General features: G+C 43.2%; 58 protein-coding genes and 1 tRNA gene (2 of these 59 running past the window's edge). 17 read left to right on the plus strand and 42 right to left on the minus strand.

Going from position 1 to position 57,671, the window contains the following annotated elements:
* The 7 genes from ABIB50_RS24060 to ABIB50_RS24090 form a co-directional block, all read right to left on the minus strand.
* Positions 1 to 453, minus strand: partial view of a glycosyltransferase family 117 protein gene (locus ABIB50_RS24060; RefSeq protein ID WP_429384015.1) — the 5' end (the start) only. The gene continues 2,583 nt to the left of window position 1, outside the view; the window shows 453 of its 3,036 coding nt (coding positions 1–453); the start codon lies at positions 451 to 453; the stop codon falls past the left edge of the window.
* Positions 454 to 608: 155 nt separating this feature from the next.
* Complete coding sequence (locus ABIB50_RS24065; protein ID WP_429384017.1) at positions 609 to 1,499, minus strand: hypothetical protein; 891 nt, start codon at positions 1,497 to 1,499, stop codon at positions 609 to 611.
* Positions 1,500 to 1,596: 97 nt separating this feature from the next.
* On the minus strand, positions 1,597 to 1,827 hold the full coding sequence (locus tag ABIB50_RS24070) for a hypothetical protein (protein ID WP_429384019.1): 231 nt from the start codon (positions 1,825 to 1,827) through the stop codon (positions 1,597 to 1,599).
* 308 nt (positions 1,828 to 2,135) lie between these two features.
* Positions 2,136 to 3,404, minus strand: coding sequence for a metallophosphoesterase (locus tag ABIB50_RS24075; protein WP_429384021.1), 1,269 nt, complete (start codon positions 3,402 to 3,404; stop codon positions 2,136 to 2,138).
* 118 nt (positions 3,405 to 3,522) lie between these two features.
* Complete coding sequence (locus ABIB50_RS24080) at positions 3,523 to 3,753, minus strand: hypothetical protein (RefSeq protein ID WP_429384022.1); 231 nt, start codon at positions 3,751 to 3,753, stop codon at positions 3,523 to 3,525.
* 48 nt (positions 3,754 to 3,801) lie between these two features.
* The gene (locus ABIB50_RS24085) at positions 3,802 to 4,437 is read right to left on the minus strand and encodes a Pr6Pr family membrane protein (protein WP_429384023.1); all 636 of its coding nucleotides are present in this window, start codon (positions 4,435 to 4,437) and stop codon (positions 3,802 to 3,804) included.
* Entirely contained in the window at positions 4,427 to 4,774 is a 348-nt protein-coding gene (locus tag ABIB50_RS24090) for an MmcQ/YjbR family DNA-binding protein (RefSeq protein WP_429384025.1), read from the minus strand. The genes ABIB50_RS24085 and ABIB50_RS24090 overlap by 11 nt, the downstream gene beginning before the upstream one ends.
* A gap of 70 nt (positions 4,775 to 4,844) precedes the next feature.
* Here ABIB50_RS24090 and ABIB50_RS24095 point away from each other — a divergent pair, with 70 nt between their 5' ends.
* Positions 4,845 to 5,645, plus strand: coding sequence for an enoyl-CoA hydratase/isomerase family protein (locus ABIB50_RS24095; protein ID WP_429384027.1), 801 nt, complete (start codon positions 4,845 to 4,847; stop codon positions 5,643 to 5,645).
* 33 nt (positions 5,646 to 5,678) lie between these two features.
* Here ABIB50_RS24095 and ABIB50_RS24100 read toward each other — a convergent pair whose 3' ends face one another.
* The 7 genes from ABIB50_RS24100 to ABIB50_RS24130 all read right to left on the minus strand — a co-directional run bounded on the left by ABIB50_RS24100 (position 5,679) and on the right by ABIB50_RS24130 (position 10,536).
* On the minus strand, positions 5,679 to 5,999 hold the full coding sequence (locus ABIB50_RS24100; RefSeq protein WP_429384028.1) for a hypothetical protein: 321 nt from the start codon (positions 5,997 to 5,999) through the stop codon (positions 5,679 to 5,681).
* A gap of 237 nt (positions 6,000 to 6,236) precedes the next feature.
* Positions 6,237 to 6,500 carry a hypothetical protein gene (locus ABIB50_RS24105; RefSeq protein WP_429384029.1) on the minus strand — a complete coding sequence of 88 codons (264 nt, stop codon included), beginning with the start codon at positions 6,498 to 6,500 and terminating at the stop codon, positions 6,237 to 6,239.
* 217 nt (positions 6,501 to 6,717) lie between these two features.
* Positions 6,718 to 7,560, minus strand: a complete 843-nt coding sequence (locus tag ABIB50_RS24110; protein ID WP_429384031.1) for an endonuclease/exonuclease/phosphatase family protein — start codon at positions 7,558 to 7,560, stop codon at positions 6,718 to 6,720.
* Between the two features lie 148 nt (positions 7,561 to 7,708).
* Positions 7,709 to 8,002: a chaperone modulator CbpM gene (locus ABIB50_RS24115; protein ID WP_429384032.1), complete on the minus strand. Its 294-nt coding sequence runs from the start codon at positions 8,000 to 8,002 to the stop codon at positions 7,709 to 7,711.
* A gap of 11 nt (positions 8,003 to 8,013) precedes the next feature.
* The gene (locus tag ABIB50_RS24120; protein WP_429384034.1) at positions 8,014 to 8,922 is read right to left on the minus strand and encodes a DnaJ C-terminal domain-containing protein; all 909 of its coding nucleotides are present in this window, start codon (positions 8,920 to 8,922) and stop codon (positions 8,014 to 8,016) included.
* 100 nt (positions 8,923 to 9,022) lie between these two features.
* Positions 9,023 to 9,244, minus strand: coding sequence for a PspC domain-containing protein (locus ABIB50_RS24125; RefSeq protein WP_429384036.1), 222 nt, complete (start codon positions 9,242 to 9,244; stop codon positions 9,023 to 9,025).
* Positions 9,245 to 9,249: 5 nt separating this feature from the next.
* Entirely contained in the window at positions 9,250 to 10,536 is a 1,287-nt protein-coding gene (locus tag ABIB50_RS24130) for a DUF2851 family protein (RefSeq protein ID WP_429384038.1), read from the minus strand.
* A 120-nt stretch (positions 10,537 to 10,656) separates the two neighbouring features.
* Between ABIB50_RS24130 and ABIB50_RS24135 the strand changes: the two genes are divergently transcribed.
* Positions 10,657 to 11,961: an MFS transporter gene (locus tag ABIB50_RS24135; protein WP_429384040.1), complete on the plus strand. Its 1,305-nt coding sequence runs from the start codon at positions 10,657 to 10,659 to the stop codon at positions 11,959 to 11,961.
* A gap of 8 nt (positions 11,962 to 11,969) precedes the next feature.
* Here ABIB50_RS24135 and ABIB50_RS24140 read toward each other — a convergent pair whose 3' ends face one another.
* From ABIB50_RS24140 to ABIB50_RS24190, 11 genes are all read right to left on the minus strand, one after another.
* Positions 11,970 to 12,671, minus strand: a complete 702-nt coding sequence (locus ABIB50_RS24140; RefSeq protein ID WP_429384042.1) for a DUF1345 domain-containing protein — start codon at positions 12,669 to 12,671, stop codon at positions 11,970 to 11,972.
* 30 nt (positions 12,672 to 12,701) lie between these two features.
* Positions 12,702 to 12,902, minus strand: a complete 201-nt coding sequence (locus ABIB50_RS24145; RefSeq protein ID WP_175270355.1) for a YwbE family protein — start codon at positions 12,900 to 12,902, stop codon at positions 12,702 to 12,704.
* 4 nt (positions 12,903 to 12,906) lie between these two features.
* Positions 12,907 to 13,866: a hypothetical protein gene (locus tag ABIB50_RS24150; protein ID WP_429384044.1), complete on the minus strand. Its 960-nt coding sequence runs from the start codon at positions 13,864 to 13,866 to the stop codon at positions 12,907 to 12,909.
* 35 nt (positions 13,867 to 13,901) lie between these two features.
* Positions 13,902 to 15,236: an argininosuccinate lyase gene (gene argH / locus ABIB50_RS24155; RefSeq protein WP_429384045.1), complete on the minus strand. Its 1,335-nt coding sequence runs from the start codon at positions 15,234 to 15,236 to the stop codon at positions 13,902 to 13,904.
* 293 nt (positions 15,237 to 15,529) lie between these two features.
* Positions 15,530 to 16,594, minus strand: a complete 1,065-nt coding sequence (locus ABIB50_RS24160) for a M20 family metallo-hydrolase (protein WP_429384047.1) — start codon at positions 16,592 to 16,594, stop codon at positions 15,530 to 15,532.
* Positions 16,595 to 16,849: 255 nt separating this feature from the next.
* Positions 16,850 to 17,761, minus strand: coding sequence for a DUF72 domain-containing protein (locus ABIB50_RS24165; protein WP_429384049.1), 912 nt, complete (start codon positions 17,759 to 17,761; stop codon positions 16,850 to 16,852).
* Positions 17,762 to 18,490: 729 nt separating this feature from the next.
* Positions 18,491 to 19,252, minus strand: a complete 762-nt coding sequence (locus ABIB50_RS24170; RefSeq protein ID WP_429384051.1) for an MBL fold metallo-hydrolase — start codon at positions 19,250 to 19,252, stop codon at positions 18,491 to 18,493.
* Complete coding sequence (locus ABIB50_RS24175; RefSeq protein WP_429384053.1) at positions 19,249 to 19,521, minus strand: hypothetical protein; 273 nt, start codon at positions 19,519 to 19,521, stop codon at positions 19,249 to 19,251. The genes ABIB50_RS24170 and ABIB50_RS24175 overlap by 4 nt, the downstream gene beginning before the upstream one ends.
* A 61-nt stretch (positions 19,522 to 19,582) precedes the next feature.
* Complete coding sequence (locus ABIB50_RS24180) at positions 19,583 to 20,419, minus strand: hypothetical protein (RefSeq protein ID WP_429384055.1); 837 nt, start codon at positions 20,417 to 20,419, stop codon at positions 19,583 to 19,585.
* A gap of 166 nt (positions 20,420 to 20,585) precedes the next feature.
* Positions 20,586 to 21,257 (minus strand): LolA family protein, encoded by a 672-nt coding sequence (locus tag ABIB50_RS24185; RefSeq protein ID WP_429384057.1) that lies wholly within the window; start codon positions 21,255 to 21,257, stop codon positions 20,586 to 20,588.
* A gap of 154 nt (positions 21,258 to 21,411) precedes the next feature.
* The gene (locus ABIB50_RS24190; RefSeq protein ID WP_429384059.1) at positions 21,412 to 23,952 is read right to left on the minus strand and encodes a DNA translocase FtsK 4TM domain-containing protein; all 2,541 of its coding nucleotides are present in this window, start codon (positions 23,950 to 23,952) and stop codon (positions 21,412 to 21,414) included.
* Between the two features lie 93 nt (positions 23,953 to 24,045).
* Between ABIB50_RS24190 and ABIB50_RS24195 the strand changes: the two genes are divergently transcribed.
* Positions 24,046 to 24,693, plus strand: a complete 648-nt coding sequence (locus ABIB50_RS24195) for an ankyrin repeat domain-containing protein (protein ID WP_429384061.1) — start codon at positions 24,046 to 24,048, stop codon at positions 24,691 to 24,693.
* Between the two features lie 311 nt (positions 24,694 to 25,004).
* On the opposite strand, the gene ABIB50_RS24200 is transcribed toward ABIB50_RS24195, so the two are convergent.
* Positions 25,005 to 25,541 carry a hypothetical protein gene (locus ABIB50_RS24200; protein WP_429384063.1) on the minus strand — a complete coding sequence of 179 codons (537 nt, stop codon included), beginning with the start codon at positions 25,539 to 25,541 and terminating at the stop codon, positions 25,005 to 25,007.
* Between the two features lie 178 nt (positions 25,542 to 25,719).
* On the opposite strand from ABIB50_RS24200, the gene ABIB50_RS24205 reads away from it, so the two are divergent.
* Positions 25,720 to 27,594, plus strand: a complete 1,875-nt coding sequence (locus ABIB50_RS24205) for a CocE/NonD family hydrolase (RefSeq protein ID WP_429384065.1) — start codon at positions 25,720 to 25,722, stop codon at positions 27,592 to 27,594.
* A gap of 115 nt (positions 27,595 to 27,709) precedes the next feature.
* On the opposite strand, the gene ABIB50_RS24210 is transcribed toward ABIB50_RS24205, so the two are convergent.
* The gene (locus tag ABIB50_RS24210; protein WP_429384067.1) at positions 27,710 to 28,444 is read right to left on the minus strand and encodes a DNA-formamidopyrimidine glycosylase family protein; all 735 of its coding nucleotides are present in this window, start codon (positions 28,442 to 28,444) and stop codon (positions 27,710 to 27,712) included.
* Between the two features lie 78 nt (positions 28,445 to 28,522).
* Entirely contained in the window at positions 28,523 to 29,149 is a 627-nt protein-coding gene (locus ABIB50_RS24215; RefSeq protein WP_429384069.1) for a 4'-phosphopantetheinyl transferase family protein, read from the minus strand.
* Between the two features lie 145 nt (positions 29,150 to 29,294).
* Between ABIB50_RS24215 and ABIB50_RS24220 the strand changes: the two genes are divergently transcribed.
* Positions 29,295 to 33,233 carry a Pls/PosA family non-ribosomal peptide synthetase gene (locus tag ABIB50_RS24220; protein WP_429384071.1) on the plus strand — a complete coding sequence of 1,313 codons (3,939 nt, stop codon included), beginning with the start codon at positions 29,295 to 29,297 and terminating at the stop codon, positions 33,231 to 33,233.
* A gap of 119 nt (positions 33,234 to 33,352) precedes the next feature.
* On the opposite strand, the gene ABIB50_RS24225 is transcribed toward ABIB50_RS24220, so the two are convergent.
* Together ABIB50_RS24225 and ABIB50_RS24230 are read right to left on the minus strand one after the other, a co-directional pair.
* Complete coding sequence (locus ABIB50_RS24225) at positions 33,353 to 34,198, minus strand: transglutaminase-like domain-containing protein (protein ID WP_429384073.1); 846 nt, start codon at positions 34,196 to 34,198, stop codon at positions 33,353 to 33,355.
* 10 nt (positions 34,199 to 34,208) lie between these two features.
* Entirely contained in the window at positions 34,209 to 35,000 is a 792-nt protein-coding gene (locus ABIB50_RS24230; RefSeq protein WP_429384075.1) for a peptidase, read from the minus strand.
* 98 nt (positions 35,001 to 35,098) lie between these two features.
* Here ABIB50_RS24230 and ABIB50_RS24235 point away from each other — a divergent pair, with 98 nt between their 5' ends.
* The 4 genes from ABIB50_RS24235 (at position 35,099) to ABIB50_RS24250 (ending at position 38,479) form a co-directional block, all read left to right on the plus strand.
* The gene (locus ABIB50_RS24235; protein WP_429384076.1) at positions 35,099 to 36,361 is read left to right on the plus strand and encodes a BamA/TamA family outer membrane protein; all 1,263 of its coding nucleotides are present in this window, start codon (positions 35,099 to 35,101) and stop codon (positions 36,359 to 36,361) included.
* 99 nt (positions 36,362 to 36,460) lie between these two features.
* On the plus strand, positions 36,461 to 37,816 hold the full coding sequence (locus ABIB50_RS24240) for a sensor histidine kinase (RefSeq protein WP_429384078.1): 1,356 nt from the start codon (positions 36,461 to 36,463) through the stop codon (positions 37,814 to 37,816).
* 1 nt (position 37,817) lies between these two features.
* Positions 37,818 to 38,210, plus strand: coding sequence for a group III truncated hemoglobin (locus ABIB50_RS24245; RefSeq protein WP_429384080.1), 393 nt, complete (start codon positions 37,818 to 37,820; stop codon positions 38,208 to 38,210).
* A gap of 2 nt (positions 38,211 to 38,212) precedes the next feature.
* The gene (locus tag ABIB50_RS24250) at positions 38,213 to 38,479 is read left to right on the plus strand and encodes a UBP-type zinc finger domain-containing protein (protein WP_429384082.1); all 267 of its coding nucleotides are present in this window, start codon (positions 38,213 to 38,215) and stop codon (positions 38,477 to 38,479) included.
* 678 nt (positions 38,480 to 39,157) lie between these two features.
* Here ABIB50_RS24250 and ABIB50_RS24255 read toward each other — a convergent pair.
* Positions 39,158 to 39,952, minus strand: a complete 795-nt coding sequence (locus ABIB50_RS24255; RefSeq protein WP_429384084.1) for an SDR family NAD(P)-dependent oxidoreductase — start codon at positions 39,950 to 39,952, stop codon at positions 39,158 to 39,160.
* Positions 39,953 to 40,143: 191 nt separating this feature from the next.
* On the opposite strand from ABIB50_RS24255, the gene ABIB50_RS24260 reads away from it, so the two are divergent.
* Entirely contained in the window at positions 40,144 to 40,623 is a 480-nt protein-coding gene (locus tag ABIB50_RS24260; protein ID WP_429384086.1) for a hypothetical protein, read from the plus strand.
* Between the two features lie 181 nt (positions 40,624 to 40,804).
* Here ABIB50_RS24260 and ABIB50_RS24265 read toward each other — a convergent pair whose 3' ends face one another.
* Entirely contained in the window at positions 40,805 to 42,004 is a 1,200-nt protein-coding gene (locus tag ABIB50_RS24265) for a DUF6515 family protein (protein WP_429384088.1), read from the minus strand.
* Positions 42,005 to 42,271: 267 nt separating this feature from the next.
* Between ABIB50_RS24265 and ABIB50_RS24270 the strand changes: the two genes are divergently transcribed.
* Positions 42,272 to 42,613: a hypothetical protein gene (locus ABIB50_RS24270; RefSeq protein WP_429384090.1), complete on the plus strand. Its 342-nt coding sequence runs from the start codon at positions 42,272 to 42,274 to the stop codon at positions 42,611 to 42,613.
* Between the two features lie 27 nt (positions 42,614 to 42,640).
* Here ABIB50_RS24270 and ABIB50_RS24275 read toward each other — a convergent pair whose 3' ends face one another.
* From ABIB50_RS24275 to ABIB50_RS24290, 4 genes are all read right to left on the minus strand, one after another.
* A complete protein-coding gene (locus ABIB50_RS24275; RefSeq protein WP_429384092.1) occupies positions 42,641 to 42,988 on the minus strand; it encodes a hypothetical protein in 348 nt (115 codons plus the stop codon).
* Positions 42,989 to 43,122: 134 nt separating this feature from the next.
* Entirely contained in the window at positions 43,123 to 44,301 is a 1,179-nt protein-coding gene (locus ABIB50_RS24280; protein WP_429384094.1) for a DUF418 domain-containing protein, read from the minus strand.
* A 42-nt stretch (positions 44,302 to 44,343) separates the two neighbouring features.
* Entirely contained in the window at positions 44,344 to 44,766 is a 423-nt protein-coding gene (locus ABIB50_RS24285; RefSeq protein WP_429384096.1) for an SRPBCC domain-containing protein, read from the minus strand.
* Positions 44,767 to 44,846: 80 nt separating this feature from the next.
* Positions 44,847 to 45,212 carry a DMT family transporter gene (locus tag ABIB50_RS24290; protein WP_429384098.1) on the minus strand — a complete coding sequence of 122 codons (366 nt, stop codon included), beginning with the start codon at positions 45,210 to 45,212 and terminating at the stop codon, positions 44,847 to 44,849.
* A 342-nt stretch (positions 45,213 to 45,554) separates the two neighbouring features.
* On the opposite strand from ABIB50_RS24290, the gene ABIB50_RS24295 reads away from it, so the two are divergent.
* Positions 45,555 to 45,728: a DUF3606 domain-containing protein gene (locus ABIB50_RS24295; protein WP_429384099.1), complete on the plus strand. Its 174-nt coding sequence runs from the start codon at positions 45,555 to 45,557 to the stop codon at positions 45,726 to 45,728.
* Between the two features lie 47 nt (positions 45,729 to 45,775).
* Here ABIB50_RS24295 and ABIB50_RS24300 read toward each other — a convergent pair whose 3' ends face one another.
* Positions 45,776 to 46,435, minus strand: a complete 660-nt coding sequence (locus ABIB50_RS24300; RefSeq protein WP_429384101.1) for an adenylate/guanylate cyclase domain-containing protein — start codon at positions 46,433 to 46,435, stop codon at positions 45,776 to 45,778.
* A 246-nt stretch (positions 46,436 to 46,681) separates the two neighbouring features.
* Here ABIB50_RS24300 and ABIB50_RS24305 point away from each other — a divergent pair, with 246 nt between their 5' ends.
* Positions 46,682 to 48,004: a paraquat-inducible protein A gene (locus tag ABIB50_RS24305; protein ID WP_429384103.1), complete on the plus strand. Its 1,323-nt coding sequence runs from the start codon at positions 46,682 to 46,684 to the stop codon at positions 48,002 to 48,004.
* Positions 48,005 to 49,300 (plus strand): paraquat-inducible protein A, encoded by a 1,296-nt coding sequence (locus ABIB50_RS24310; protein ID WP_429384105.1) that lies wholly within the window; start codon positions 48,005 to 48,007, stop codon positions 49,298 to 49,300.
* Positions 49,301 to 49,343: 43 nt separating this feature from the next.
* Here ABIB50_RS24310 and ABIB50_RS24315 read toward each other — a convergent pair whose 3' ends face one another.
* Together ABIB50_RS24315 and ABIB50_RS24320 are read right to left on the minus strand one after the other, a co-directional pair.
* Complete coding sequence (locus ABIB50_RS24315) at positions 49,344 to 51,887, minus strand: phosphocholine-specific phospholipase C (RefSeq protein ID WP_429384107.1); 2,544 nt, start codon at positions 51,885 to 51,887, stop codon at positions 49,344 to 49,346.
* 406 nt (positions 51,888 to 52,293) lie between these two features.
* Positions 52,294 to 52,365: transfer RNA gene (locus tag ABIB50_RS24320), tRNA-Arg, on the minus strand.
* Positions 52,366 to 52,494: 129 nt separating this feature from the next.
* On the opposite strand from ABIB50_RS24320, the gene ABIB50_RS24325 reads away from it, so the two are divergent.
* The gene (locus tag ABIB50_RS24325) at positions 52,495 to 53,673 is read left to right on the plus strand and encodes a metallophosphoesterase (protein ID WP_429384109.1); all 1,179 of its coding nucleotides are present in this window, start codon (positions 52,495 to 52,497) and stop codon (positions 53,671 to 53,673) included.
* Positions 53,674 to 53,771: 98 nt separating this feature from the next.
* Here ABIB50_RS24325 and ychF read toward each other — a convergent pair whose 3' ends face one another.
* A complete protein-coding gene (gene ychF, locus ABIB50_RS24330) occupies positions 53,772 to 54,875 on the minus strand; it encodes a redox-regulated ATPase YchF (protein ID WP_429384112.1) in 1,104 nt (367 codons plus the stop codon).
* Between the two features lie 209 nt (positions 54,876 to 55,084).
* On the opposite strand from ychF, the gene mgtE reads away from it, so the two are divergent.
* Both mgtE and ABIB50_RS24340 read left to right on the plus strand, forming a co-directional pair.
* On the plus strand, positions 55,085 to 56,458 hold the full coding sequence (gene mgtE / locus ABIB50_RS24335) for a magnesium transporter (protein ID WP_429384115.1): 1,374 nt from the start codon (positions 55,085 to 55,087) through the stop codon (positions 56,456 to 56,458).
* A gap of 60 nt (positions 56,459 to 56,518) precedes the next feature.
* Positions 56,519 to 57,016 (plus strand): DUF5362 family protein, encoded by a 498-nt coding sequence (locus ABIB50_RS24340; protein WP_429384117.1) that lies wholly within the window; start codon positions 56,519 to 56,521, stop codon positions 57,014 to 57,016.
* Between the two features lie 75 nt (positions 57,017 to 57,091).
* Here the strand turns inward: ABIB50_RS24340 and ABIB50_RS24345 are convergent, their stop codons facing one another.
* Entirely contained in the window at positions 57,092 to 57,427 is a 336-nt protein-coding gene (locus tag ABIB50_RS24345) for a DUF3276 family protein (protein WP_429384119.1), read from the minus strand.
* A 130-nt stretch (positions 57,428 to 57,557) separates the two neighbouring features.
* On the minus strand, positions 57,558 to 57,671 hold the 3' portion of the coding sequence (locus ABIB50_RS24350) for an ABC transporter ATP-binding protein (protein ID WP_429384121.1). 1,671 nt of this gene lie beyond the right edge of the window; 114 of the gene's 1,785 nt are visible here — the last part of the coding sequence; its start codon lies beyond the right edge, outside the window — the gene reads right to left on this strand; the stop codon is at positions 57,558 to 57,560.

Raw genomic sequence — 57,671 nt, forward strand, 5'->3', positions numbered from 1 at the left:
TGATAAAGCAAACACGATGGTTTCGACAGCCGAGAACCAGAAGGTATCAGTATAAGTAAATGCAAGTGCGCCTACCAAGCCTGCGCCCATAATTAATATGGTACGTACGTTCTCATTCTCGTCATCCTTAGTAGCCGGAACCAGTTTTTTAGCTAACGCGGTAATGGTCCAGAACAGGAACATAATGGTTGTTCCACTGGCAATTGCCGAACCCAAATTGGTAAAATAAGGTACTTTGGCATTATTGCCGAACGATAATAGCGAAAAGACCTTGCCCAGCATAGCAAACAAAGGATAACCCGGTTGGTGTGCAACCTGTAAACGAAACGCGCACGAAATAAATTCGCCGCAATCCCAAAAACTTACAGAAGGCTCTAAGGTTAAAATGTAGGTTACAGAAGCTATAACAAAGCAAAGCCAGCCCAGCAGGTTATTGATCTTTTTGTATTGCATTGGTTGAGAGTAAAGTTTATTCAATAAGTAAATATCAATATTTTTTGAAATACTGATACAGCATTAACATCTTTTAACATAAAATGAGGCCAAAACCATCATTTGCGCAAAGATGATAAAATTACTTTAACACTTATAGGGTGTTAGCGGGATTGTTAAAACTTTAATGCTAACCCAATATCAAAGTAAAAAACCGATGATTGGCTTGTCAATCCTAAAGCTTTTACCACAGCTGCTGATTTAAATTGGTTTTGTGCCAAAGCGTAAGTAGCGCAGATATTGAACGTGATATTGCCTGTCGAATATTCTACCGGCATTGAAAATTCATAATCCAGGAGCTTGTACTGGCTTAACTCTGACTGATAAGTTTGCAGTAAAGCAGTAGCTGCCGCCGAGTTTTGTACATTTTTGCGCTTACGGTAAGCCACATACCCGTTATAGAAGTTTTGTGTGCCGGTATTAGCTTCGATGGTGGGTGATAAGGTTAGGCCGTCGTCTTTGCCAAATATCCCGTCGAAGTCAAAATTATGACTCAGGCCAATGTTCAGGAAGATATCGCCGGTTACGCCTTGTTTGTTGAAGTTATAGTCGGCGGTTAGGGCTGGAATTATAAAATCGTTATCGTAACTTAAATTACTGCTAACGGTGCTGCTTTGAGATGATGACACCTGAGTACTGTTACTACTGTAAAAGAATTTTGTGAAAGATAAACCGCCCGATAATTTATCAGTCAAATCGAAATCATAACCCAGGGTAATATCGCCGCCATCAATCTTACTCTTTTTACGGTTAGGCACAACATACAAACTGCCTGATAGGTAGATACCATTGCTAAATGCATAGTTAAGTTGCGGGGTTATAACCGAGGTTTGGATAGAATCAGCCCGACCCATAAAAACACTGTTGCTTAGGTAATTTAGCTTGATTTCGAAGCCCGGCTTTTCGTCGGTACTTTCGCTTTGGTTGGTTTTGGTTTGTGCTACCGCGATGAAGGAGCCACAGCTAAATAAACAAAGCAATAAGCCCTTGTAAGGTTTAATCATCATAATTAATAGGGGTAATTACGATAAAGGTAAAATAAAAACACAAAAAACGGGTACCTTATCAGATACCCGCCTACAAAGGTGTGAGTTAATATTATGATCAGATCTTTATAATGCGGGTATCCTTTTTAGGCTTTTGATCTTTATGATCGGCCAAAAGCTCTGGCAATAATTTAATAATGCTGATCATCGCGCCGCCTATCAGTACCATGGCCTTAAAGCCGAAACGTACAAAAGGCTTCATTACTTCCCAGTTCTCTTTCCAGGTATCGGTTTCTGCCTGCTTAGGATTACGTTGAATGCGTTTATATTTTACCGGATGGTTTGCCATAGCTTTGATGTTTCTACTATAATAAAGCTATGAACGGGTAAATTGTTTAAAATATTTTCAGCTTATCAACGCTGATTTGTCCTGAAACAGTATCAAAAGTGTTTCACTCAAAGTGTTTCACTTCGGTTTTCAAAATCGCACAAAAAACACATAAACAATTTATTATCAATAGTTTACTAGTAATCATTTAAACTATTTGTACTGTTGCAAAGTGTTTCACTCGGTTTTTGTCAATATGCTTATTTACAGTAACTTACAGCAAAAAAGTGTTTCAGGTGTTTCAAAGTGTTTCACTTTTCTGTGAAACACTACACTATCTTCCGCTTCAACGTTATCACCGTTATCTCCGGCCAAATCCCTAACCTGCCCGAGAAGGCAAGGAACCCAAATCCGCGGTTCACATACAGATACCGGTTCTTCTCATTTGCCAATCCGGCCCAGTCCTTATAACGGTACTGCACCGGGCTCCATCTAAAACCATCAACCTCAACACCAAACTGTGCGCCGTGGGTGTGGCCAGATAGGGTAAGATGAATATTATTGGCATCGTTATAACGTACCTGTTCTTCCCAATGGCTTGGGTCGTGCGATAGCAGGATCTTAAATGCTTTTGGGTCAACACCGGTTAATGCTTTAGGCAGATCGCCTTTTTGTTTAAAACCACGGCCCCAGTTTTGTACACCTAATAACGAGATCTTTTGACCGCCTTTTTCTATCTCCAGGTTTTCGTCCAACAGCAAACGATAGCCCAGATCCTTATGGTGCTGTTTTAACTTATCCAGGTTTGCGGCTTTTTCAGCCTCGCTGTCCCATTGAATATAGTCGCCATAGTCATGGTTGCCTAGTATGGAGAATTGCCCGTAGAGAGCCTTTAATTGGCTGAAATTGGCTATGTATTCTTCTATCTCCCAGGCGGCGTTGTTAACCAAATCGCCGGTAAAAACAAACAGGTCGCTTTTTTGCGATTGCGCCAGGTCGATACCTTTTTGCATAGCCTTAACGTTATCAAAACTTCCCGAATGGATATCAGATAACTGCGTTATGGTAAAGCCGTCAAAAGCTTCGGGCAGATCATCATAATAAATAGTTTGGCGATGCACCCTGTAATCATACTTCCCCCTAAACATGGCGTAGAAGAACCCAAAGAAAGGGAACGCCGCCAGTAATATAGCCAGTTCACTAATAAACTTGCGCCGGGCCGGAAAGTATTTATGGCTGACAGCATCTTTATGTTTAGTTGTAGCATTAAATATACCAACACCACCGCGACCCAGATCGCCCAAAAACAACACCAATACAAATACCAGTTTGGTTATCAAAAAAGTTAAGAACAGGCTCAGCATCCACTCGTGGAAAGGCGTCATCCCTTTGGATGTGTTATAGCTGCCAAAACCCAATAGAAATATAACGGTAATGCTAACAGAGATTATCAAAAATCCCCAGGGAACGATTTGCTTTCCGCGTTTAGATTCCCAGTCGGCAGTAAAAGTTTTAAGGCCGTTAAAAACATACCATTCAAACAACAGGCTTATAGCCGCAAAAATTAAAAAGATATTAAGAAACCCGCTTCTGTGCATATTGCCCTATTAGCCTGCAATTTATAAAAGGAAAGATAATTAGCATGTAAAATTTGCTTCGCGTTAAATAAAAAAACTCCTGCGCCTGCAGGAGTTTTTGTTAAAGGTGTTAAGCTAATTAGTTGTGGAAGTTACTACGGTCATCGTGGTAATAGCCGTTTTGGGTTTGACCACGCTGATCGTGCTGATAACGGCTTTGTTGATCGCGTGGGGTATGATTTCGTTGATATCCATCGCGCCCGTTACGCTCATATTGCTGCCTGCGTTGCTGGTATTGCAGCGAACAACCTGTTAAAGCAACTGAAGCGAACACTACCAGTGTAAGCATTTTTATGATGTACTTTTTCATGTCTCTTTTTTTAAGTATACATTAAAGACTATGATAAGTACCGAAGGTTTAACGTTTTTGAGCCAGCCTGCTTACACCGATAAAGAGCAACCCTAAACTCAAAAATGCCAGCAATAAAAAGAAACTGTTAACAGCTATCTGCGGATAAGTAAGCTTAGTGCCGTCAATAAAGCTGTAAGGATAATAATTTGATATTGCTCCCCTTAATAAAATGTAAACACAATAAATAAGCGGGTAAAGCAGCCAGTTTATCGCTTTGCCCCAGGGTAGCTTTTCCTTCGGGATAAACACCAGCCAAAACAATATAAACATGGGCGGACTGATGGAGTGGAAAATCTCATCGCATACCCTAAACCAGCCCAGCTGCACATGCTGACCGCGCAATACCAATTGGTAAACCAGCAATACTATGGTGATGTAAACGCACATGGATGCCAATACCGCTGGTTTGGCAAACCACTTACCCCATTTTGATTGGGGCGCAAACAAAAACAACGTCATAGCCAGCGCTACGAGAAAGTTATTTTGGATGGTAAAGTAGCTTAACAACTGCACAATGGCACCGCCAAAGGTGCGCCCTTGCGACATGTATTTTTCTGTAGAAATATAAAACTGGATAAATAGTGCCAGCCAAACCATTATTGCCAGCAGGGCCATGTATGCTATTCTTATCTTATTCTTCATTTTTTGGCGATTTCTTGTTCGGTTTTTTGTCCATCACAGTTTGCCAGCCAAGCATGATGGCATCCAGCAGCATATCTTCACGCATCTCTTTTAATTCAAAAAGGGTACAGCCCTGTAATCCCCATTTGTTGGGCACGGGATAGATGATTGCCGGGTTAAACGCGCAAAACACATCCTGGTCAATAAGCGATAGTTTTACCATCATCCGTTGCTCTTGTAGCCAAAGGGTAGCAAATGTGCGCTTATTGGACCTGAAGGCAGGCCTGCCCACATGATCATACTCCTCTGTCCCCGGCAGGGATAGCGCAAATTGGCGGGCGGTTTCTATGGTTACCATATCGTTGATTATCAGCTAAATTATTAAAATCCGGTTTAAAAAATTGCATGAACGTTAAATACTTCTGATATTGTTTAAATCTACAACAACTTATACCATGCCTGATAACCCGAACGGAGAAATAACCCTTACCTATAGTGATAGTGGCGTCGCTACCATCAGCTTTTACCATCCGGCGCAAAACTCGCTGCCTGCGGCATTGCTGGACACGCTTACTGCCAAAATAAACCAGGCAGGCGATGACGGCCAGACACGCATTATCGTACTAAAAAGCCAAGGCGAGCGTACCTTTTGCGCCGGTGCAAGCTTTGATGAGCTATTGCAAATAAAAGATAAGGAAGCGGGTGCCGCGTTCTTCGCTGGTTTTGCCAATGTGATCAACGCGTGCCGTAAATCGCCAAAAATTATTATTGCCCGTGTGCAGGGTAAAGCCGTAGGAGGGGGAGTAGGTCTTGCCGCCGCTGCTGATTATTGCCTGGCTACTGAAGCCGCAGCTATTAAACTAAGTGAATTGGCTATTGGTATCGGTCCGTTTGTAATTTCGCCGGCAGTGATACGTAAAATAGGGCTGCCCGCGTTTTCGCAGCTGACTATCCGCGCTGTCGATTTCCAAACCGCGCAATGGGCCAAAGAAAAAGGATTGTATAATGAGGTTTATGCTACTATAGGCGATATGGATACCGCTTTAGAAGCTTTAACAGAAAAGCTGGCATCCTACCATCCCGAAGCATTGGTAGGTTTAAAGCAAATATTATGGGAAGGTACCAATGATTGGGACGAACTGCTTAATAAACGTGCCGCTGTAAGCGGCGAATTGGTATTGTCTGAGTTTACACAGAAGGCGCTGCAGGATTTCCTGAATAAAAAATAAAGAAAGCCCCCGAACTATCGGGGGCTTTCTTTATTAATAATGTCTTACATACCTTGTATGGCGGTAGTAGCTTTGGTGGTATACCGGTCTGCCGTAACCATGACGATAATATACTCTACGTGGCGGCGCTACCATAACGCGGTTATAAACCACGGGGCGTTCATAATATTCTCTATGATATACCGGATACTCTGGTTCAGCATATTCTTCCTGGTAAACGGGTTGTTCCCTTACTACCACTACATGGCGCGGCGGAGGGGTACCAATTCTTAATCCTACACTTATTTGTGCATTTGCTGCCTGGAAAGTACAAGCCATTAATGCTGCTGCTATTGTTAATTTTAAAATTTTCATAACTGTTGTATTTAGTTAATAACCTATATTGTTATTGTTGTTAATAAGACAAGAGCCATGCCAGTAGGTTTAATAAGTTTTATCAAATTAGCTATAACTTATTGAGAATTAGTGCGAAAAAGTGCGTTTTTTTGAGCTGATATCAGATTAACCCGGCATTATAACTGGCGTACTATAAAAGCTACAAAAATGATTACTAATAAAAAAAGCCTCCCGAATTTCGGGAGGCTTTTTTTATTAGTAATGTCTTCTTACCACACGCTCATGACGAACGTAGTTTCTATGATATACCGGCTTTCTGTAACTACGGCGGTAATAGGTTCTGCGTACGGGCTCATGACGAACAATTACCTGGCGCTGAACAGGGCGATGTACCACTACTACCTCACGACGTGGAGGAGGAGGAGTTCCGATACGTACACCTACTCTTACTTGTGCGCTTGCTGCCTGGAAGGTACAAGCTAATAATGCTGCTGCTATTGTTAATTTTAAAGTTTTCATATTCTTTTTATATAAACAGTTTTAATATCGCCGTTCATGTAATTATGACAATAGCTATGCCAGCAGGTTTAACATTGATATAGTTAGTTATTGTTAACGATCTCTTTTTGCCTTTAATTGCAACGAGGATAGGTAGTTATGGATTGTAACGAATATGATATAATAAAAAAGGCGCTGAGTTTTAAAATCCCCAGCGCCTTTTTTAGCAAATAAAGTATTATTTAACATTCATTATGGCCACAACCGGGTAGTGGTCTGACGGCACTTTACCCCAATAAGTATTGTTTAAAATAGCATAGCGCTTAACGTCAAATTGCCTGGTAACAAAAATATGGTCTATACGCGTATTCCCGGGTAAATCCGCCTTAAATCCATTAAATGAAGGGCTGTTGGCAAATTTTATAGGCGCAAGGTCAAAGCAATCTTTTAACACACCTGTGCTTAATACTTCGGCATAGCTTTCATTATGCTGATCTACGTTAAAGTCGCCGGTAAATATAGTTGGCTGGTTGCCGGCCATTTCTTTTATCTTACTTAAAACAAGTGTAGCGCTGTTTTTGCGGGCTAATACACCAATATGGTCCATATGGATATTAAAGAAATAAAACTTGAAGCCGGTTTTAATATCCTGGAACTGCGCCCAGGTACAAATACGTGGCAAGGCAGCATCCCAGCCTTTGTTTGGCCTGTCGGTAATAGTTGATAGCCAGAAATTGCCCTGTTTTACTATTTTAAAACGGGTTTCTTTATAAAATATAGCCGAATATTCACCTTTTTTAACCCCATCATCACGGCCTATACCTATCCATTTATAGCCCGGCATAACGCTGGTTAAATCGTTAAGCATATTGTATTTACCCTCTTGCGTACCAAAAATATCCAAATCATTAAACTGGATAAGCTGGGCAATTACCGGGTAGCGCTGCCCCCAGCCGTTACCGGCTAAAGAATCCTGCTTATTGTCGTTACGTAAATTGTAAGTGGCAATATTTAATTGCTGGCTAAAGGCCGCACCGCTTAAAATTAAGCATGTAAGTGTGGTTAAGAAAAGCTTTTTCATTTGTTTTAGTTGGTTGGCCAAATATATAAAAGTCTATGTTATTAAGCGGTTAATCTGCTAAAAGTTAACATAGATTTAATATCATGAATATACAAGTTCCCGGATTCTCATGAAAAATATACCATGCTATCACCTGCACCTTGGCACCCTAATCTTCATACGCCCTTAAATTATTCTTCAATAAGCGCATCTCTTCCTGGATATTTTCAATCCGCTCTATTAAATGGGTAATGGCTTCAATCCCGGCAACGTTAATATCCAGTTCGGTATGAAGGCGTATGATGCGTTCAAGCTTGTTTAGTTCGGTTTCGGGGATGCAGGGCGTACTATCGACAATGGTTATTTTTACCAGTCCCGCTTCCTGCAGGTCGGTTATAAAAGTATGTTCCAACTGGTGATACACACAAAAATCAGTAGCTTTTATTAAATGCTTAGCGTTCATATCTCAATAATTTATGTTGATGATTTAGCCAATTCTTCAAATAGTTGCTTTTGTTTATCGGTAAGGTTGGTTGGTAACTGTATCTCGTAGCTGATATACAGGTCGCCAAACTGCCCCTCTTTTTTATAGACAGGCAGGCCCTTGCCCTTTAGTTTGACTTTAGTACCGGTTTGTGTTTCTGGCGCTACCTTAACTTTAACTTTGCCGGTCATAGTTTCGGCTGTTATTTCGCCGCCTAATATAGCGGTGTAAATATCCAGTTTGGCGGTGCTGTAAAGGTCCGCGCCTTTACGTTTAAACCGCGGGTCATCAGAAACTAAGAATTTAATATATAGATCCCCACCCGGGCCGCCATTGGCACCAGGGCCACCATGACCCGCAATTTTTATGGTTTGCCCGTTCTCCACACCTGCCGGAATAGTAATGCGGATATTTTTACCATTTACTGTAAGTGTTTGTTTATGGCTTTCTAATATATCTTTTACGTGCAACTGTAACTCGGCATTCAAATCCTGCCCGCGGTATTTGGCCTGGCGCCTTTGTCCGCCGCCGCCGCCAAACATCGACTGAAAGAAATCCGAAAAGTCTTCGCCGCCACCGCCGCCAAATCCTTCAAAATCAAAAGCCTGCCCACCGCCGCCGTAGCTGCGTTGCTGCCGGCTTTGTTGTTGGCGCGCCTGCTCGTATTGTTCGCCGTGCTGCCAGTTTTCGCCGTATTGGTCGTATTTTTTGCGTTTGTCAGCATCACTTAAAACTTCGTTAGCCTCATTAAGCTGCTGGAACTTTTTGTGGGCTTCCTGGTCGTCTGGGTTAAGATCGGGGTGGTATTTACGCGCAAGTTTGCGGTAGGCAGCTTTAATGTCCTTATCGCTTGCCGTTTTGGTAACGCCTAAAATTTGGTAGTAGTCAATAAATGCCATAACGGTTAAGTAGGGACGCGCTCTTTAGCGTCTGTAAATTAAACTTTAAAAATAGCAGATTGGTTTTGATTAATAAATGATGAGTATCATTTAGTTGATCTTAAAGATCAGACGCCCGTGTGCGGCAGCGCTTAATATAATTTCTAAAATCCAATACTATCCCTGCAAAGAAATAAACTATCAGCGGGAAACCAACGGATATGAAAGATGTATAAATAAAGAAAAGCCTTATTTTAGAGATAGAAATATTAAAGCGTTCGCCCAAATAAGTGCAAACCCCAAAGGAGTAACGTTCAAAAAAGGTGAGGATCCGCTGTAACATATTTATCAGGCTAACTTTAGTATCTTATTACCAACGCTGCATTGCAGGCATTTCTTATAATTACAATAATAGTTTTTTAATTCTAATAATGCCTGCGTTTCGAAAGCCGAATTTACTTTTACACCTAAACTGACAAAATCGGCAATGATATTATTGTTCTCGCCGGGCAGGTTTTCCAGTAATTTTAAGCTTCTGTCTGTATAATATTGCTGCTGGTTATGCTTGCCATAACTGAACAAAAATAGGGCCAGTGTATTTAATAATAACAGATCGGCAGACGCCTGCCCCATATTTTTTGATACCGGTTTTGATGGCTTATCAAACTGGTAATGGTCATCCCAATATTTATTTACCTCTATATCTGTAAACAGCCTTTGCAAGCTTTTTATATCTTTTATGTCCAGTACTTTAGAGAACAGGTGATTTGAGTTTACCACCAATGCCGCAAACTGTGCCAGCCTGACAGTAGGAAAATTTAACGGGCGCATCCGCATAAACTTCCATAAGTGGTTATCAATAGGGCTAAGGCTGAACTTCTTCCGCAGAAACTCATATTCTGTTTTTAGCTTACGCGGATATTCATCTTCAAAATCGATGTTTAAAAACCCAGCCTGGCCAAATATCAATGCTTCTATTTGCAATGGGTTATTTTTATGCTTCGCGAGGATGTTTTGGGGTAAAGATTTCGCCATTAGCTCAAACGGAACAGCATTGGTTTTAAACCCAAAGTTGGCTGCCAGGAATTGATAAAAAGTCTCTTCCCAATCGCCGCGGTTAACGCCGAGTGATGCGATTACAGTTTCTGATTTCTTTTCCAGCCTTTCTATCAGGATGCGCGTGAACCAGGTTTTTAAAGTAAAATCGTCCAACTTGCCAATGCTGGCCTCGCAGGGGATAATGGTTTGCGTGCCGTAAACCAGGTTATGGTAACGGTTAAATAATTCATCGGGTATACGGTCTTTTAGTTCAAGGGTTGGTATTCGGCGGCCATTGGTTAATATAACCGGCTCGTCATCGCGGTACACGACGTGAAGGATCACATTATCGTAGGCATTATCTGTAGTGTGATTATGCTTGCTCCAGTCGGACGAGGAAAGGTGCAGCTCTACGTTTCCGGCCCATAGCGTGTCGCCAATCTTTATCCGTGCATTGCCAAAATCAGGCCCAGAGTCGGTATTATGCATCCCTGCCGAAAATATCTCGATAGTTTCACCGCTGGTAGTTTGCAGGCCGCTCCGCTCAAACAGGCGGAACTTCCAGATATAATGTAAAAAGTCTTCGGTGAAAAGCATTAACTAAGGTAGGGAGATAAATGTGAAATAAAAACTCTTTATGTCATTGCCGCGCTCGTTCCTCGCTCGCAATGACACATTTTCGTTTATTTTACTAATTTCACGCTTCTATAAATCACTATGCCCGATCCCATAATCCAACCGCCATCTACCGCAAGTCGAATTAAATCCATCATAGGTGGGTCATTAGGCAATTTGGTGGAGTGGTATGATTGGTATGTATATTCAGCCTTTACGCTGTATTTTGCCGGCGCATTTTTTCCATCGGATAATACAACAGTGCAATTATTAAATACCACCGGCATTTTTGCGGTAGGTTTTTTAATGCGTCCTATAGGTGGTTGGGTAATGGGTACCTATGCTGATAAATATGGCCGTAAGGCGGCCCTAACAGTATCTGTATTGCTTATGAGCATCGGGTCGTTTGTTATTGCAATAACACCGGGGTATAAACAAATAGGGATATATGCGCCCGCAATATTATTATTAGCGCGAATGGTACAGGGCCTGAGCGTCGGCGGCGAATATGGCACCAGTGCCACCTACCTAAGCGAAATGGCCGGCAAACGCCGCCGCGGGTTTTATTCGAGCTTTCAATATGTAACTTTAATTGCAGGCCAGCTAATTGCACTGGGTGTGCTGGTTTTATTACAACGTATTTTTTTAACCGAAGACCAGTTGCACGCCTGGGGCTGGCGCATCCCATTTGCTATTGGAGGAGTGTTGGCTATATCGGTGATGTATTTACGGCGCAGTTTGCAGGAGTCGGTTACGCTGCATAGTCATCCGCAGCATATCTCAACCCGCGGAACGATAAAAGAACTGGCCAAACACCCTAAAGCTGTTTTTACAGTAGTAGGCCTAACCCTTGGCGGTACGGTAGCTTTTTACACCTTCACCACTTATATGCAAAAGTTTTTGGTGATAACATCCGGGTTCAGCAAGAGTGCAGCTACGCTGATATCGGCATTAACATTAATAGTTTTTATGCTGTTGCAGCCTTTGTTTGGGATGTTATCTGATAAGATAGGCCGTAAGCCATTGCTGATAACTTTTGGTGTAGGCGGTACATTAGCCACCGTACCCATATTAATGCTGCTGGGCCATACAAAAGACTTCTGGACCGCATTTGCGTTGATCATGATAGCGTTGATAATTGTGAGTGGTTACACATCAATAAATGCAGTAGTTAAAGCCGAAATGTTCCCGGCGCACGTACGGGCGTTAGGTGTGGGTTTCCCGTATGGTGTAGCAGTGTCCCTGTTCGGCGGTACTGCCGAGCCGTTGGCGCTGGTGTTTAAAAATTACAATCACCAGGAATGGTTTTACTGGTATGTGGCTTTTTGTGTGCTGATATCGTTATTGGTTTATATTAATATGAAGGATACCAGGGAGCATTCGAAAATGGAGGCGGTACATGATTAGGCGAGGCTCTACACCAAGCTCGACACCACATTAATACTCAATGCCACAATAGCCGTATTAAAAGCAAAGGATATTATACCATGCATTAATACTAACCTCCGAATTTTGCGATCCGACACCTCGATATCTGATACCTGGAAGGTCATACCTACCACGAACGAGAAGTAAACAAAATCTAAATAATCAGGCTCTGTTTCATCAGGGAATTGTAAGCCACCTACCGGTGTTTCGGTGCCCTCGTCTTTATCGATATCATAATATAAATGCGCGTACCGCATGCTAAACAGGGTGTGCACCAGCCACCACGATACGATAACCGAGGCCATTGCCAGTAAAATATGGCCGGTAACATCAGCCTCGGCCTGCCCCTTGGTGCCTTTTAGTAAAAACAGTATGGCCCCCAAACTTATAACCGATGCCGCTATCACAAATAAAAATATCAGCGTCCGGCTCGAATCCTGCAGCTTTGCTATTTTCCTGATCTCCCTGGGATGGGCGTTGAATATGATGATCCAGTCCATAATAATAACAGCCAATGCAAATGCCACCCAGGTAACCAGCGCAACCGCGGGCCAGCTTAGGTTGGTACGCGTCAGCAAAAACGCTATTGATGCCGCACCAAACGACATCACTAAACGGTAATGCGCATCAAACCTAAAAAACTTATTTTTGGGGAGAGCCTTAATTTTTACAAGCAGTTTTTTAGCCATTAGGTGATGATTAATTGCAGGGCAATATACTTAATCCTCCTCAACTATTTCGGCCACGCGGCCCACCTGCCCATCTTCTAATCTTACTTTAATACCGCGCGAGTGGTAGGCCGAACTGGTGAGCAGGTCCTTCACAATGCCGCGGGTAAGTTTGCCGCTGCGCTGATCTTTTTTAAGGATGATGTCAACCTCAAGGCCCGGGTAAATGTCACTTCTGTTTTGTCCGTTCATGTTTTTATTTCTTTTCGAGTGTCCATAGGTCGTTACTGTACTTAAATTCCGGATGATTGGGAGTACCCCCATATTTACCCCCGGTCATATAAATTTTGCCTTTAAATACGGTAGCCGCTATCCCGCCGCGGGGTGTCCATGGTGCCGTTTGGCTGACCCAGGTCTTACCGTCATCGCTTATTAGTACCTGGCTTGAAAACAGACCGTTACGGTTGCAGCCAAGCAGCCATATTTTGTTGTCGAAAACAACAGCTGCATAGCCAAATAGTTGTTCGCCTTTTAAAATTTCGTTGGTCAATATGGTCCAGTTTAATCCATCGGTCGATGTCCATACGTCGTTATTCAGTAAGTAAAGTTTGCCTTTAAAGTTTAATATCTGGCTTTGGCTGCGCTTGCCAAATGGCAGGTTGTCTTTTTGTTTAACCCAAACTATGCCATCGGCCGAATTCCAGATATCAGCATATTGCTTATTTTGGTTCTCGCCACCTATTATCCAAAGTTTGTTGTTGAATACAAATGGATGGTAAAAGAACCGCGCCGGCAAATTTCCCGTTTTGGCAATAACCGACCAGTTTTTAAAGTTGTTGGTCCGGTAAATAATAGGTGTGTAGGTAAATCTTTCGATATTACCCTCAAAATGGCCTAAACCATACATGCTGTTGTTAAACTGCACATAATCTAAAAACCCCAGGTTATATATGGCATTATTTAAGCTCGATTTTACCCATCGCCGGCCATCTGTCGAATACCAATTACCATCGGAGTGAAAGACCCAGGCCGTATCATGTTGCGTGAACATCTGGAAGTTATAGCTCTTTTTCCAATCAGCGCTATCCAGTACTTTGGTCCAAATGTAGGTGGGGCCCTTTTTAGCTGCCCCGGTATTTTGTGCGTAGATTAGGGTACATGCCGTTAACCCAATAAAGAGCAACAGGCAGATGCTTTTTCTGAGTAATCCGTTCATAATTTATAACGCAAAAATCTCCCTCACTTTGAATTTTACTTTACCAGCTTAGCAATGGCCCAGCTTACCGTTTCAAACTTAAAGCTGCCCACCAACTTGGTCATGGCATCTACAATTTCATCATTACATAAATTGCCTATGCTGCCCTCGTGGGTATGGTTAACTGTTTTATGCGGATCAAACTCACCTTTCTCAATAGCCAAACCAACAGCTTTGTAAGCATCGCGGAACGGTGTGCCGTTTAGCACCATTTTATTTACCTCTTCCACGCTAAACAGGTAGGCGTATTTAGGGTCGTTTAATATATCCTGATTTACGGTGATGTTTTGCAGCATAAAAGCTGCCATGTGCAGGCAGTTCTTCAGATCTGTAAACGCTGGGAACAGCAGCTCTTTTAATAACTGCAGCTCGCGGTGATACCCTGATGGCAGGTTGGTGGTCATCAGGGCAACATCATTGGGCAGGGCTTGCAAGCGGTTACACTTGCCGCGCATAATTTCCCAAACGTCGGGGTTCTTTTTATGCGGCATAATGCTGCTGCCGGTGGTTAGGGTATCCGGGTAGCTTACAAAGGCGAAGTTCTGGCTCAGGTATAATGCCTGGTCCATAGCCATTTTAGCCAATGTGGCTGCTATTGATGATAAAGCCTGGGCGATGATCCGCTCGGTTTTACCACGACCCATTTGCGCGTAAACAACATTGTAATTCAAGCTCTCGAAACCCAACAGCTCGGTGGTCATGGTACGGTTTAAGGGAAATGACGAGCCATAGCCCGCAGCCGACCCCAGCGGGTTTTTATTGGTGATCTTATAAGCGGCTAATACCAGCTCTAAATCATCAATCAAACTTTCGGCATAGGCGCCAAACCATAGCCCGAATGATGACGGCATGGCTACCTGCAAATGGGTATAACCCGGTAACAGGGTATCCTTATATTGTTCTGATAATGCTATGAGTTGCGTAAACAGCTTTTGCGTTTCTTCAACCACCTGTTGCAATTCGTGGCGGAAAAATAGCTTAAGGTCCACCAGAACCTGGTCATTACGCGAGCGGCCGCTATGGATCTTTTTACCGGCATCGCCAATGCGTTGGGTTAGCAGCATTTCAACCTGCGAGTGTACATCTTCCACACCCGGCTCAATGGTAAAATTGCCGGCCTCTACATCAGCATAAATGTTTTTAAGCTCGCGTTGTACCAGTTCCAGGTCGTCGGCGCTCATCAGGCCAATGCTTTGCAGCATCTGCGTATGCGCCAACGATCCCAGCACATCAAACGCCGCCATTTGCGCGTCAAATTCGGTATCGCGTCCAACGGTAAATTGTTCTACCAGCTCATTAACATTAGTGGTTTTTTGCCATAGCTTGCTCATACTGCAAATATGGGAAATATTTTGTTGATGATGGGCTCGTGTTTTGTTTCACAAAAATGTGTAACAGATGAAACAAGTGAAACAATATTTTGACTTAATTAGTTAATTATCAAATGATTGTGAAAAGCAGGTGAAACAAAATGAAACAACTTTTACGTTAGAATTTTTAGGAATAGAATAGTGTTTTACAGCTGATAATCAACTAATTGCAATTTATAGCTTTTTACCCCTCTGAAACAGCTCAGGTGAACAAAAATGAAATAACTTTTATTTCAGGTTTTTTATGCCGGGGATTAAACGATGCGTTCAAGCATCGCAACATACAACTCAATACCTTCCCTGATCTCCTCAACATAAACAAACTCATCTGCACTATGTGAGCGCGCCGAATCGCCAGGGCCTACCTTTATAGACTGGATATCCAGTAATGACTGATCGGAAGTGGTAGGAGAGCCGTAGGTTGTACGGCCCAAGGCTATACCCGCCTGCACTATAGGGTGCTGTTTATCTATAGACGATGGTTTTAATCGCACAGAACGCGGCGTAACATCGCAGGTTACATTTTGGTGGATGATCTCTAAAACTTCTTCATTGCGGTAAGCATCCGTCACTCTGACATCAACCACAAAATTGCAGCTGGCGGGCACCACATTATGCTGCGAACCTGCGTTAATAACGGTAACCGACATTTTTACCGGCCCAAAAACATCACTCTCTTTAGGAAACTTAAACGTACGGAACCATTCGATATCCTTCATCGCTTTGTAAATGGCGTTATCGCCTTCCTCGCGTGCGGCATGGCCAGCTTTGCCGTGGGCAACGCAATCCAATACCATCAAGCCTTTTTCGGCAATGGCCAGCTGCATCAGGGTAGGCTCGCCAACTATGGCAAAATCAAGCGGACCTAAATCAGGTATAATTAACTCTAACCCGTTAACGCCCGAGATCTCTTCTTCGGCAGTAGTGGCTAAACAGAAATTATATTTAAGGTTGGTACGGTCATAAAAATAAAGGAACACCGCTATCAGCGACACCAGGCATCCGCCGGCATCATTGCTGCCCAGGCCATATAGTTTACCATCTTCTGTAATCGCGTCGTAAGGGTCGCGGGTATAGCCGGTATTTGGCTTTACGGTATCGTGGTGCGAGTTAAGCAGGATGGTAGGCTTAGCCGCATCAAAATGTTTATTGTAGGCCCAAAGGTTATTTACTTTACGATTTGGGGTGATGCCGTTGGTTTTAAGGAAATTTTCTAACAGGTCGGCAGTGCGGTCCTCTTCCCGGCTAAATGATGGGATAGAGATCAGCTGCTGCAGCAAGGTAACGGCCTGTTGATATAGTGTGTTGATGTCAGTCATAACGTAAAACAAAATTACATTTTTTTATTTAGGATGTCATTCGACCGAGGTGCGAGCAGAAAAATATCTCTTTAAAATAGGAGGCTCCGCTGGAGCCTGAAATATCTCTTTTGTGATTAGCTATAAACACGAAGCCCCTGGGGCTATCAGGCGTTGTAACCCGGTGGCTCCAGCGGAGCCTCGTGTTTATAGAAAAAACGATGCGGTTAAAGGCTCCGGAGGTGCCTCCTTAAACTATTGATAAAATTAGTGGGCCTACCCAAACAATTCGCCTTTATTTAAAAACTGCGGCAGGCGCACGTTCATGCCTAATTCGTGGTTTAGTTTTTTAATAAAATAGTGAGCCTTTTCCGGCGAGTGGCGCTCGTCGTGCTGGTGCATAAAAAACCAAACCGATTTTAAACCCATATCGCGCCATTGCTTTATGCGGTAAACCCACTCGTCAAGGCGCGGATCATCGCTCGCGTCGCCATTACCTACATACCGGATAAACGCATGTGGTGTAGGCAAATTCATGTGTACACAATCACGCCTGCCAGATGCATCGGTTATTACCGCGCCCAGGTTCAGCTCATGAAACAGGTTAAATACTTGTTGCCTTACTTCATCATTGGCAAACCATTCTTTATGGCGCAGCTCTACAAACACCGGGATATCTTTTGGCAATTGTTCTAAATAGGCTTTTAATTCCGGGAAACTTTTTGGGGTGAAGTTATCGCTCAGTTGTAAAAACAGCGGGCCCAGCTTATCGCCGAAGGCCAAAATTCCCTCATAAAAAGTAGTGGTAATTTCTTCGGCGTTTTTTAACCTGCGGATATGGCTGATGCTTTGCGAAAATTTAGGGCAAAATTTAAAGTTGGGGTTCAAATCAGCCTTCTCTTTCCATTTGGCGATGGTTGAGGCAGGATAGAGGTTGTAAAACGTAGCGTTAAGCTCAATGCTGTCAAAATGCTTTACGTATTCGTCTAAAAAGTTAGCATCCTTAGTTTTTGGCGGATAGATTTGGCCGACCCATTCTTTACGTCCCCATTTGGCGCAGCCTACATGTACCTGCAAGGGCTGGTCGTTTTTTGCCGAGGTGAGGGTTTGTATGGTTAATGCCGGATTGGGCGGTAAAGTAAAATCAATTAACGGTAGTTCTTCGGGTGTTACGCGGCCAAATTCCATAGGTGTAAAAATTTAAGGCAAGATAAATATTTTGGAGTAAGATTTACCGGATTAGCAGATTATTGGATTATGTAGAGATGCAATGCTTTGCACCTTTCAGGAAATTTAAATAACAGAGGTGTAGCCTCGCGTCGTTTTGTAGCCGTAGGCTCGGCCCATATTATATGTATCGTACCTACGGCACTCGGTTTTATATTTTTTAATGTTCAACGGGTTGAAACCCGTTGCTACAATATTTATCGAGCCGATGGCTCTTAAATTTTCCTTGAATTCGTAATTATTACAAGTACACAGAATTTTCTTTAGTCGGATTTGCAATCCAGGACTAAATTTCATTGGGATTTATAATTCCCCTCTGATCCCGATGACTATCGGGAGTTTGCCTATTCGGATTGCAAATCCGCTGGCTATCTAGTCCGGTATTACAAATCCGGACTAACGCTAATGGTTATAAATTCGGACTAACAATAGAGGCGTAGCCTCGACTTATATTGTAGCAACGGGTTTTAACCCGTTGACAGCACCAAATTAAGCTATCGAGTGCCGTAGGTACGGTACATATTATATGCGCCGTGCCTACGGCACTCATTTATCTTCTTTTATTTTCCAACGGGTTGAAACCCGTTGCTGCAAAATTTGCCGAGCCGATGGCTCTTAGATATTTTAAACACCTAATTGAAATTTGTACGAACAATGAAGACCGAAAGCATTGCTTCCATACAGAGGGTTTCAGATATTAACCGTAAGCCCATCATAAGCCAGCTCAATACCGGGTGGCAGCTCGGCAGTAACATCGGCATGTTTGCCAAGGCGATGAGAAATATGGGTAAAGTAAGTAGTTTCGGCACCCATCTCCCGGGCGAAAGCAATAGCTTCATCCAAAGTAAAGTGCGAAATATGGGTTTGCTTTTGCAGCGCGTTTATCACCAGGATCTTTGAGCCTTTTATTTTCTCCTTCTCCTCGTCAGACACGGTTTTGGCATCGGTGATATAGGTGAAATCATTTATGCGGAAACCCAGTACCGGTAATTTATAATGCATTACCTCAATAGGTGTAAAATGGATACTGCCTATATGGAAACCCTCTTCGCCAATGGCATGCATATCTACCTGCGGTATACCGGGATACTTATTTTCGGCAAACACATAGGGGAACTCGCGCATCAGCGCCGCCTGCACACGCGGGTCGGCATAGATATTCATGGGTTCCTGCTGCTTAAAGTTAAAGGCGCGTACATCATCCATGCCTGCAACATGGTCCTTATGCTCATGGGTGTAAACAATGGCATCCAGGTGCTGCACATTGGCGCGAAGCATCTGGTACCTGAAATCGGGCCCCGAATCTATAGCTACTGTTTTATCATCAGCCTCAATTAATATAGACGAGCGCAGCCTTTTGTCGCGCTTATCTGCCGAGGTGCAAACCTCGCAGCCGCAGGCAATAACTGGCACGCCCTGCGATGTTCCGGTGCCTAAAAAAGTTACCTTCACAGCTCCAGTTTGGTTTGTTTAAGTTGTTGTAAAAAAGTAAACTGTTTATCGTCCAGTAAATTAAGGTCGATCTCCAACTCCCGGATCAGTTCGGCCAGGGCCAGGATCTTGCTTTCTAAATTCGAGAAACGGTTTACTACTATCATTTTGCTGTTAAGCAAAAGGCATGCCCCGGTTTTAAAGTTCCCTTTTTCATACCGCACCTTGTAGCCAGCTGTTTTTAATAGCATTTCCATTTTTTCGAGCGTATGGGTAGTAAGGGTAAGCATTATTCAAAAGTACGGATTATGCGGGAAGGAAAAAGGGGGGACGAAAAATTTACGTGTGGAGTTATTTCCAATTTTGGTTACCTCTTAAAGCATACAACTTAGAGAAAAGACTTCTTAAACCCCATGTAGCTTGATTTCCATAGTCTGCAATTAATTTAACAGAGCCATCCGCAAATTTAATACAGAGGTAACTGCTATCTAAATCGGTTACATAAATAGTGTACCTGTCATTTAATTTTTTTATACTTATATAGTTTATTAAATTATAAATTTCTTCAAGGTCTGCCTTTTTAATCTTGCCTTTAAAAACCCCAACCGTTGTTTTAGGGTCACGTGGGGGTTTTTGACCCTTAGCTACTGTATAAAACACGTTGGTTCTATTATTAGTTAAAACAGCCTTACCTGAATGATTGATAACAATCATATTATCCGGCTTCTCAACAAACTTAGGTGGTGTATTTTCCCGGCCATACCAGCCCCAAAGCGAACTGAAAGTTATTGAGTCAATTTTATAATGCGATGGATCGCGGTTAAGTTCGACAAAGCCTCCAAACTTATATATCAAAGTATCTAAGTGGGTTTCTTTTTTTTTAGGTAAGTAGCCCTTTGGGTAAATATAACTACTGCTACTAAATACAATAAGCGGCACTTCATTATCTTTAATAATATCTACGATCTTATCGCCTTCCCTCAGACCTAAGTGGATTAACTGGAACTGATTATAGCCAATGTCTATCGCAATTAAGTACGTTGGAGGATAATTGCTGTCAAGCACTTCTACTAACAAGTCAGTATTTTTATCAGTATTAAAATCAATTTTTTGCCAGCTGTTAACTTTGGTAAGTTTACGGTTCAAAGGCCATTGTTTTTTAATTAAAGTGTTTAGGAAATTAACCATATCACTATCAGTCTTTAAACTGTCAACTGTATTGGCAAATGTAGCTGAAGCCAAAAGTATCCAAAAGAATATCAACAGCAATTTCCTCATAGCGCGCAAGATTTAGCATTGGTACTACTAAGTTGGTGATAATGCTTTGTAAATCAAAACTCTGTCTTTAGTAAGACTATTTCAAATTCACTACCTCAACACCTGGGTGTGCCTTAGCATTAAACGTAAAGGTGCTTGCAGGCACATTGGCAGGCGTTGTTAAATTACTGATAGTATAGGTGTACTTACTGCCGCTTTTATCAAACACCAGCGCGCTGTAGATCTGCTTTTTTACCTTGTCTATCAGCAGCCTTATTTTAAAGAATTGTTGCTTGTTGTCCTCGGGGCTAAGGTCAATAGCCTGGTAAACCTTGCCGGCAATTTTCTGGTCGCCGGTGTACAGGTATTTGTAGCCACGCTCATACATGGTGAAGATCTTTGCCGGATTAAAGCCATCGGCACCAGCTTTGGCATCGCTTAATTGTACCTCTTTATCTTTTTTTAGATAGGTCCACTGGCTTTTGCCATCGTTTATTATTTCCTGCTCAACATCGGCCTTGCTACCGGCAGCGTATATGGATATTTTGTATTTATTGGTTTTAGATTGTGTTATCAGCATACCGTTGCGGGTTTCTTTCATGCCCGCCTGCTGGTTATCAATGGTAAAACTAAAATTGCTTTTTATGATTGGGTACGACCGGTACTTCTGGCTCACCTGGCTTAAAATAGTTTTTGCCGCCGCGTCTTTTTGTGCGAAGGTGTGGGTGGCGGTTAATAAAAATAGGGTATAGAAGAATAATTTTTTCATGTTGGTATGACGTGATAACCTCCAAAATGTTTAGTGAAAATTTAATTTAATAAACTTGTCATCCCGAGCATAGCGAGAGATCTATACATTGACAGTCTTCTTGCTTAGCGTTTGTATAGATTTCTCCCGTTGGTCGAAATGACAAAATGTGTAATTACGCCTTATCCAACGTATCCAGATACTGCATTAACGAATATTCATCAGGATACAGCACCTCGCGGGCTTTGCTGCCTTCAAACGGGCCGACAATACCTGCGCCCTCTAACTGGTCGATAATGCGGCCTGCGCGGTTATAGCCCAGTTTTAGCTTACGCTGTATCAATGAGGTTGAGCCCTGCTGGTGCATTACTATCAGGCGGGCCGCTTCCTCAAACATCGGGTCGCGGTCGTTAGCGTCAAATTCTTTGCTGCTGCTGCTTTCGCCTTCGCCAACATATTCAGGTAAGAGCATGGCAGTAGGGTAGCCGCGCTGGTTACCAATAAAGTCCGAAATGCGTTCAACTTCAGGCGTATCAACAAACGCGCATTGCAGGCGGATAAGATCACTACCGGTTGAGAATAACATATCGCCCCGGCCAATTAATTGATCGGCACCGCCGGCATCCAATATGGTACGCGAGTCTATCTTTGACAATACCCTAAACGCCAGCCTTGACGGGAAGTTGGCTTTAATGGTACCCGTAATAATATTAACCGACGGCCTTTGCGTAGCAATAACCAGGTGGATGCCCACCGCACGTGCCAGCTGCGCTATACGTGCTATTGGCTGCTCAACCTCTTTACCGGCGGTCATCATTAAATCGGCAAACTCGTCAATCACCAACACAATAAACGGCAGGTAGCGGTGTTTCTCCGGGTCGGCTATTTTACGGTTTACAAATTTGGCGTTATACTCTTTTAAATTACGTACCTGCGCATCCTTCAGCAAGTCATAACGCTGATCCATCTCAATACAAAGCGAGTTAAGCGTGTTAACCACTTTCTTGGTATCGGTAATGATCGCATCAGCTTCATCAGGCAATTTAGCCAGGAAGTGGCGCTCTATTTTGCGGAACAGCGTTAACTCTACCTTCTTTGGATCTACTAATACAAATTTCAATTCGGAAGGATGCTTTTTATATAGTAACGATACCAATATCGCATTAATACCAACCGATTTACCCTGGCCGGTAGCGCCCGCAACCAGCAGGTGGGGCATCTTGGCCAAATCGGCAATAAATACTTCGTTGGATATGGTTTTACCTAAGGCAATGGGCAGGTCCATAGTAGTGTTCTGGAACTTCTCTGTAGCCAAAATAGAGCGCATAGAAACCATTTCGGGGTTCTGGTTGGGTACTTCTATCCCGATGGTGCCTTTGCCCGGCATAGGGGCTATAATACGGATACCCAAAGCCGCTAAGCTAAGCGCGATATCATCCTCCAGGTTCTTGATCTTGGAGATGCGCACACCGGGGGCCGGTATAATTTCATACAGGGTAACAGTTGGCCCGATTGTAGCTTTGATCTTATCGATCTCGATATTATAATGGTTAAGCGTTTCAACAATTTTGTTTTTGTTGGCTTCCAGCTCTTCAGAGTTTACAGCTATTTTGCCGGTGCCATATTCCTCCAGTAAGTTAAGGGTAGGATATTTATACGATGCCAGGTCGAGCTTATGATCATACGTGCCAAATTGCTCAACCAAGGCTTTGGCTTTATCATCGTCTGATTTTTCAACGTTTAGCACCGGACTTGGGCGCTCGGTTTCTAAGGTTAACGGGATATCTTCACCCATATCAGGGTCAACGTTCTCATCATCGGGCGTTAATACTACCGTTTCATGGAAACTTGGCTCAGGCGTTAAAGGCTGATTGGTAAACGCCTCGGGTTTAATTACGTTATTACCCTTTGGCCACTCAACAGGGTGAGATATTTCTTCGTCAACCAACGCTACCGGCTCTCTTGAGAATGGGAGTGGAGTGTCTTCATCAGCACCATCCATTGCAGCTTCTTTAGGCTTGCGTTGTGGTAATTTAAAATCAATATTATAGGCGATGATTAAAGTGGTAAGGGCCGCAAATGCCAGCAAGCCGGCAGTACCGGTTTGGCCTATCTGTACGTCTAACAAACGGTTGGTCCAATAGCCAAATCCACCTTCTAAAAAATGGGGACTATCATCAATAAAAGCATGTATAAAACCCAGCGTTACCGATATAAATATCAACCCGAAAAGCGAATAGCCCAACGTCCGGATCACCGAGAAAAGCTTCACTTTGAAAAGCATACGGTAGCCTATCACAAAAAATACAAACACAAACAAAAAGGACGCCACACCAAACCACTCGAAAATAAACTGGTGCGATAGCAACGCGCCAAACTTGCCCAGCCAGTTTTCAACCGGGTCGACGCCTTTTAATTTAAGTTCGGCCTGGCTGGTAAACAGGTTATGCCAGCCGCCGTTTGCTGCCGATACATAGCTTTGGTCCTGCTGCCAGGTAAACAGGTATGAGGTAAAAGCAATTAAAAAGAATAGTGATAACAACAGGCAAAACAGGCCCGCAATTTTTACCAGGCGCCCGTCGGCCAGGTCGAATACCGGCATACGTTCTGCTTTTGGCTTTGAGGGCCGTTCCCTTGAACCTTTTTCTGAAGATTGGCGAGGCAGATTCTCCTCTTTAAAACTATTTGATTTAAACTGATTTCCTTTAACCGGCATCCCTATGTAACAGTAGTGTTGTGCAAATATAAAGTTACACAGATTAAACAACTATGCATTTTAATTTTTAATTTTTTAGTAATATTGACATTAATGAGCGTAGAACAACTGGAACAGTTTATTACCGACGGTGATTTGACCGGCCTTGATAATTTATTGACGCAAAACCCCGCACTGGCAACCGCCACCACAAGCCATAAGGTATCGCCGCTAATGCTGTCGTGCTACTACAAAAAGCCAGAGGTTACCGCATTGCTTTTAAAGTATATTGAAGATCTTAACCTGTTTGAGGCATCGGCCGCCGGTAAGTTTGATGTAGTGGCCCACCTGGTATTTAACCACCCCGACGCGTTAAATAATTATGCTGATGATGGCTTTACCCCATTAGGGCTGGCCTGTTACTTTGGACATTTTGAAGTTGCCCGTTACCTGGTATTAAAAGGCGCGGATGTTAATCTGCCGTCGAACAATGGTTTTAACGTATTCCCGCTGCACTCGGCAGCGGCCGGTAATTATACTGATATTGCCCGGATGCTTGTTGAAAATGGGGCGCAGGTAAATATCAAACAACAGGCAGGTGCAACGCCGCTGCACTCGGCAGCACAAAATGGTAATTTGGAACTGCTTATACTGCTACTCGAACACGGCGCGCAAACTGATATCCGGATGGAAGGCGGCAAACTACCTACCGATCTGGCCCGCGAAAAAGGGTTTGATGAGATAGCGGAGATATTGGGGTAGAAGGCCTTTTCGAAACCGCGCGGTGGACTCACCCCGCGGCCCGCCTACGGCGAGCGCGACCCTCTCTTCGCCTTTGGCGGAAAGAGGGTACTTATAAACAAAAAATATCCTATAAAAATTAGAAAAAACCTCTTTCCGCGCAGCGAAGAGAGGGTCGCGCTCGAAGAGCCGCGGGGTGAGTCAACGGCGTGCATTGCTCACCCCCAACAAACTTGATCCTTCAAAACAAAAAAAGCGACGGGCCCAACACCCGTCGCTTTTACTAACCTTTAAAAACACCTACCCGGTACAACCCGGGTAAGTTCAGGGGGTTAATTAGATACAAATGCCGCGTAATTGGCTGTTGCCAGGTTGGCAATTTTTGATGTCGCGTTAGCTAAAAGCGTAACGTTACGTTCGCCATATTTTGCAACCAGGTGTTTTACGTATAGCCATTGCTGGTATTTTATGGGCACTTTAGTTTCTTTTTTCTGTTTAAAAAATAATGGATCAGCAGCTACCATGGCTTTTACAGCGGCGTAAAATTCTGGGTTAGCCGGTGTGGCCGAGCTCATGGTTGGATAAGCTTTACCCCAGGTTTTATAAAAATCTTCAAATAATTGTTCTTTCTGCAAGTTGGTGTGATAGATCCACGGGGCCGATGTATTGTACAAATAATCTACATACACCCTAAAACTTTGGTACTCGGGGTTCTGCGTCAGCGATTGCTTTATACAGTCGGTGTTTGTTTCAATCAGGCCGGCAATGGTTTGCGGGTCTTTGGTGGTTAAAATTTCATTGATGGGGCATTGGGCTTTTGCCACTATTATACCAAAAGCCAACACGAAAAACATTAGTGCTTTTTTCATAATCCGGACCTCCTACTAATTGGTAATATAAAGCTACAATATAAGCGTAACAAAAATGATACATTTTATAAAAATATTTTTCATAGCTGCTGATTGTGAGGACATAAGCCTTTTACACAGGTATTCGTGATTTTGAACCCATAGCTAAAATCAGTATTTTCAGGACTTAATTTTATATATGAAGAAACTGATCTTTTTTATTTTGACAGCGGTATCGCTAAATGCCGCTGCACAGGTTGGCATGCCTGGCCCTGATGCCGAATACATTAAAACCAACTACACCAAGTTTGAATACCAGGTACCCATGCGCGATGGCAAGAAGCTGTTCACATCGGTATATGTACCTAAAGATCAGTCTAAGAAATATCCGTTTATGATGGATCGTACCTGTTACAGCGTGGCGCCTTATGGCGAAGCACTTAAAACATCGCTTGGCCCGTCATCGCAGTTTGTGCATGATGGGTATATTTTTGTTTACCAGGATGTGCGCGGCCGTTACATGAGCGAGGGAATCTATGAAGAAATGACCCCCGAATTGGAAGTGCACCAAACCAACAAGGACGTTGATGAAGGCACCGACACTTACGACACTATAGACTGGCTGCTTAAAAACGTACCCAACAACAATGGCAAGGTAGGTGTTTGGGGTATTTCTTATCCCGGCTTTTATACTACCACTGCTTTGTTGAGCCGCCACCCCGCTTTAGTTGCCGCATCGCCGCAGGCACCAATTGCCGATTTATGGCGCGATGACGGCTGGCATAACGGCGCTTTCTTTTTAGTGGCCAATTTTGGTTTCTATCCTGGTTTTACTAACAGGCAGGATGATAAACCTACTCAGCGCCGTGGTGGCCGTTTTAGTGCGGGAACTGATGACGGCTACGATTTCTTTATGAAGATGGGGCCGATGAAGAACACCAATGCCAAATATTATAAAGATACCATCCGCCTGTGGAACGAGTTGCTGGATCACCCGGATTACGACCAGCACTGGAAAGACAGGAACGTACTAACCCATTTGCATGATATTAAAACCGCGGTACTGGTTACCGGTGGTTGGTATGATGCTGAGGATCTGTACGGTGCTATCAATACATATAAAACTTTGGTTAACAAGAACCCAACTAACGGCCATGTGTATTTTGCCATGGGGCCGTTTGTACACGGCGGCTGGGCGCGTGGCCCGGGCGATCACTTAGGCGACGTTGATTTTGGCGGCCCGCAAGGCCCGCATTACCGCGATGATATTGAATATAAGTTTTTTAGTCATTATTTAAAAGGCACAGCTATGGCCATACCTAAAATATCGGCTTTCCAAACAGGAGTTAACAAATGGAAAAGTTATGATGTATGGCCGCCGCGTAATACCGTAGATAAGCAACTATACTTTTTACCGGGTGGCAAGCTATCGTTTACAGCACCTGCCGCAGGTAAAGATAATTTTGATGAATACGTGTCGGACCCAAACAACCCTGTTCCCTTTGTGGCCGACAGGAATAAAACCATGGATATGCAGCGCGAGTATATGACCGCCGACCAACGCTTTTTAGCCGATCGTAAAGATGTATTAAGTTATCAAACCGAAGTATTGGATAAAGACGTTACTATAGCCGGCAACATTTGGGCAAATCTTAAAGTAGCCACCACCGGCACTGATGCAGATTTTGTAGTTAAAGTGCTGGATGTTTATCCGGATACCGCATCAAACAATAAATTTAGCGCTCCGGGTGTAAAAATGGCGGGCTACCAGCAAATGGTACGCAGCGAACCTATCCGCGGCAAATACCGCAACGCGTTTGATAAACCCGAGCCATTTGTACCGGGCCAGGTAACACCTGTTAATTTTGAGTTGCAGGATGTGTTGCATACGTTTAAAAAGGGCCATAAAATTATGGTACAGGTACAAAGTACCTGGTTCCCGCTGATAGACCGCAACCCGCAAACTTTTTTAAACATTAACAAAGCCAGCGAAAGGGACTTTAAAACCGCGACGCATAAAATCTATACCTCAAAACAGCATCCAAGCTTTTTGAAAGTTAGGGTGGTGGAGTAAAGCCCCCTCTAAATCTCCCCCGGTAGGGGAGACTTGATATTTATGCCCTATGGCATGCAAACACAAATTCGCTCCGTTTTAAAATGCCCTCCCTGCCGGGTAGGGTTGGGAGGGGTTAATCAAACAACACTTGGCACTTCTCGCAATAGTAGGAATGCCTTTTTGTTTTACCGGTATCTGTTTTATGGAAGGGGATAAGGTTGCGCGGGCAAATATCCTTCTCATAAGCCTGCAGGTTTTTGGTAAGTATACCCGCTTTGCGGTATTTTAAAAACTCGCCGCTAAATTTAACTACTTCCGCTATCAGGTCTTTAAGTTTATCATCAGGTATTTCGGCAATAATACTTTCAGGGTGTAATTTCGCCTTAAATAGCGATTCGTTTTTAATGATATTGCCCGAGCCCGAAAAGATCTTCTGATCCAGCAACGCATCGCAGATCATCATTTTTGGTTTGGCTTTTAGTTTGGTTAGGGCTTTATCACTATCCCATTTCTTACTCATAATATCAGCCGACCAGTCATAAACCTCATCCAGTGGTTCGTCAATCAACTTAATGGAACTGATAGAAAAATTAACCTCGCCATTACTAAACTGCATGTGCAGCGAGGCATTCTTTTTTGGCCGGTCGTTAATATAGTATGATCCAAATAACATCAGGTGCACCCGCACCGCAAACTTCGGGAAAACCAGCAGCGTATGCTTGCCCCAGGTCTTAATATTCTTCAGCGTTTTACCAATCAGCATTTCAGCATCAAAACCTTTTGCGTAGCCATTGGCATCAAGCACTTTTTTGCCTTTAAACTGCAGTAGTTTTTCTTTTAATATTAAAATGGATGGTCCTTCGGGCATGGTTTTGTTTTGTAAATTAATGCAAAGATTAAGCCATGTTTGATTGGAGATTTCGAATTACAACTTCGGATTTAGTGATTAAACCGACAGTTTTTCAATAGTAATTTTCTGCTTAACTGTATGTGCTATACAACCGCTATAGTTGGGATCAATATCAATTGCCGATAAGAAATAAGTTTCACCCTGATAACTAACCTCATCCGCAGACACATCAATATCCAATAAAGGTGTGTGTACACCTGTACCCACAGCTTTTAGCACGGCCTCTTTTCGTGTCCAGTATTTGGAGAACTCAACGTTGGGGTTTTGCGCTGCGCGGATATGTTGTTGTTCGGCAGGGGTAAAGTAATCGTCATAGTTCAGGTCCACCGGCTTCATTAACTCAATGTCGATACCCACTTTACCGGTTAACGTGGCGCAGGCAATTACCCTGTTGCCCGAGTGTGATATATTAAAATCAAACCCGTCATTAAAATAGGGCCGCTGGTAATCGTTATAAGCAATTTCGGCAAGGGTAAGGTCTGTTTTAAAATACTTTAACAGTTCTAAAATTAACAGGTTGCCGCTGGTAGATAGCTGTACATCAAGGTGTTTTTTTTTCAATAGTATCTTTTGTTTTATCCCTTCGGGGATAAGCGCCAGCTTTTGTTCCAGCTCATTACTGGTCCATGGTTCCCGTATTTCCGTGTGGTAACAAACTATCATTTGTAATAATATTGTTTCATTATAAGTTGGCTAAACCATATATGTTTTATTTCATCAGATATACTCAAAACAATGCTTACTATTGAGCATAGTTAAACCTGGTCCAATTATAAACCGTACCCCTAAAGTAACTATATAATTTAATATGAATTCACTGAGTATTGTGCTCGGAGCCGACAGGCCGGATCTGATCCGCCAGGAAACGTTGGCGAGCTTATTTGTCGAAAGCGCAAAACTGCATCCTGATAAAACGGCATTAATCTTTCATGATCAAGCTCTTACCTACGCCGAACTGGACCGATGGAGCAACGCCGTAGCGCACTACCTCAACAAAAAAGGCATAGCACGTGGCAGCAAGGTAGGTGTATGGTGGCAGCGCGGCTTAGAGCTGCATGTAGCTATTTTAGGCATAGTAAAAAGTGGTGCAACCTACGTGCCGGTTGACCGGGAAATCCCCGCCGAACGCGTCGAGTTGATATTAGATGAGGTAGAAGCTGACGGCATCTTCAGCTTACAAAAATTAAACTCACCCTGCCCGCGGTTATTGGTGCCACCCATGCCGTCGATAGCCGACGCTGTTAAAATACCTAAGGGCCCGCAGCCTGATGATGTTGCGTATGTACTTTATACATCGGGTAGTACCGGTAAGCCAAAGGGAATCCCCATCAGCCAGAAACAAATTTGTCATCTGGTACGGTCAGAGCAGGTGGTTTTTGATATCAGGGAGACAGATAAAGTGTACCAGGGTTTCTCGGTATCGTTTGATATGTGGTGCGAAGAAACCTGGATAAGCTATTTTGCCGGCGCTACTATTTGGGTGTCAGACAATACCACCTCAAAAGCTATTGATGAGCTGGGTGATGTTATCCGGAACGAAAGAATAACCATACTGCACGCCGTACCCAGCTTATTGGCTGTGATGGATGACAGCGAAAATTCACTGCGGTTGGTAAACGCTGGCGGCGAGGCCTGTACACCACAGGTATTAGCCAAATGGGCAAGGCCTGGCATTGATTTTTACAACAGCTATGGCCCTACCGAAACAACCGTTACCGCCACAATAGCGCCGTTAAACGCCGGCGATAAAATCATCATAGGCGACCCGCTGCCCAACTATAACCTTGCCGTTGTTGATAAGGACCTTAACCTGGTGCCGATAGGCGAGGAGGGCGAACTGATTATTACCGGCCCGGGTGTCGCTACCGGCTATGTTAAGCTGCCCGAGCTAACCAAACAGAAATTTGTGCCCAAGCCAAAATCGCTGGATGTTTTGCCGGGAGATATGGTATACCGTACAGGCGATGCCGCGGCTATACTGGCTGATGGTACCGTTGATTTGCACGGCCGTTTTGACGACCAGATAAAGCTGCGTGGCTACCGTATTGAGCTGGGTGAGATAGAAGTGCGCCTGAATAATATAACCGGTGTAGCATCGGCTGTAGTGGCTATAAAAAAGGATGGCAACGGGCAGGATCAACTGGTGGGTTATGTGGTGATGGATGGTATTAATGAGATTGAGGAGAACCTTTTCCGCATTGAGCTGGCTAAAACACTGCCATCATACATGGTACCCGGTACTATTATTAAAGTTGATGAAATGCCAAGGATGCCAAGCGGTAAAATAAACCGTAAAGCTTTACCTGTGCCCGAATCTTTCTTGGCTGCAACAGATGGTACGCAGGCCGCGCTGGATTTGAATGCCCCGGCTGCTGACAGGATTTTAGCAGTGCTGCGTGGTATCTTCCCCAATAAAGACATTACGCCTGAAATGGATTTCTTCGACGACCTGGGCGGCCACTCTTTATTGGCGGCCGGCTTTGTGTCGCAATTGCGCCGCGACGCCAATTTGCCCGGCGCGTCATTAAAAGACATTTATATCAACCGCCCGCTAAGTAACCTGATATCCGTATGGGAAAAACAGCCGGATGTTAAACCCAAACCTAAAAAATCTTATAATAAACCGCCGCTTTATCGTTACCTGCTTTGCGGGGTAGGCCAGGCGATCTCATTATTGCTGATATACGGGCTTTTTGCCTTCCAGATATTTATACCCTACCTGGGTTATTATTATGTTAATGTAGAGACGGAAAATGTGCTGTATGCCATTATTACCTCGTTGGTGCTGTTCTCATTTATCCCGCCGATATTTACAGTGCTGTCCATAGGCGCTAAATGGCTGGTGATAGGCAAGATGAAGGAAGGCGATTACCCGCTATGGGGAGGCTACTATTTTAGATGGTGGTTTGTAAAGGCTATGCAGCGTTTACTGCCCGCACAGTTTTTAAATGGCACGCCGTTATACCCGGTTTACCTGCGCTGGCTGGGTATTAAAATTGCCCCGGATGCACAGATAAGCGATTTTGCTTTTGGCGCCGAAGATTTGATAACCATTGGCAGCGATGTAAGCCTAAGCTCGCAAACTAACCTGAACAATGCTATTGTCGAGAACGGCCTGCTTAAACTGCGCCGTATCCATATTGGCGATCATGCTTACATTGGCAGCAGCGCCAGTATCTCCGGCGAAACAAAAATAGACGCCTGGGGTGAGTTGCAGGATTTAAGTTTTCTTCCGGCAGGCAAAACCATTAAAACCGGCGAGGTTTGGAAAGGCAGCCCCGCACAATTTGTAGAGACCAAAAATATTGAAGAGCTGCCGCACCCCGTGCCGGTATCAGCGTTTACCCGCCGCAAATACAAGCTGGTATTTATTGGCTGTATGATGGTGTTTCCGTTCATAATTCTGTTACCGCTGCTGCCTACCATTATCACCATAAATAATTTAGACAACGCCGCCGACGATTACAACTTTGCCTATATGATGCATGTGCCCCTGTTGGCCATACTATACATCCTGTTATTTATGGCCGAAACTATTTTGCTTACGCGATTACTGCAATACAAAATAAAGCCCGGTAAATATTCGGTTTACAGTATATTTTATGTGCGCAAATGGTTTGCAGATCAACTAATGTCATTAAGCCTGATTGTAATACACCCTATTTATGCTACGGTTTATGTGGCATCGTACTTTAGATTGTTGGGCGCTAAAATTGGTAAGAATACCGAGATCTCAACCGCCAGCAGTGTAACCCACCCGCTTTTAGAAATTGGCGACGGCGCTTTTGTTGCCGATGCCGTTACTTTGGGCGAAGCCGACATCCGTGCGCAACAGCTGATTTTAAGTAAAACTACAATCGGCAATAAAAGCTTTGTGGGCAACAGCGCACTGATCCCGCAAGGCTATAATTTAGGAAGCGATATGCTGATAGGCGTACTTTCAACCCCGCCGGATGAGCAGCAATTGAAAGACAGCAATGCAAGAGATTGGTTTGGCTCGCCTGCTATTCCGTTGCCGCGCAGGCAGGAGAGCACCCCGTTTGGCGAGGAGTTAACGCTTTACCCAAGTAATGCTAAAAAGTTTGCGCGTGGGTTGGTGGAGTTTATCCGCATTATATTGCCAGAGAGCGCCATAATTTGTTTCTCCATCTTCTTCATTGCCTATGCGCATGACTTGTTGGTTGACAATCCGTTGTGGAAGATAATCATCCTGTTTCCGTTCTATTACTTGTTTTTTATGGGGATCCCGGCGTTCCTGGTTCCGCTGGTGTTAAAGTGGGTGTTTATAGGCAAGTACAAGGCGCAGCAAAAACCCATGTGGAGCTGGGCGGTATGGAAAAGCGAGGCTGTTACCTCAACTTACGAAGCATTGGCTATCCCGTTCCTGCTGGATTATTTACAGGGTACACCATTCCTGCCGCCTGTATTGCGCTTGATGGGCGTAAAAATTGGTAAGCGTGTATTTTTGAATACTACCGACATCACTGAATTTGACATGGTGGCGATAGGTGATGATGCCGCTTTGAACCAGGATTGCGGCCCGCAAACGCATTTATTTGAAGACAGGGTAATGAAGGTAGGACCTGTTAAAATAGGCGCCCGCAGCAGCGTTGGCGCAGGTACTATTATTTTGTATGACAGTGAGCTGGGCGATGATACCCGCATTGAAGCTTTGTCCTTAGTAATGAAGGACGAGCGATTGTCGCCGGGCACAGATTGGATTGGTAGCCCGGTGAAACCCATCTAAATCTCCCCTAAAGGGGGTACTTTTGAAAAACTAAATTAATACGTATAAGAGTGCCGTGGCAAATACCGCGGCACTGTTTCTTTATACTATCCGGTACCCCCTTTAGGGGGCTAAGGTGGTTATAAATACGATATCCCCTTATAATCCACAGGTCCGTAATTAAAGGCTTCAAAGCCGTCTTCGGCAGGTTCACAGCTTACTACGATCGAGGTAAGATCAGCATCGCCAAAGATGTTGGCGATAGCTGTATCAGCCGCGTCACGGCCGGTAGCTATTTTAACCATGCCATTTAGCGGTATAAGTTTGGTAGCATCAAACAATATCCATTCGCCGCTAATATAAGCCTCGAAGCAGGCATGGAAATCCGGCGGTTGCAGTTGGTAGGCATAGCCGGTAAAATATCGGGCAGGTATGGTTAAAGCGCGGCACAGAGCAATGCCTAAGTGAGCAAAGTCACGGCAAACGCCCTGCCGCTCGGTAACGGTATCAAAGGCTGATGTTTCTGAATTGGTTGATCCGCTCAGATACTCAACATGCCAATAGATCCAGTCTGTAATAGCTATAACTTTGGTAAACGGGTTTACAATATTGCCAAACATATCATTAGCCAGGCGGTATAACTTGTCCGACTGGCAATAGCGGCTTGGGTACAGATAGGGGATAATACTATGGTCAAACTGCGCTACCGCGGTTTCATACAGCCCTTCGTAATCCACGGTTTTATAATGATTATCAACCGTTGCTTTGTAAGTTACTTTTATAGTTTGGGGTTTGTCAACCTCAAATCTAACCATCCGGTTCTCGCCGGCAGTTGCCGGCAGTTCCTCGGTTTTAATATAAGGATCAATAGTAAACTCTTCGCTTAATACCGTTTGGTGCTGGGTTCGTAAAGCATTGATGTTTAGTATCAATGTACTCGCCGACTTCACTACATACTCCATTTCGGTGAATACATTGAATTTCATAGGGTGTTGTTTATGTTAGTTTATCAAATGCTACATTTATCCAATCTTCAGATACATGCTCTAATGCTGCCTTTAGCTCCTCGGCCCATTGGGTCGAAATAACTTCCAGGTCTTTTTTTTCATAGCGTTGTTCTATGATGTTAAAGCTGTCTTTTTTATAGATAGCCACATCAATAGGGAAATCGACATTGTTTGAGCTTACACGGGTCGAGTCGAACGATAAAAATCCAACCTTAAGCGCCAGCTTCAATGTCGAGTTCTCGTTTAAAATACGGTTTAAAATAGGCTTACCGTGGCCCGAATTACCTATAATGATAAACGGCGCGCCCTGTCCAAGTTCAACCCAGTTACCTTCGGGATAGAGCAGGAACAGTTTATGCTCATCATCGTCCTTTAACTGGCCGCCTATTATGCTGTGCAGATCAAAATTAAACCCCGCCTTCTCTAACGATTCCTTATCCTCTTTAACCACCCGCTTTATCTGCTCGCCAAAAGCATTAACTGCTTTATATAATTTATTGTATTCGGTTGTTTCTAATAACTCCTTAAAATAAACAATGGCCTTATCGCGTGTAGAGCGTAGGCCGCTGGTCATTATAAAAAGCGAAAATCCGTCTTTTTGTTCTATCGTAATTTTCTTTTTTACAGTGGTATCAGTTCCGGATGTAATACGTGTATCGGCAATAGCAAGCAGGCCCTCTTTAACCTTAATCCCCAGGCAATAAGTCATATCAGTAATAGTATTGTTAAACGGATGGCAAAGTAAATAAATATTGGGTACTAAACACTTAAAAATATCCAAAAATGTTATGCTGTTATTTATGTAGGATTGATCAAAATAACTTAATTTAGCCGGATACGCCATTACAATCAGCTACCAAAAAATATGGCATTTACTTAATGAGGCTACTTTACACCCTTTGCGGTTTAATTATTGCACTACTTTGTAGCCAAAATCTATATGCCCAGCACATTCGAACAATCCCCATTGCCAAGATATTTACAGACAGTACCGCCAAAAAACCGGTAAGAGATACAATAGTGCTATCGCCAACTGGTAAACCACAAAAAGATCTTTACGACCTGATAGCCGAAGCTTTCCATAAAAACACCAAACCGGCGGAAGATTCTATCAGCACAAAACCTGTAATATCCATTGTGCCTGCTATTGGTTATACGCTGGTATCAAAACTGGCTGTGGTGCTTTCGGGCAATGTGGCATTTCGCACCGGGCCAAACTCGCGGGTATCAACTATTGTGGCCAGTATCTCGTACAGTCAGAACAAACAATTTAGTGTCCCCGTACAAACCAGTATCTGGAGCAAAAACAACAAGTTTAATTACGTTGGTGATTATCGGTTCTATGTGTACCCGCAAAGTACCTTCGGCTTGGGCAGCAACGCAAACGTAGCTAACGATGACCCGATGAGTTTCAACTTTATGCGGTTTTATGAAACCGCCTACCGGCGCATCACCGGTAATTTGTATGCTGGGATAGGCTTTGCGTTTGACGATCATTATAGCATAACAGATAAAGGAAATATAAATGGAACTGTATCTGATTATGAATTATATGGTAAATCCTCGCGTACCATTGCTTCAGGCTTAATGTATAGTATGTTTTATGATTCGCGCGATAACGCTATTAACTCATCAAAGGGCAGTTATGCTTCCTTGCAATACCGCAGCGCCATTAAGGCCATGGGCAGCAACAGTAACTGGCACTCGCTTACGGTTGATGTGCGTAAATACTTTAAGTTCCCGGCAAGCTCTGATAACGTAATTGCACTTTGGAACTTTGATTGGGTAATCCTAAACGGTATTCCGGGTTATTTAGACCTGCCCAGCGTTGCCTGGGACGCAAACTCCACAACTGGCAGGGGCTATATACAGGGCCGCTTCAGGGGTGCGCAAATGTTTTACGGCGAGGCCGAATACCGGTTCAGGATTTCGGCAAATGGTGTGCTTGGCGGCGTGGTGTTTGCCAACTTCGAGTCGTTTTCGGCTGCGCCGGGTACCCGGCTGCAAAGTATCCAGCCTGCCTTTGGCCCGGGTTTGCGGATAAAGCTGAATAAAGTATCAAAAACCAGTATTTCTTTCGATTATGGTTTTGGCAGGCAGGGCTCGCGAGGATTATTTGTTGATGTAGGCGAAGCATTTTAACGGTGGGTTTGCTTGTATATACAGTTAAAGCAAATAACCCCACACGTTTAAGGAATATTATTAACAGATTCTGTACATTAGCTGTTCCAAATAAGTTAGATGACGGTTTATTTTTTTTCAAGGATCACTGAAGCAAGTCGGGCGGCTTTTAGGAGCTATTGCACCCTTCAAAACCTACGAACCGTAAAAACCATCAGTTTAATTTACTTCCTGCTTAATTTAAGCATCCGGATACTGGGTACTTTTACCAACCTGCCTTTTAATGACATTAAAAACGTTGATGAGCTGTCAAGGGCAAACGTGATATCAACCTTAACCAGTCCGTTATTTTATTTCGGTGCTTTATTACTCATTAAATATTATGAACGTAACCGCATAGTTATTTTTTTATCGTATGGGTTGGTTATACTATTTGCCCTGTTTGTAATAACCAATGGCATGCGGGTTACATTTTTTGCCATGCATAACCCGCGCAATACGTTGGTAATGTATTTAGCGGCATTAACCCTTGCCGGTGTTTTTTTTACTATTGAGTATTTTGAAACGCTTATAATAGTAGTGGTAACCAGCACTATTTTTATGCTGGTAATTCCATCTTATCAGCCCAATTTTAGTGAGCAGATGTTAAACGATATCGTATCGTTTGTGTTACTGCTATTATATTTTTGTATTTCCCGCTACCTGTTCTCGTATCGTGCCGATAATTATTTAAAGCTAAAAGCTATCGAAGAAAAGAATATAGAGATTGAAACCGCCAGCCAGTTAAAAAACGAAATATTGGGCATTGTAGCTCACGATCTGCGTAACCCGTTAGCAGCCATACGTACCCTGGCTGTGATGATGGAAGGGGATAAAACCATGGATACCGATAACCGGGAAAACCTGCAAATGATCAAAACATCATGTGATAAGGCTACCTCTATAATTAACGACCTGATAGAAACCGCCAGCAACGACAAAGACAGTGTGTTTGATATTGAAGAGGTGGAAATTAACCAATACCTGCTAAGGATAGTTGACGAGTGGGCGAAAAATAAAACCGGCCCTACCAATATATTGTACTACGGTACCGATAAGCCTATTTATACCCATATCAACATGGAAAAAATGCAGCGGGTTATGGATAACCTTATTAGCAACGCCATTAAGTTTTCGGGCGAGAGTGAGCGTGTTGAGGTTAGACTGCGCAATGCGGACGGGCAAATATATATTGATGTGAAAGATTTTGGTATGGGTATCCCGGATAGTATACTGCCTTATATCTTCGACCGTTTTTCGAGAGCCAGCCGCAGGGGGATAAGAGGCGAGGAATCAGTAGGGCTGGGGCTAAGTATTGTTAAGCAGATAGTTGAAAAACATGGCGGCGATATTAGTGTAACCACTGCCGAAAAGCAGGGGACTACCTTTACCATCCACATGACGCCTGTTAGAAGTAATACCAAGGCACGACCATAATATGCAACAGCAAACGCAAATATTAACGCTGGCCGATATTAAATTGTTGGTTGATACTTTTTACGAAAGGATAAGGACCGACGCGCTGCTGGCCCCCATATTTAATGAGCGGATACAGGATAACTGGCCCGTGCATTTAGAAAAAATGTACCGCTTCTGGCAAACTGTTTTGCTGGATGAACATACTTACTTTGGCAGTCCCTTTCCGCCGCATGCAAAACTACCGGTAAGCCATGAACACTTTGCAAACTGGCTGGCGCTGTTCAATAAAACTGTTGACGAACTATTTACCGGCCTTAAAGCCGAAGAGGCCAAATGGCGCGCCGCTAAAATGGCCGAGCTGTTTGAAGCCAAGATAACCCATGCCCGTAACAACCCGCTAAATATTTTATAACGATGGATGAGTCTTGCGAACACATTAAACAGGTAACTGAAATTAAAGAACCAAATGGTTATGTATGTGAAGAATGCGTTAAAGTAGGCGGCAGTTGGCTGCACCTGCGCACCTGCCAAACCTGCGGAGCCACGCTATGCTGCGATAGTTCGCCTGCAAAACATGCCTCAGCACATTACCATGCTACCCAGCATCCGGTAGTCATATCTGCCGAGCCGGGGGAGCAATGGTTCTGGTGTTTTAAGGATGAAGCGTTTGGGGAGTATTAAAGATGTTCACTAAGTACTTGACAAGATGAATCATCTTTTTTGGAAAAAATCAAGAAATATATTTGGTATATTAATTATTATTTTGGCCGTTTATGATTTCCTCTTTTTTGACAACTCAGGCCATTTGGAAAGCCATTATTCATTATTGAAGCTATAGTCCTTGTTTTCGGTTTGTTTTCTGAATTGATGAGTTTTCTGACTAAGCCTAAGGTGTCCAAATAAAGACCCGCCCTGCAAAGCGTTCTACGCTTACCGCATAAATTGTGAGCGCCACGCTCACAATCAAGATATAAGAGGCGTAGCCTCGACCAATATTGTAGCAACGGGTTTTAACCCGTTGTATAAACAAAAAAAGAATAATACAGAGCTGTAGGCTCGGTACATATAATATGCGTCGTGCCTACGGCACTTTTGTTTATATTTTTAAATGTTCGCCGGGTTGAAACCCGGCGCTACAAAATGTGTCAAGCCTACGGCTTTTGGTTGAGGAACTTTAAAGTTTTTGTCATCCCGACCATAGGGAGAGATGTATAAACTTGCAAGGTGGCGAGGCTTTTGGGGAGTATTGATAATTTTTTGTCATTGCCGAGGAACGAACCAATCGCAGGGAGAAAAGCGGCGAACTTTGCGGCGTGCGATTGCCGCGCTCGTTCGTCGGTCGCAATGACAAAAAAGTATTTAAATCGCCGCCTTCAACAAACCACCCTCGGCACGGATGGCAGCGCCATTAGTAGCTGCAGCCAGCGGGCTTGATAAGTAAGTTACCATATTGGCTACTTCATCCGTAGTTAAAAAGCGTTGGATGATAGATGTAGGGCGCATTGTTTTAAAGAAATCAGCTTCTATCTGCTCAACTGTTTTGTTTTGATCTTTGGCCAGGTTATCAATAAAACCACCCACACCTTCAGACAGGGTAGGGCCGGGCAATACCGAGTTTACGGTAACGTTTGAACCTTTAGTTAACTCGGCCAAACCACGTGCAATAGCCAGCTGCGCCGTTTTGGTCATCCCGTAATGGATCATTTCCGACGGAATCTGTAGGGCTGACTCACTTGAAATAAAGATGATCCGGCCCCAGTTTTTCTGGAGCATTTTATCAAAATAAGCACGCGACAGCCGGATACCGCTCAATACGTTTATCTCATAAAACCTCAGCCAATCCTCATCAGGTATTTCCGCAAAAGCTTTAGGTTCAAAAATAGCCACGTTATTTATCAGGATGTCAACTTCGGGTACTTGGGCTATCAGGGCAGCTATTTGGTTCTTGTCCGCAAAATCAGCAGTCACACCGCTTACTTTGGTGTTGCCGGTTGCGTCAATAATGCTTTTTACGGCAGCATCAACACGTTCCTTAGTGCGGCCGTTAATTATCACGGTGGCACCTTCGGCGGCCAGTTGTTTGGCAATTGCGTAACCTATCCCGGCGGTCGATCCGCTTATCAGCGCTGTTTTGTTTTTTAGTTGTAAGTCCATGTCTGTATTTAAAAATTCTTAATCAAAGAAACAGCAAAGCCATTAATTGTTTGTCATGCTTTTGTTGTAATGATATGGGTGCAAAGTCATTAAATAAACATGAAATAGCTTTTTTAATTCAAACCCTATTACTAACTTGTCATACAATTGTCACGCGAAACCTAACACGCTATATTTATAAACTCTACGATATGAATAGGATCTTGATTTTTTTGATGTTATGTACCTGCACAACCATGGCCTTTAGCCAGCAGGAACAGAAAGAATTTAAACTGATAATAGAAATTGATGAGCAACTGCCAATAAGCGGTATTATGGGTGCGCAGCTAATGGTGACAGGTAAAAACGATAGTGTTAAAACATTATTAGCGGGTTATGACCCGGGAACCTTGCGGGTTAATGACAAAAATGCAGCAGCGTTAATTGATAACGCTAAGCAAATTATATTAAGCTTTTATTATATCGATCCTGCGAACGATAGTGAAGCGTATAGTAACTATAAAATACAGTTTAAAAAACAATGGCTCACAAGCAAGTTTTGTGTTTTACGGGTTTATAATTTAGATAAGAAGAAATACAAAAAATCATACGACCCATTATCTCCATCTCAAAACTATAACTTCTCTATCGATTTTCCTGATTATCAAATGATGCCGATAACCAAGCGATAACGGCACACGGCTTTTACCTTTTAATAATTTAAAAAGTGTTACTGGTGTTACAGATGTTTCAGTTGTTATACCTGTTTCTGTAACACCGAAACAAAAAAGGGCGAACACATATCAGCGTCCGCCCCTCATTAGTCACTCATTCTCACTCACTATTCACCACTCACTTCTTCACTTATTATCATTAGTTGCCAGGGGCATTCTCTGGCGTACCCATAACCTTGTAGGCTTTGTTGCCTTTCTGGTCGCGGGTTTCCTGGTAGTAATAATCATCAGGCGATACAAAATAGTTCTGTCCCTGGATCTTTATTTTGCGGCTATCGGTTGGTAAACTGTAAAATAAGTCGCCAATTTCAGGCATCGCAATATCGGTGTCAACATCGTCCATTGGTTGGGTGTTTACTGCACTACCGCCATTATCCTGTCTGCCAACATAACCATCATTTTCTGGTGCATAACCATTTTCAGGGCTTGAGTAAGTATCTAACTTACCATCTTTACCCGCTACCTGGTAGGCAACAGTGCCGTCGTCTTTAGTTATCGGGGTGTAATAAACACCGTTTGCCTCATAAAACTGCTGGCCGTTGATTGTAATAGCCTGCGCATTGCTCGGCAATGAGTTAACCGTTGCGCCTATAGGTGGCTCAACCACAGTATATTGGTTGTTATCATACTGATAAAAGTAACCACCACTATAGAAGAAACGATCATTACCCCAATAGAATGGATAGTAACCATAAGGCAATATACCTAAACTAAAACCTAAACGCGGGTAGTATGAACTGCTGTAAAAGCCACGGTTGTAATAATATCCGCCACGGGTTGCCCATGGGCTATAACGATAACTACTGCCTCCGTATGAATACGGACGGCCATAGCCACCTGCATAATAACGACCTCCGCGAGAGAACCCGCCACGGATAGAACCACGATATGAACTACTATAGCCAGGGTTAACCCTACGGAAGCTAGGACTGCCACCGTAAGAACCACCACGGCTATATGCGCCGCCACGTTGGAAACTTTGTGTTCGAGGCGAGCTGAAACCATTTGTACTGCGGCCTCTTGAAAAGCCACCGCCGTTATAACTATTGGTAGTGCCACCTCTTGAAAACGAACCTGCAGACTGGCCGCGAGAAAAACCACCGCTTACCTGTCCGCCACCATAACTACGGCCGCCTCCTGAGTTGCCGCGTGAAAAACTCTGGCCACCGCCGGAAGAACGGCCTCCACCTGAAAATCCACCGCCGCCGCCTCCGCGCGAAAAACTTTGACCACCGCCTGAACGGCCGCCACCACGTTGAGCATTAGCAGAAACAGACAAGAACAGACATAATAATCCACCTAAGCCTGTTAACATTAAATACTGATATCCCCTTTTCATATTTTTGATTTTTATAATTAATTAGCCTTTTTTAGTGCTGTTATTGATATAGACTAAAAATTTGGCCACGGTTTAATGCTGATATAAAATAATAGTCAAAACCAAACCAACTTTACCATTTTTTGACAAAAACTACTTATTCGTCGGGAATGATACATTAGCAATGAGTATTAGAAAATTAGAAAAGAAGAGAAATTGGTTACTGAGATTTAAAACGATAATTTATTGGCATCATCATTGGTCTGCTCATAACAAACAATTAAGGCTATGACTATGACTGATGACGATTTTCGAGAAGAATATAAACCGCTGCATATCCCGGCTGAGTATTTTGAAGCCGATACCGAGCAAAACAAAATAATTTATGCACTGGCGCAAATAGGCGAGGGTTCTGCTGCTATGGTAGTAGATAAACTGGAAATGTTACAACCCGAGATAAAAACCGAACAATTAGTAGCCATTACCAAACAGGTGCTGACCCATTTGTATGATAAGGGCCAGATAAGAGGTAAGGATATCAATGGCGAAATGCATTACGACCTGGCCAAGATAACCCACGAAAACTATGGTGATGTAAACCCGGAGCTGTTAGCTCCAGGTCTTGACTAATATAGTTTGGTTGAACAGGATTGCTGCCTATGCTTCTTTATAAGCTGAGATATGGCTGGTTTTTATGCTTAATAAAAACGATTTGCCAACGCTTATTTTGATAGCCTTATCTTTCAGCATCTCTTTAATCAGATCGTCTGTTTTAAGGGCCTCGTACAAGTCGCGTGCTACTGCAGATCCGCTGATGTTGTTGGTTACCTTACCATTTTCCATGGTAATATTGAAAGTATAGCCAGACTTGCCGCGGTCGCCCGCCGATTCGAAATCTGTAATGTTTAGTTTAAAGCTTTGTTCGGCTGTAAGGCTCCTTTTAAGGTGCAGGCGGATAACGGGTATGTACCGTCTCCAGGTGGTTAAGTATTTTCTTTCTTCCATGCGTGGGTGGTAAAGGTAGGTTTTAAAGGTGATGTATTTGCCGATGCATGGTTTTATATTATCCCTGTTAGGTTTTTACGTTAAATTAAAGTTGATAATTTGGATATCCTTGCAGAGAAATAGCCTGGTTGTTTTTAGTCTTTTACTTTCTTTATCGGCAGGCGTCTACCATAACTTAGCTGCCGCCAAACCCACTCTATAGGGCCATAGTTATAGTTAGCTAACCACCACTGGCTTAAAGGGATCTGTACAATAAATATCACCAGGGCAATTAAAAAGTAAACCCAATATTGCCGGGTATTAAACAGACCCAGCCCAACGTTTAAAAATAAAAGCACGGCTAATATATTTTGCACCATATAGTTGGTCAGCGTCATTTTGCCCATGGCCTGGAAACCGTTAAAAATACTTTTTAATTTGCCGCAAGTATATAACCAGCTTATACCGGTAGCAATAGTAAGCATGGTGGCAAATATAACCCAGTAACGCGGTTTAAAATGTGTAAATATGGCGGTTAGTTTGAAATGTTGCAGTGTCCCTAAAGCCACACTCAATATAACGGTTGATGCCAGCGCTATCCAGAAGGTTGTTTTTAGTTGCTTTTTAAGCTCAGGCAGGCGGTTAAAAAAGTCTATCCGCTGGGCGGCAAAACCAAACAGCATACAGGCAAACATCATTACGTGTACAGATATGGCGTATTGCGGCAATAAAACTTCTAAATAATAGGTGCCCTTAAGTTGCGCGGTAAAAATATCCAGCCAGTTATGGCTGTAAAGTGTTGGTAAAACCTGTGCTTTTACTACGGCATCATAATCGTAAGGCATGGTATTGCTTACCCAGGCGCTTATAAACGGTACAATCAACAGCAAAAACGCACCCGACCAAAAAGCCGTTTTAGCCGAAGCTTTATAAAACAACAACAGTACTAAACCTAAAAAGGCGTAATCCTTCAAAATATCGCCCAGCCAAAACGCCGAGTTGATAAAGGCTATTACAAACAGCCAAAACATTCGTCGGGTAAAAAACGCTACCGGGCTTTTGCCTTTGGCGGCTATATTATTCATCACCACTGCAAAGCCGTAGCCAAATAACAAGCTCAATAAGGTCCATGATTTGGCAGCGAAAATAAATTGGTTTATGCCCATCAATATATTTGATAGCATATCATACTTTATTTTTACGGGTTTCCCAATAAAAGCGTAGTCAGTATAATTACCTAATACAACCCCTAAAATGGCCCAGCCGCGTAAAATATCAACTATAGCGGTACGTTTGGATGATTGAACTGGTAATACTAATTCTTGCTGCATCATGATAAAGGATTGATGCTTAAAGATATAAATATTACGCTAATGTTAATCCTGCTCGCAAAATTCCTTTAAGCCGTTTAAAATCTTATTCCAGCCTTTTACAGATCGCCTATAACGCTTTTCGGCGCCTTCACCCTGGCCAACATCGTCGGTAATTGTCAAAATGGTATTGTCTTTTGCCGGCGTTAGTATGTCGGTTACTGTCGACTTACTTTTATCGCCTTTATTAATAAGGGTGTATTGCAATAACCTGCCTTCGTCAACTTTATCAATTGTGCCTTTTAATTCAACAGGGATTATCCAGAACATTCGGCCCTTAAAAGTTATCGGACTGCCGGGTTTCCAGGTAGATATTACCCGGCAATTAAAAAAGTATTCCTTTGTTTTTTCGGGATTGGTAAGTGCGTCCCAGACTGCTTTAACGGGTGCGTTTATGGCGATGTGCTTTTTAACAATGTATTCTTTCATGTAAAAAATAACATATCCTTAAAAGTTTTGTTTTTTGAGGAGGTTGGCAATCCGTAAACGTGCCGCTATAAAACTACAGCTTATGCAGCAACAAACTTTAATCCCATAATACCGGCCATTATCATCAGCATAAATAATATCTCGGGCCATGAGGTGGGTTCATGAAAAAATAATACATCGGCCAGTTTTATGCATATAATGCTTGCACCCGTCCAGGCAGCAAAAGCAATGGCAGTAGGGATGTGCTTAATAGACATAGAGAAAAACCAGGCATTTGCCGCCCCAAATACAATATAGCCTGTTATGGGCGCCAGTATAATTAAGCCCTGCAGGGTGTAAAAGTTGCCCCAGGTAAGCAGTTTAAAATCGCTTAGCTTAAAAAATTTAACGCTGTAGGTCCACGCGGCTTCCAGTATCGCTGCAATAATAATGTATATCCAGGCCAATTATCTACATTTAAATTTATGTAAAATAAGCAGCATGTATTAGTTAAGTATGTGTTAATTGTTAAGGAATTGGGCAGAGTTGCTATATTAAATTTTATTGCAGATATCGCAGCTAATACAAAATGACGATCAACTTTTTTATACGGATTTTCTTAAAACACGCCATATTACGCTATACGGTTTACTAATGGCCGTTTTGGTGTTTTTACTGAAATGGTTTCAATGGCGCTTTTTGATCATTGATAACTCGATGGATATTTACATCGGTAAGCGCGTTGGTCTTGAAAAGGAAAATAAGGCATTATAATTCAAACATACCGCCGATACCCGTGTTTACCCAACATGGAAAACAAAACAAAGGAACGGGTGCATGACACGCGCACAGTTGACGTTGCCGATGATTACGCAATTGATTACTGGACCCAGGAACTAAATACTACCAAAGGCAAATTACTGGCCGCAGTTGCCGAAGTGGGTGATTCGTTTGAAGATGTAAAAAGGCATTTAAAGAAATAAGTTAAAAGTATATTACATACAATGTTTACAACCGGCCTGCTGAATTATTAGCCTGAGATAGCCAACAAGTAATCCAAATTTTGGTGGTTGCCATACGGCTTGCCGGCTAATCTAACTTGTTGCCCTGTGCTTATCCCCTGCAACTGTATGGTTTGGTGCCTGGCTATAACTTTATCGTCGGTTATTAACCGGTAGGCATCCTCTGAAATTATCATGTCGTTATTCAGTTCCTTAGTTTTTGCCTGGAGGCGCGAAGCGATATTAACAGGCAGCCCCATAACCGACAACTGCTGCGCGTTATCCAAACCAAACTCACCCACATAAACCTTCCCGGCGTGTAAGCCCACGCCAATCTCCAACGGTCCGCCGTGATATGGCTCGTCATAGGCTTCGTTGAAAAGGTTAACGGTTTGAAACATTACCTTAGCGGCGTGGTAGGCATTATTTACTGATGTCTTTAATTCTGTTTGTAAGCCAAAAACTATGTACATGCTGTCGCCGGCTATTTCTACCACCTTACCCTCAAATTTCTTTACGATTTGGTTGAAAGCGGTAAATAACCGGCGGACGATATGGATGACGGTTTGGCCAGGCTGTGATTCCATTAAACCGGTAAAGTTCCGGATATCCAGGAATAAGATCGCCAGTTCCCGCTCCTGGTCGGGCGTGGAAGATGGTGGGTTTAACATTAAGTAATTATTTTCCATAGTAGTGTAGACGATTAGCAGCTTAAAACATTTTAAACAAATGTAAATAGAAGGGCTAACCCATAGCAAAGCAAATAAGGCCAACCCCACTGGCCCTTCGGTAAAGGCTACAATTTGGTCGGTTAGCTAATGGGAACAAGCTGGCCGATACAGGCAGGATATAAAGTGTCTGTGGGAAAGCACGCAACAAGCAAACAATTAGCGAGTGTGGCGGTTTTATCATACATACGCTGAAAATTTACCTGCTTGACTACCAAACAACGACACGCTAAATCACAATTCCCGGTTGTTAAGCTGTTGCTTATACTGGGTTTAAGTCTGTTATTGGCTGGCGAAGGGTTTTTCGGCTACAAGTTGCATCAACTTTCTGCCCGGCAGGAAATGATAAAAGCCGACCACGCCAATATCAACAACATTTCGCTCGGCCTGTTATCTGTAGATAACTGGAGGAGCCAGGTAGATGGTATTATTAACCAGCAGGTTCGGCATTTCAAACTCACGCCAAAGCAAAAACAGCACTTACAAACCGAGGTAGAGCAGGTATTATATGCGCTCATTGATAAGGCCGAGGCAATGGTGAATAAAAAGCCAAAAAGCCTGGGCGGCAAAATAAGGAAGCTGGCAGTGAAGACTTTCGTTAAAACGGATAAGATCCGGGCGCAGGTGCCCTCATTCGCGCGTGATGTCATCGCGAAAGCAGACAACCCCAAACAAAAGGCGCAGCTTAGTAACCTGGCAATGAGCAAGTTTAATGATTTGCAGCATACCGATAGCATGGATAGCACACTAAAAGCTAATCATGCGCTTTTCGATGTGATGTATCGCAAATACCGGGTCAATTCTACCGAACAATTGAACCAAAAGCTTGACACCTTGTTGCAGGATATCCGGGTAGAGATGTATAAATACTGTTACGGTATGCTGGGTTGTATCCTTATCGTTTTAGGCTTATGGTGGTTCCTGCGTAAGCGGGTTGATCTGCATGGAACCTTATTCATCCTTTCTTTATTATTCGCTTTTATTTTGCTGGCCGTTGGCTTAAGCGCTTCAATGATAGAAGTAGATTGCCGTATAAAAACCCTGGATTTTGTATTGCTGGGTCAGGATGTGGTTTTTAAAGATCAGGTGTTGTTCTACGAAAGTAAAAGCATCCTCGGTGTGGTGGAAGTGCTGGTTAAACAGCCTGCGGTTGATTCTATAGCTGTAGGTGTACTGATCCTTTGCTTTAGTATTCTTTTCCCCTTGATGAAGTTGAGTTCGACAGGCATCCACTTGCTTAGCAAACGCAGGATAGCCGAAAACCGTATCATCAAATATTTCGCTTTTCAGTCGGGTAAATGGAGCATGGCTGATGTAATTGTTATCGCTATCCTGATGACGTATATAGGGCTTAACGGTTTGCTGGATAGCCAACTCTCTATGCTAAATATCCGCAGCCAGGAACTTACGTTAATCACTACCAATAATACCGCCCTGCAGCCGGGTTATATTATTTTTATAAGTTTCGTGCTTTATGGCTTGATCTTGTCTACTATATTGAAATACATTACCCCTAATGACGCGCATTAAATGAAGTACACGATTTTCAATATCATCTTACTCATAGGCCTAAGCGTTTTGCTGGCAGGCGCGGCGTTTTCGGGTTACCGCCTCGCGGCGCTTTCTGCCGAGCGTGAGCAAGTTAAGGAAGATTACAGCCTGTCAAACAGCGTCACATTCGGCTTGTTTTCTATCGATCAATGGCGAGACCGGGTTACCCAAGCGCTTAGCCACCAGATCAAGGATTATCATATCACCGCAGAGCAAAAAAGAGACCTGCAAAAAGCGGTTGAAAAAGAATTGCATTCCCTGATAGGAAAGACCGTGGCCGAAATAAACAAGCCACAAAAAAGTATTTTGGGTAAGCTGAAAAAGCTGGCGTTTAACGCGCTGGTTGATTCTGGCGAGGTACAGGCGCAGGTTAGGCCCTTCGCCAAAACTATTGTTGCTAAAGTAAGCAGCCCCGAAAGCGAAGAACGGCTGAAAGCGGTAGCGGACAGTAAAGTGGATCAGTTAACCAGGCAGATCTATGACAGCACGCGCGTAGCAAATTACGCGGTTACCAAATATGTTTACCGAAAGTACAACGTGGCAGACCCTGTTAGCTTCAATAACCGTATTAATGAGCGATTGGCAGCTGTAGAAAAAGCTAAGTGGCTTTACATTGGCGCATTACTTGGCAGTGTGCTTGCGGCCTTGCTGTCATGGCTGGCCCTGCGTAAACAGGTGCACTTGCAAACGCCGCTTTTTGTTTTCGCGCTGTGTTTTGCATTTGTGCTGCTGGCGGTGGGTAGCCTGGTGCCGGTTATAGAGGTAGATGCCCGTATACAGGCATTAGATTTGGTTTTATTGGGCGAAAAAGTACAATTTCAAAACCAGGTGTTGTTTTATCAAAGCAAAAGTATTACCGGAATTGTAAAAGCATTAGTAGATCAGCCTAAGCCAGATGCTATCCTGGTTGGATGGCTGATTTGTTTGTTTGTTTTGGTTTTGCCACTGTTGCGGCTGATTGCTAAAGGCATACATATACTTAGTCCCCCAAAAATAGCGCAACATCCGGTGATAAAGTATCTAACGTTCGAACTGCACAAATGGGATATGGCCGATGTTATGGTGGTGGGTATGCTGATGACCTACATCGGTTTAAATGGTATCCTAAAAAGCCAGCTTTCCGGCTTAAATATTCATAGTGGCTCACTTAATGTAATAACCGGCAACGGCACCTCGTTGCAGCCCGGCTATTTTATTTTTGTGGCTTATGTGCTTTTCGCCGCTTTGTTATCATATATATTAGAACGCATTTTGCCGGGCAAGCAATTAAGTTAGAAGAATTTATATCCACGTGTTATACGCCTGATCACCAACAGGACTAAACCATCCGCCCCATAAACGGATCGCTGTGGCTGGGTTTACCTGTTTCAACCCGGCCGGCAAATCTTTTTTCAAAGCCATCCGCACCAGACACATTAACCGTAAAATCATACCACCCCGAATTTTTTGCCGGGTTGATAAGGAGGTGTGACGTGCCTGAAGCAGCTACTTTCAGTTCCTGCTTTGCGCTTTTATAAGCATTGTCTGTTAGCGATAATACAAGTGGTTTTTTGCTGTGATTGTTTATTTTTAATACAATGTTGCCCGTAGCTATCTTGTTATTTAAACGGTTGCGTTCGTAATTAAAAATGGTTTCAATTTCGGGGTCGGCAGCGTTACCCTTAAACTCGCGGTAAAAACCATTAGGGCCATATAAGCGAAGGTGATAGTTGCCGTTTTCGAACGCTGTGACAGGATAGACATCTTTTATAGTATCGCCCGGTTTTACCGCGTAGGCCCAGTTACGCATTACTTCAAACTGCGACGGATTGTTTAATGTTTGATGATTACCCGGAGCATAAACTATAAACGGCGAGCCTGACGCCGCTGCACCAAATAATTCATTGCCGGCTTTTAAAGTTAGTTCAAAATTCGTTTTGCCTTTATTTAACCAGCCATCGGCATACAACTGGTAGGGTAGGGCGCATGAAGGGCGTGTACCTTTTTCCTGTTGTGGTAAAAATGGCGAACCATGCGGGTGCATATTAGCGTTTGCTACCTGTTGCAGTGTTAATGCTTTAAAATTAGCGGGTAGACTTTTAAATTTTGCTTTGTGTATGCTTTCGATAAAGCTGTTTTTAGCAACAAATGAAGGTAAGTGACCAGGCTGGGCATTGTATGGCCTGAACACCGAGGAAAGGTCGCTGCAAACTGTGCGGCGCCAGTCGGATATATTGGGTTCGGTTACTTTTTTGCCGGTTTTATGCGACAGGAATTTTTCTAAAAACTGGAGTGTTGAGGTATGGTCGCAAACTTCGGAGTTTACCCAGCCGCCTTTTGTCCAGGGCGAGGCAATTACCATCGGCACCCTAAAGCCCAAACCTATAGCGCATTCGCGGTCATACTTTTTCGGGAAATCTTTTCGGGCAAGTTCCTGATCAAGCGTTATATACTCGGTGCGGGTATCTATCCCGTCCGAAACCTTACCGGTGCCGGTTTTATGCGAGTGTGGGGCGATAAATGGTGGTACGTGGTCAAAATAACCATCGTTCTCATCATAGGTAAGTATAAAAATAGTTTTTTTCCAAACTTCCGGGTTTTGGGTCAGGATATCCAACACCTCTGATACGTACCAGGCCCCGTACCATGGCGCTGATGGATGGTCCGAAAAATTTTCGGGTGCCATTACCCACGAAACCGTTGGCAATTTGTTTGTTTTTACATCCTCCCTAAACTGGTGCAATACATCACCTTTAGGCACCTGCACGGTGCGGGCTACGCCATTATCATCGTAATTTAGTTCGGTAAGCTTATTGTAATCAGGATCATTATAATTTACACTAAACGCTTTTTTGTGCAGGCTTTTTTCGCGCTCGGTTAAACTTTCAAAGGGTTTGCTGTTGATCTTTTCTATATTGACTTTAAGGGCGTCAAGCTCTTCTTGTTTTTGTTGTAATTTCTTTTTTAATATCGGGCTGCTATCGGTTACGGCTTTGTGTTGTAGATCTGCAACTTCGGCAGTTAAAACAGGCAGTGTGTTTTTTAAATGATCGACATGCTTTTGATGCATATGGATATTATATTGTCCAAAAAACTCCAGCGGATTATCCTGGAAATTAGATAGCCAGGAATCTTCCTCACCCTTAAAACCTACGTTAATACTCATCTCATTCTGATAGCATTTCCAGGAAATATTATGATCCTCAAGCCGCTCGGGGAAGGTGGCCCATTTTAGGGTGCCATAATCCATATCCTCGTTCCATACCAGCGCACGCGAGTCTTCAGTTTGCTCGGCGCGGATAGTACCGGTCCAAAAGTATAGCCGGTTTGGGTTAGTACCTGTTAATGACGAGCAAAAATGCTGGTCGCATATGGTAAACGCGTCAGCGAGGGCATAATAAAAAGGGATGTCCTCCCGGTTATGATAACCCATTGTTAAGGGCATATCTTTATAATCTTTATCGCCCGAATGCTTTTCGTCCAGCCACTTGTCATGCCTGCCATCATTACGCGCATTTACCTGGTTTGACCAAGAGTGCGGTAACGAGTGCATCCAGGTAGCTTTGGTGTTTTTTATATCCAGGTGAAACGGCGCATAAGTTTCGCCTTTAGCATTTGATTGCAGAAATACGGAGTTTTTATTGGCCAATTGTATGGCACGAGGGTCATTATAACCACGCACACCACGCAGGGTGCCAAAAGCATGATCGAATGACCGGTTTTCCTGCATCAGTATTACCACGTGTTCGGCATCCAAATAAGTACTGCCATCCGGTGCGTTAATACTTAAGGCTTTGGCTATTGATGCAGGCAAGCTGCCGGCAACACTTGAAGCACCGGCTAAAATCGCGGCTTTTTTAATAAAATCTCTTCTGTTATCCATTATTTAATATCAGCCTAAATATAAATCTATTTGGACACTATGTATGTTAATTTTCGGCAAAAGCATCACAAATAGAGTTAGTTTGTTTTAAATATCCAAAACTCAATTGCTTTGTAGGGATAAAATAATATACCGGCTTGTTCCTTAATAATTTGTTAACAGAAGTTGTGGCTTAAGGAAACGTGAATTCGATAATGATTAAAGAGAGTGAAGGATTGGATAATGAAAACCGCAAGGTATTGTAAGTATGTAAACTGCACTCATTTTGATTTAATAAGAATACCGAAATGTAAGATATTGATTACCGGCCCTTTATTTTGGAGGAAAGTTTAAATAAGAAAATAATGCAGAAGGATAGCTTTATTAATTTCAACTATCTCATAATAAGATAGTTGAAAACAATGTGTGCTCCCGACGAGATTCGAACTCATATCGATGGTACCGGAAACCATAATTCTATCCATTGAACTACGGGAGCATTAATATGCGGCAAATATATAAAATTGATTTTACCGCTTTTCTATTTGCTTTAGTAATATTTGCAGGGGCGCATTTATTTTAAACTTTATTAAAATGTTTTCGTTTCTCAGTCGTCTACCCCAATATAATGAAGAAAAGAGTTCTCTATACAATACTACTTTGGCTGTTTGCCGATGTTTATTTTTTTACCGCCGTTAAAACGTTAACAGCAAATCCTGTTTGGCACTGGGCCTATTGGTCGGCTGATATTTTGATTTTGGTGGGTGTGGTGCTCACCATCTTCGGCCGCAAAAAGGGTAGCCACGCTCCCCGTGCCTTATCATGGGTGATGTCGCTTTTGTTACTATCCGCAGTTCCGAAGATCTTAGGCACACCAGTTTTACTGGTTGAGGATCTGGTGAGGCTATTTCAGGGCTTCCCGCCGCGCAGTATATGGGTGAGCGAACTGGCGGTGGTGGTTGCATTTGTGCCGTTCCTGGCGCTATTGTTTGGGCTTACCAAGGGCAGGCACCATTATACTATCCACAAGGAAACCTTATACTTCCCCGACCTGCCCGAGGCTTTTGACGGTTTTACCTTAACCCAGCTGTCAGATATCCACGCGGGTAGTTTTACCGACGCGAAAGGGGTTAATAAAGGCATTGACCTGGTAAACGCGCAGCAAAGCGACGTGATCCTATTTACCGGCGACCTGGTAAACAACAAAGCCACAGAGATGGACCCCTGGATCTCCACTTTCGCACGTTTACAGGCGCCACAAGGCAAGTATTCGGTATTAGGTAACCATGATTATGGCGATTACACCAAATGGGAAACTGAGGCTGCTAAAGCCACTAACCTGGTTGATTTAAAAGGCGTGCATAAAAAGATCGGTTTCCGTTTACTTCTGGACGAGGCGATAGAGATAGAAAGGGATGGCCAGAGCATTACGCTGATAGGGGTTGAAAACTGGGGCAAAGGCGGCTTCCACAAATACGGCGACCTGGATAAATCCATACTGAAGGTAGACGACAGCCAGGTTAAGATCCTGCTGTCGCATGACCCATCGCACTGGGAGGCTAAAACTTTGAACCATCTAAAACACATCCACCTTACACTGGCGGGCCATACCCACGGCGCGCAATTTGGTATTGAGCTGTTCAATTTTAAATGGAGCCCGATAAAATACGTTTACAAGCAATGGGCGGGCCTGTATAAACAAAAAGACAGGTACCTGTACGTAAACCGCGGCTTTGGCTTCCTGGGCCTGAAAGGCCGGGTAGGTATTTGGCCGGAGATAACTGTTATAATGCTGAAAAAGGGTTAACGCCCTAAAGGGAAGCTTAGTGAAAAGGTCTTGCGAGCGGCAAGACCTTTTTGTAATTAATTACCTTTAAAAGTACCCCCTTTAGGGGGCGGAGGGGGCTACACGTTAAATCTGAAGTGCATAATATCGCCATCTTCAACCACATAAGTTTTGCCTTCGATGCCTAACTTACCGGCTTCCTTAATAGCGGCTTCAGATCCGTTATATTTAACAAATTCGTCGTACTTAATAACTTCGGCGCGGATAAAACCTTTTTCAAAATCGGTATGGATAACACCTGCCGCCTGTGGCGCGGTAAAGCCCTGGGTGATGGTCCAGGCACGTACTTCCTGTACGCCGGCGGTAAAATAGGTAGCCAGGTTAAGCAGCTTGTAAGCAGCTTTAATCAGCTTGTTTACGCCCGACTCGGTAAGCCCTATATCGTTCAAAAACATTTCGCGTTCTTCGAATGATTCCAACTCGGCAATCTCAGCTTCAATCTGGGCCGATATTACCAATACGCCCGCGTTCTCATCTTTAACGGCTTCACGCACTTTATCAACATAAGCATTGCCGGTGTTTACCGCTGCTTCATCTACATTACAAATATAAAGTACCGGCTTGGCGGTTAACAGCCATAGGTCGGCAATGTATTCTTTATCTTCTTCGGTAACCCGCGCGGTACGTGCAGATTTACCTTTAAGCAGGTGTTCTTTATACACGGTAAGTACTTCGTAGGTTTTCTTGGCCTCTTTGTCGCCGCCGGTTTTAGCCATTTTCTCAACCTTCTGGATCTTCTTCTCAATACTGTCCAGATCTTTTAATTGTAGCTCGGTATCAATAATTTCTTTGTCGCGGATGGGGTCAACGCTGCCATCAACGTGTATAACATTGTCATTATCAAAGCAACGCAATACGTGTAATATGGCGTTGGTAGCGCGGATATTTCCCAGGAACTGGTTACCCAAACCTTCGCCTTTGCTGGCACCTTTTACCAGTCCGGCTATATCCACAATCTCAATTGTATTAGGGACGATAGATTTTGGTTGCACTATTTCAGTCAATTTCACCAGGCGCTCATCGGGCACGGTTATTACGCCCACATTTGGCTCGATAGTGCAAAACGGAAAGTTAGCCGCCTGCGCCTTGGCGTTTGATAAGCAATTAAAAAGAGTTGATTTACCTACGTTTGGCAAACCTACTATACCACATTGTAAAGCCATTATTAGTTGATTAAGTTGATTATGTGAGTGGTTGATTAGGTTAAATATCAGCGAGTATTTGTATAACTCAATCAACTTATTCAACCCAATAAACTACCCACTAAAAAACGCAAAGATAACAGAAAATACTGCCTTATAATTTGAAAAAATAAACGACTTTTGCAGCAGTTAATCAGAAACGGCAAACCCATGTAAAAACAGGCGGCATTATGGAAGAAATGGTTGAACAAATAGAATTGTTGCTTGAACAAGAAGACGCGCAGCAACTCCAGGATTACCTTAACAACCTTAACATATCAGATGTTGAAGAACTGATAGATGAGCTTCCGCAATATGGCCCCCGTTTTATTGAGACACTATCGCTTAACCGCGCGGTAAACGTATTCCGCATTCTTGATTTCCCTACGCAGGAGCGGATCATTAAAAAACTTCCGGGTAAAAAAATTGCCGAGATCATTACCGAGCTGCCGCCGGATGACCGTACAGCTTTCTTTGCCGAGCTGCATGGCGATGCCGTAAAAGCCCTGATATTACACCTGTCGCCGGCCGACAGAAAGGAAGCATTATCCCTTTTAGGCTATAAGGAAGACAGCGTTGGCCGTTTAATGACGCCCGATTATATCGCCGTTAAAAAAAGCTGGGACGTTAACCGCGTGCTGGCCCACATCCGCCAGTTTGGTAAAAACTCCGAAACCATTGATGTTATTTATGTGCTGGGCGATAGGGGCGTTTTGCTGGACGATATCCGCATCCGCGAGATCTTGTTGGTTGATCCCGATACCAAAATAAGCCAGCTGATGGATGGCAGGCTGATAGCCTTAAAAGCTACCGACCCACAGGAAGAAGCCATTAACGTGTTCAGGATGAATAACCGCACGGCGCTGCCGGTTACTGATAACGAGAATATACTGCTGGGCATTGTTACGGTGGATGATATCCTTTGGATAGCCAACGAAGAATATACAGAGGATATCCAAAAGATAGGTGGTACGGAAGCATTGGACGAGCCTTACCTGGATATTAACCTGTTTAAGCTGGTTAAGAAGCGGGTAGGGTGGCTCATTATATTGTTTTTGGGCGAGATGCTTACCGCTACGGCTATGAGCTATTTCCAGCTGGAGATCGAGAAAGCCGTGGTATTGGCTTTGTTTATCCCGCTGATCATATCCAGCGGCGGTAACAGCGGATCGCAGGCATCAACCCTTATTATACAGGCAATGGCCCTTGGCGAAATTACGGTAGAGGACTGGTGGCGGGTAATGCGCCGCGAGATCATATCCGGCTTAATGCTTGGCGTAACACTTGGTTTAATTGGCTTTTTACGTATAGCCGTATGGAGCGAATTTAGCAATATTTACGGCCCGCACTGGATGCTGGTAGCCACAACCGTGGGGTTTTCCCTGATAGGGGTTGTGCTATGGGGATCATTAGCCGGCTCGATGCTGCCATTATTGTTAAAGAAATTAGGCGCCGACCCTGCAACCTCATCGGCCCCGTTTGTAGCCACATTGGTTGATGTTACCGGGCTGATCATCTATTTCAGCATAGCGGTAATTATCATGAGCGATTTGCTTGGGAAATAGGATAGCGCTATTGTTTTGGTATAGATAGTTTATATCTTTAAAAAACTTAAATCTGAAACAATGGAAGAAACAGAAATTATTGATTCGCACACCCCATCACAACCACAAGGGTTAGTATTACTACCAGAAGCACAAGATTTTTTATTAGAAAGCGGCAAATGGGCCAGGTTTTTAGGAGTTGTAGCGTATATAAGTGCAGCATTGGTTGTATTATTGGGATTGTTTTTTACTACAGCCATGTCCTTCTTATCTCGTTTGCCAACTGCATCGCCAATGCCCAGATTTTTAGGTGGATGGCTGGGCTTTTTTTATATATTGATTGGTGTCTTCCACTTTTTTGTGGGAAGATATTTACACCAATTTGGCACAAAGATAAAGGAAGGTATATCATACCAGGATGCTGATGCTGTTAGTACATCCTTAGGTAAACTAAAATCGCTGTTTAAGTTAGGTGGTGTAACAACAATTGTTGTATTATCACTTTATGTATTAATTATTGTAGCTGTTATTATTGGCGCCATTATAGGTTTTTCAATGGTTAGGCCGGCCTCATATTAACATACATAAAAAAGACCTGCCAACTGGCAGGTCTTTTACTTTTAGGTTTATAATAAAGTTTTAGTTTGGTTTCTGTTATAAATTTTCAAAAGAAAAATCGTCGTCTGTAGTAGCTTTTGCTGTTTCTGATGATTCAATTAGTTCGTAACGTTTTTCAACAACTTCCTGGTTTTCTTTGATATAGTCAATCGTTCCGTTAAGGCCTTCTACAAATTTCTCAAAATCTTCTTTATATAAAAATATCTTGTGTTTAATAAAAACGCCGTCTTCTAATCTCTTTTTGCTTTCTGTGATGGTAACATAGTAATCGTTTGATCGTGTTGCCTTTACATCAAAAAAATAAGTCCTTTTTCCCGCTCTGACTTTCTTTGAAAAAACCTCTTCGCGCTCTCTATTGTCAAAATCTCCCATGCTTCGTATTTTGTAATTTAGTTTTGTTAGGCATAAATATAAATAATTTTTTAAAGTGCAAGTATTAAAACAAATATTATTGTCTTTTTTTAATCATTTATATATAAATCTTACCAATTTATTAATTTAATTATGCTTCCTGCTCTTCAAGTAACTGTTTTTCATACAGTTCAAAATAAACAGCCTTTTGCTGCATCAGCTTATCGTGGGTACCTTGTTCAATAATTTCGCCGTTATCTATCAC

It is taken from the genome of Mucilaginibacter sp. UYCu711, from assembly GCF_050433825.1.
GTDB lineage: Bacteria > Bacteroidota > Bacteroidia > Sphingobacteriales > Sphingobacteriaceae > Mucilaginibacter.

Coding starts and splice junctions, on each gene's coding strand:
- ABIB50_RS24065 (WP_429384017.1), bottom strand. CDS start 1,499: ATGATGATTAAACCTTACAAGGGCTTATTGCTTTGTTTATTTAGCTGT.
- ABIB50_RS24070 (WP_429384019.1), bottom strand. CDS start 1,827: ATGGCAAACCATCCGGTAAAATATAAACGCATTCAACGTAATCCTAAG.
- ABIB50_RS24075 (WP_429384021.1), bottom strand. CDS start 3,404: ATGCACAGAAGCGGGTTTCTTAATATCTTTTTAATTTTTGCGGCTATA.
- ABIB50_RS24080 (WP_429384022.1), bottom strand. CDS start 3,753: ATGAAAAAGTACATCATAAAAATGCTTACACTGGTAGTGTTCGCTTCA.
- ABIB50_RS24085 (WP_429384023.1), bottom strand. CDS start 4,437: ATGAAGAATAAGATAAGAATAGCATACATGGCCCTGCTGGCAATAATG.
- ABIB50_RS24090 (WP_429384025.1), bottom strand. CDS start 4,774: ATGGTAACCATAGAAACCGCCCGCCAATTTGCGCTATCCCTGCCGGGG.
- ABIB50_RS24100 (WP_429384028.1), bottom strand. CDS start 5,999: ATGAAAATTTTAAAATTAACAATAGCAGCAGCATTAATGGCTTGTACT.
- ABIB50_RS24105 (WP_429384029.1), bottom strand. CDS start 6,500: ATGAAAACTTTAAAATTAACAATAGCAGCAGCATTATTAGCTTGTACC.
- ABIB50_RS24110 (WP_429384031.1), bottom strand. CDS start 7,560: ATGAAAAAGCTTTTCTTAACCACACTTACATGCTTAATTTTAAGCGGT.
- ABIB50_RS24115 (WP_429384032.1), bottom strand. CDS start 8,002: ATGAACGCTAAGCATTTAATAAAAGCTACTGATTTTTGTGTGTATCAC.
- ABIB50_RS24120 (WP_429384034.1), bottom strand. CDS start 8,922: ATGGCATTTATTGACTACTACCAAATTTTAGGCGTTACCAAAACGGCA.
- ABIB50_RS24125 (WP_429384036.1), bottom strand. CDS start 9,244: ATGTTACAGCGGATCCTCACCTTTTTTGAACGTTACTCCTTTGGGGTT.
- ABIB50_RS24130 (WP_429384038.1), bottom strand. CDS start 10,536: ATGCTTTTCACCGAAGACTTTTTACATTATATCTGGAAGTTCCGCCTG.
- ABIB50_RS24135 (WP_429384040.1), top strand. CDS start 10,657: ATGCCCGATCCCATAATCCAACCGCCATCTACCGCAAGTCGAATTAAA.
- ABIB50_RS24140 (WP_429384042.1), bottom strand. CDS start 12,671: ATGGCTAAAAAACTGCTTGTAAAAATTAAGGCTCTCCCCAAAAATAAG.
- ABIB50_RS24145 (WP_175270355.1), bottom strand. CDS start 12,902: ATGAACGGACAAAACAGAAGTGACATTTACCCGGGCCTTGAGGTTGAC.
- ABIB50_RS24150 (WP_429384044.1), bottom strand. CDS start 13,866: ATGAACGGATTACTCAGAAAAAGCATCTGCCTGTTGCTCTTTATTGGG.
- argH (WP_429384045.1), bottom strand. CDS start 15,236: ATGAGCAAGCTATGGCAAAAAACCACTAATGTTAATGAGCTGGTAGAA.
- ABIB50_RS24160 (WP_429384047.1), bottom strand. CDS start 16,594: ATGACTGACATCAACACACTATATCAACAGGCCGTTACCTTGCTGCAG.
- ABIB50_RS24165 (WP_429384049.1), bottom strand. CDS start 17,761: ATGGAATTTGGCCGCGTAACACCCGAAGAACTACCGTTAATTGATTTT.
- ABIB50_RS24175 (WP_429384053.1), bottom strand. CDS start 19,521: ATGCTTACCCTTACTACCCATACGCTCGAAAAAATGGAAATGCTATTA.
- ABIB50_RS24180 (WP_429384055.1), bottom strand. CDS start 20,419: ATGGTTAATTTCCTAAACACTTTAATTAAAAAACAATGGCCTTTGAAC.
- ABIB50_RS24185 (WP_429384057.1), bottom strand. CDS start 21,257: ATGAAAAAATTATTCTTCTATACCCTATTTTTATTAACCGCCACCCAC.
- ABIB50_RS24190 (WP_429384059.1), bottom strand. CDS start 23,952: ATGCCGGTTAAAGGAAATCAGTTTAAATCAAATAGTTTTAAAGAGGAG.
- ABIB50_RS24195 (WP_429384061.1), top strand. CDS start 24,046: ATGAGCGTAGAACAACTGGAACAGTTTATTACCGACGGTGATTTGACC.
- ABIB50_RS24200 (WP_429384063.1), bottom strand. CDS start 25,541: ATGAAAAAAGCACTAATGTTTTTCGTGTTGGCTTTTGGTATAATAGTG.
- ABIB50_RS24205 (WP_429384065.1), top strand. CDS start 25,720: ATGAAGAAACTGATCTTTTTTATTTTGACAGCGGTATCGCTAAATGCC.
- ABIB50_RS24210 (WP_429384067.1), bottom strand. CDS start 28,444: ATGCCCGAAGGACCATCCATTTTAATATTAAAAGAAAAACTACTGCAG.
- ABIB50_RS24215 (WP_429384069.1), bottom strand. CDS start 29,149: ATGATAGTTTGTTACCACACGGAAATACGGGAACCATGGACCAGTAAT.
- ABIB50_RS24220 (WP_429384071.1), top strand. CDS start 29,295: ATGAATTCACTGAGTATTGTGCTCGGAGCCGACAGGCCGGATCTGATC.
- ABIB50_RS24225 (WP_429384073.1), bottom strand. CDS start 34,198: ATGAAATTCAATGTATTCACCGAAATGGAGTATGTAGTGAAGTCGGCG.
- ABIB50_RS24235 (WP_429384076.1), top strand. CDS start 35,099: ATGAGGCTACTTTACACCCTTTGCGGTTTAATTATTGCACTACTTTGT.
- ABIB50_RS24240 (WP_429384078.1), top strand. CDS start 36,461: ATGACGGTTTATTTTTTTTCAAGGATCACTGAAGCAAGTCGGGCGGCT.
- ABIB50_RS24245 (WP_429384080.1), top strand. CDS start 37,818: ATGCAACAGCAAACGCAAATATTAACGCTGGCCGATATTAAATTGTTG.
- ABIB50_RS24250 (WP_429384082.1), top strand. CDS start 38,213: ATGGATGAGTCTTGCGAACACATTAAACAGGTAACTGAAATTAAAGAA.
- ABIB50_RS24255 (WP_429384084.1), bottom strand. CDS start 39,952: ATGGACTTACAACTAAAAAACAAAACAGCGCTGATAAGCGGATCGACC.
- ABIB50_RS24260 (WP_429384086.1), top strand. CDS start 40,144: ATGAATAGGATCTTGATTTTTTTGATGTTATGTACCTGCACAACCATG.
- ABIB50_RS24265 (WP_429384088.1), bottom strand. CDS start 42,004: ATGAAAAGGGGATATCAGTATTTAATGTTAACAGGCTTAGGTGGATTA.
- ABIB50_RS24270 (WP_429384090.1), top strand. CDS start 42,272: ATGACTATGACTGATGACGATTTTCGAGAAGAATATAAACCGCTGCAT.
- ABIB50_RS24275 (WP_429384092.1), bottom strand. CDS start 42,988: ATGGAAGAAAGAAAATACTTAACCACCTGGAGACGGTACATACCCGTT.
- ABIB50_RS24280 (WP_429384094.1), bottom strand. CDS start 44,301: ATGATGCAGCAAGAATTAGTATTACCAGTTCAATCATCCAAACGTACC.
- ABIB50_RS24285 (WP_429384096.1), bottom strand. CDS start 44,766: ATGAAAGAATACATTGTTAAAAAGCACATCGCCATAAACGCACCCGTT.
- ABIB50_RS24295 (WP_429384099.1), top strand. CDS start 45,555: ATGGAAAACAAAACAAAGGAACGGGTGCATGACACGCGCACAGTTGAC.
- ABIB50_RS24300 (WP_429384101.1), bottom strand. CDS start 46,435: ATGGAAAATAATTACTTAATGTTAAACCCACCATCTTCCACGCCCGAC.
- ABIB50_RS24310 (WP_429384105.1), top strand. CDS start 48,005: ATGAAGTACACGATTTTCAATATCATCTTACTCATAGGCCTAAGCGTT.
- ABIB50_RS24315 (WP_429384107.1), bottom strand. CDS start 51,887: ATGGATAACAGAAGAGATTTTATTAAAAAAGCCGCGATTTTAGCCGGT.
- ABIB50_RS24325 (WP_429384109.1), top strand. CDS start 52,495: ATGAAGAAAAGAGTTCTCTATACAATACTACTTTGGCTGTTTGCCGAT.
- ychF (WP_429384112.1), bottom strand. CDS start 54,875: ATGGCTTTACAATGTGGTATAGTAGGTTTGCCAAACGTAGGTAAATCA.
- mgtE (WP_429384115.1), top strand. CDS start 55,085: ATGGAAGAAATGGTTGAACAAATAGAATTGTTGCTTGAACAAGAAGAC.
- ABIB50_RS24340 (WP_429384117.1), top strand. CDS start 56,519: ATGGAAGAAACAGAAATTATTGATTCGCACACCCCATCACAACCACAA.
- ABIB50_RS24345 (WP_429384119.1), bottom strand. CDS start 57,427: ATGGGAGATTTTGACAATAGAGAGCGCGAAGAGGTTTTTTCAAAGAAA.